The organism is Streptomyces sp. NPDC050738 (assembly GCF_040654175.1).
Lineage (GTDB): Bacteria > Actinomycetota > Actinomycetes > Streptomycetales > Streptomycetaceae > Streptomyces.
Map to the genome: position 1 here is coordinate 115,343 of NZ_JBFAHN010000009.1, position 43,062 is coordinate 158,404.

Genomic DNA, 43,062 nt, shown 5'->3' on the forward strand with positions numbered 1-43,062 from the left:
GATCCATGACGTCCTCGCGCACAGTCTCTCCGCCCAGATGGTGCACCTGGAGGCCGCCCGGCTGCTGATCGAGAGGGAGCCGCAGGGGGAGTTCCGCGACCGGATCCTGGAACGGGTGGTCGCGGCGCGCGGAATGGCCCGTGAGGGGCTCGCCGAGACCCGGCAGGCGCTCTCGGCCCTGCGCGGCGAGATGACGCCCGTGGAGGATTTCCTGCAGGAGGTCGTCGGCGCGGCGGAGCTCGCTGTGACGGGGGACCGGCGGCCGCTGCCGGCCGAGGCGTCGCAGGCGGTGCGACGGGTGGCGCAGGAGGCGATGACCAACGTACGGAAGCATGCGCCGGGGGCCCTGGTGCGGGTGCGGCTGGCGTACGGACCGGGCGAAGTCGCCCTGGAAGTAAGGGACTCGGGCGGTCACCGTCCCGAAGGGGAGCTCACTGTCAGTGGTTCCGGTTACGGTCTGTTGGGGATGCGGGAGCGCGCCGAGCTGCTCGGCGGGACTCTCGAGGCCGGACCGGACGAGGAGGGCTTCGTGGTGCGACTGAGGGTGCCGGCATGACGGCACGCGTGGTGGTGGCGGACGACCAGTCGGTGGTGCGCGAAGGCATTGTGATGCTCCTCGGCCTGCTGCCCGGAATCGAGGTCGTCGGGGCGGCGAGAGACGGCGAGGAGGCGGTGGCGCTCGTGGCCGAACTCGCCCCCGACGTGGTGCTGATGGATCTGCGGATGCCGCGATGCGACGGCGTGGAGGCGACCCGCCGTATCCGTGACGGATACCCGTCCACCCAGGTGGTGGTGCTGACGACGTACGCGGACGACGACTCGATCTTTCCCGCGCTGAAGGCAGGGGCCCGCGGCTATCTGACCAAGGACGCAGGGGGCGACGAGATCGTAAGGGCGGTCGAGGACGTGATGTCGGGGCAGGCGGGGCTCTCGCCCAGTGTGCAGCGGCTGTTGGTGGAGCGGGTCACGGCCGCGCCGCCGCCCGCGGCTGCTGTGACCGAGCTGCCCGACGGGCTCACCGCACGCGAGGGGGAGATCCTGGCGCTGATCGCCGAGGGGCTCTCCAATGCCGAGATCTCCCGGTCGCTGCACATCTCCACGGCCACGGTGAAGACGCACATCAACAACCTCTTCGGCAAGATCGGAGTGCGTGATCGGGCCCAGGCCGTGCGATACGCATACCAACGGGGCCTTGCACAGCCTCCTGGTACATCCCGGATCTAGTCACCTAATGGGGTGAAGAGGGGCCCAGAAAGGCCCGGGATCTTCCTGTTTTCCCCATCCTGGGGCACGCGGCCGTACCGGTCCGCGTACAGGGAGAGGATGTTCGGTGGAGAAGGACGTAGGGCGCGAGACCGCTGAGGGGCGGCTCGACGACCCCTGGTACGACGCATTGGCTTCCGGCTGGGGTGAGTTGCAGGAGGCCGGCAGCGCCGCCCCGGCCGCCGTACCGGCGCAGAAGGTGTCCGAGCCGGGCCGCACCGCGGCCGACATCTATCTCGAAGTGCAGTCCAGTGCGGCCTTCCAGGAAGTGCGCAGCCGCTACCGCAGGTTCGTCGTTCCCGCAGCGCTGGCTTTTCTCGCCTGGTACGTGGCCTATGTCGTCACCGCCACAACAGCCCCCGGGTTCATGGCCCGCCCGGTGGCCGGCGCGGTGAACGTCGCGATGATCGCCGGCCTCGGCCAGTTCTTCACCACCTTCCTGCTGACCTGGGCCTACGCACGTCATGCGCGGCTGCGCAGGGACCGGGCGGCGCTCGATCTCCGCTGGGACACACAGGAATTGACGCGGGGGATCACCAGGTGAGCAGCGACCACCAGACTCTTGCGCTGCTGCTGTTCAGCGCATTCATCGCGGCGACGCTCGCCATCACCACCTGGGTGAGCCGCAACCGGCATGGCTCCGCCGAGGAGTTCTACGCGGGCGGGCGCCTTTTCTCCCCCATGGAGAACGGTTTCGCCATCGCGGGCGACTACATGTCGGCCGCCTCCTTCCTCGGCATCTCCGGACTCATCGCCCTCTTCGGCTACGACGGCATGCTCTACTCCGTCGGATTCCTTGTCGCCTGGCTGGTCGTGCTGCTCCTGGTGGCCGAACTGGTCCGCAACTGCGGCCGGTTCACCCTTGCCGACGTCGTCGCGGCCCGGATGAGCGAACGCCCCGTGCGCATCGCCGCGGGAACCTCCTCCGTCACCGTGTCCGTTCTCTACCTGGTGGCGCAGATGGTCGGCGCGGGCAGCCTGGTCTCGCTCCTGCTCGGCGGCGACAGCGGCACCTCGCAGGTGCTCGCGGTGATCGGCGTCGGCGCGCTCATGGTCGTCTATGTGACGCTGGGCGGGATGCGGGCCACCACCTGGATCCAGATCGTCAAGGCCGTACTGCTGATGGCGGGTGCGATCGCGCTCACCGTGCTCGTACTGGTGCGCTTCCACGGGGACTTCAACCAACTGCTCAACACCGCGGCGGACCGCAGCGGCCACGGGTCGAAATTCCTGGCGCCCGGCCTCAAGTACGGCGGGGACTGGACCGCGCGCTTCGACTTCATCAGCCTCGGCCTCGCACTGGTCCTCGGCACGGCAGGGCTGCCGCACATCCTGTCCCGCTTCTACACCGTGCCGACCGCCCGCGCCGCCCGCCGCTCGGTCGTCTGGTCCATCGGCCTCATCGGCGGCTTCTATCTGATGACGATCGTGCTCGGCTTCGGCGCCGCCGCCCTCGTCGGCTCCGATGCCGTACGGAAGTCGAATGCCGCGGGGAACACGGCGGTTCCCCTGCTCGCCATGAATCTCGGCGGGGGAGCAGGATCAACAGGCGGAACGGTTCTCTTCGCCGTGGTGGCGGCGATCGCCTTCGCGACCATCCTCGCCGTCGTCGCGGGTATCACGCTGGCCTCGTCGGCCTCCGTCGCTCACGACCTGTACGCCTCGCTCAAGCGCCGGCACGCCAAGCAGCACAGCGAAGTCGCCGTGGCACGGGTCGCGGCGGCCGGTATCGGGGCGGTCGCCATCGCCCTGGGGCTGCTGGCGAAGGACATGAACGTCGCCTTCCTGGTCGGCCTGGCCTTCGCGGTCGCCGCGTCCGCGAATCTGCCCGTGCTGCTCTACTCGCTGTTCTGGCGGAACTTCACCACGCGCGGTGCGGTCTGGTCGGTCTACGGAGGGCTGGTCCCCGCCATCGTGCTGGTGCTGCTCTCGCCCGTCGTGTCCGGCAGCCCCGAATCCCTTTTCCCCGGCGTGGACTTCCAGTTCTTCCCGCTGCAGAACCCGGGCCTGGTCTCCATCCCGCTGGGCTTCCTCGCGGGCTGGCTCGGTACGGTCACCTCGGCCGAGCCCCCGGACGCGGCCAAGCATGCGGAGACCGAAGTACGGTCACTGACCGGCGCCGGGGCCGTCTGACCCCGGAACGGCCCAGACGTAACGATGCTCCGGGCGGCCGGTGTCCCCGTACCTGAGGCTCAGCCGCAGCCGCCCGGACTGCTCCAGCTGGCGGAGATAGCGCTGGGCGGTGGACCGGCTCAGCCCCGTCCGCGCGGCCACCTCGTGGGCCGACAGCGGGTGCGGGGCCCCGGTCAGCACCTCGCGGATCAGCTCGGACGTCGGTACGGAATGACCTGCGGGGAGCCCCGTGGACGCGGCGGGCCCGGCGGTGCGCAGGGCGCTGAAGATCCGGTCGACCTGGTCCTGGCCGGCGGCTTCCCCGCTGCCGCCGACCCGTTCCACGGTGCGACGCAGCGCGGCGTAACTGTCCAGCCGGGAACGGAGTCCGGCGAAGGTGAACGGTTTGACGAGGTAGTGCAGGGCGCCATGGCGCATGGCGGCCTGCACCGTCGCCACATCGCTGGCCGCGGTCACCATGATCACGTCGGTGTGGTGGCCCAGCTGCCGCATGCGCCGTACCAGCGCCAGACCCGTCTCGTCGGGCAGGTAGTGGTCGAGCAGCACCAGATCGATGGGCTCGCGCTCCAGGGTGGCCATCGCCTGGCCGGCGCTGTGCGCGCGGGCGGCGACACGGAAGCCGGGAACCTTTCCCACATACGCCGCGTTGATCTCAGCAACACGGAAGTCGTCGTCGACCACCAGCACGTCGATCATCCGACCTCCCTGTGTTAACCGTTTGTTGCAACCACGTAGTTGTAGCGCGAGCAAAACGAGCACAACAGTCTTGTGCAAGCAGAAGACGGCCTTGCGCCCAAAAGGCTGCCGTTGTGGTGCGTGCCACACCTACGGTCCCGCTTCATGAGCACAGACACGAGCCCCGCCATCGAGCTGCGGGGCGCAGGCAAAGCGTTCCGTACGCCGTCCGGGGCGCTGCACACCGCCGTACGAGACCTTGATCTGACCGTGGCCCGCGGTGAGTTCGTCGCCGTGGTGGGTCCCACGGGCTGCGGCAAATCGACCACCCTGACGCTGGTGAGCGGCCTCGAGGAACCGACCGAGGGCGAGGTGCTGGTCGCCGGTGAGCCGGTCTCCGGCATCGGCGACAAGGTCGGATTCGTCTTCCAGCAGGACGCCACCTTCCCCTGGCGCACCGTGCTGTCCAATGTGATGGCCGGGCCGCGCTTCCGTGGCGTACCGAAGGCCGAGGCCAGGGAGCGGGCCCGCGAATGGCTCGCCCGCGTAGGCCTCTCGGCCTTCGAGGACCGCTATCCCCACCAGCTCTCCGGAGGCCAGCGCAAGCGTGTCGCGCTCGCCCAGACCTTTGTGAACGACCCGGAGATCCTGCTCATGGACGAGCCGTTCTCCGCCCTCGATGTGCAGACCCGGGCGCTCATGTCCGACGAACTGCTCGAACTGTGGGCCGGTACGGGGTCCTCGGTCGTCTTCGTCACCCACGACCTCGAGGAGTCCATCGCCCTGGCCGACCGGGTGGTGGTCATGACGGCGGGACCGGCCACGGTGAAGGAGATCTTCACCATCGATCTGCCCAGGCCGCGGAAGGTCGAAGAGGTGCGTCTGGAGCCGCGGTTCGTCGAGATCTACCGCGAGATCTGGTCCTCGCTCGGCGAAGAGGTCCGCATCACCCGCGAGAGGGGTGCCGCCCATGTCGACAACGCGGCCTGAGACCAAGGCGGGCATCGCACCCGCCGCCGCGACCAGCGCCGAGGAGCGCAAGAACTCCCGCGCCAGGGCCGCGCGCCGCCGCAAGGGCCTGGTCCTCGGCAGCCGCCTGCTGCTGCTGGTCGTGCTGCTCGGCCTCTGGGAGGTGCTCGCCCGTACCAAGGTCATCGACCCGTTCAACTTCTCGATGCCCTCGAAGGTCTGGGAGCAGATCAGCACCTGGGTCATGCACGGCACCGCACAGGGTTCGCTCGCCGAGCAGATCACCACCACGCTCTACGAGGCCTTCATGGGCTGGATCATCGGCGTCATCGCCGGTGTCGTCCTGGGGATCGTTCTCGGCCGGATCACGTTCCTCGCCGATGTGCTGGGCCCGTACGTCAAGGTGCTCAACGCCATCCCCAGGATCGCCCTGGCACCGATCTTCGTCATCTGGTTCGGCCTCGGCCCGGCCTCCAAGATCGCCTCGGCGATCGTGCTGGTCTTCTTCCCGGTCTTCTTCAACGCCTTCCAGGGCGCCCGCGAGGTCGACCGCAACCTGGTCGACAACGCGCGCATCCTCGGCGCGAGCAACCGCAAGGTGACGCTGCAGGTCGTCGTCCCTTCCGCGACCACGTGGATCTTCACCAGCCTGCACATCAGCTTCGGCTTCGCCCTCATCGGCGCCATCGTCGGCGAGTACATCGGCGCCTCCAAGGGCGTCGGCCTGCTCGTCGCAGCGGCCCAGGGCAACTTCAACCCGGCCGGCGTCTATGCGGCGATGGCCATCCTCGCCGTGGTCGCCCTGGTCGCCGAAGGGCTGCTGACCCTGGTCGAGCGCCGCCTCTTCAAGTGGAAGCCGGCCGGTCACGGCGCCGACCGCTGACCGCCCGAACCACCCCCTCTTCCCCTGGTACTCACAAGGACGTGTGAATCATGCGCAGTTCCGTCAAGTTCCCGGCCCTGGCCGTCGCCGGCGTGCTCGCCCTCTCCACCCTGACCGCCTGCGCCGACGACGCCTCCAGCACGTCGAGCGCGGGTCAGCCCGCCGGCAAGGTCAAGGGCGAGTCGGTCACGATCATGGTCGGCGGCCTCGACAAGGTCATCTACATGCCGGCGATGCTCACCCAGCAGCTCGGCTTCTTCAAGGACGAGGGCATCAACGTCAAACTCCTGACCGAGCCCGCCGGTGTGCAGGCCGAGACCGCGCTCGTCTCGGGCCAGGTCCAGGGAGCGGTCGGCTTCTACGACCACACGCTCGACCTGCAGACCAAGGGCAAGGAAGTCGAGTCCGTCGTGCAGTTCTCGCACGCCCCCGGCGAGGTCGAGATCGTCTCGGACAAGGCGAAGGACATCACGTCCCCGAAGGACTTCAAGGGCAAGCACGTCGGGATCACCGGCATCGGCTCCTCCACCGACTTCCTGAGCCAGTACCTCGGCGTCAAGAACGGTGTGAGCTCCAGCGACTTCACCCGGGTCGCCGTCGGTGCAGGACCCACCTTCCTCGCCGCGCTGCAGAAGGGTTCCATCCAGGCCGGGATGACCACCGACCCCACGGTCGCCCAGGTGCTGGACAAGAAGCTCGGCCACATCCTGGTGGACATGCGCACCCCTGCCGGTTCGCAGGAGGCCTTCGGCGGTCCGTACCCCTCCTCCAGCCTCTACATGCAGAGCTCCTGGGTGGACGGCCACAAGGAGAGCGTGCAGAAGCTGGTCAACGCCTTCGTCAAGACGCTGAAGTGGATGTCCACACACTCCCCGGAGGAAATCGCCGCCAAGATGCCGGCGGACTTCGCGGCGGGCAACCAGAAGCTCTACACCGAGTCGATCAAGAGCACGCTGCCCATGTTCACCACGGACGGGGTCATGCCGGTGAACGGCCCGGAGACCGTCGAGCGCGTCCTGAAGGCGTTCAACCCGAACATCAAGAACGCGAAGATCGACCTGGCCAAGACCTACACCACCGAGTTCGCCAAGAACGCGGGCTGACGCACTTCACAGGCTCGCGACCCAGGCGTAGCGGTGCTCGGGGCGGCCGGTCTCCCCGTACTTGAGACTGAGCCGCACCCGCCCCGTGCGCTCAAGGAGCTTCAGATAGCGCTGGGCCGTCTGCCTGCTCACCCCCGACCGCTCGGCGATCTCCTGGGCGGAGAGCGGGAGTTCGGCCCCGAGCAGCACCTGCCGCACCAGCTCCGCGGTGGTCGGTGAGTGCCCCTTGGGGAGTTCGGAGACACCCGCCGCCGAGAGCGCCCCGAAGATGCGGTCCACCTCCGCCTGCTCCGCTTCGCCGCCCCCGTCCAGGGTGCGGCGAAGCGCCGCGTACGCCTCCAGCTTGGTGCGGAGGCCGGCGAAGTTGAAGGGCTTGACCAGGTACTGGAGCGCGCCATGACGCTGCGCCGCCTGCACGGTCGCGATGTCCCTGGCGGCAGTCACCATGATCACGTCGAGGTGCAGACCGCGGCTGCGGAGTTCCCGTACGACCGCCAGACCGTTCTCGTCCGGCAGATAGTGGTCGAGCAGCACCAGATCCACCGGGTGCGCGCCGACACTGGCGAGCGCCTGTGCCGCGGAGTGTGCCGTCGCGGTCACCCGGAAGCCCGCCACCTTGGCCACGTAGGCCGCATTGATCTGCGCGACCCGGACGTCGTCGTCCACCACCAGTACGTCGATCATCGCTGCTCTCCTGCCGGTGCGAGGCCGGGTTCCAGGTCTGGTTCGGTCAGTGCTTCGGGGAGTACGACGGTGAACTCGGCCCCGCCGTCCGCGCTCTGGCCGGCCCGCGCGCTGCCGCCCTGCCGCTCGGCGAACCGGCGCACCATCGCAAGCCCGAGGCCGCGCTTGCCGTGCGCCGGGAGCTTCTTGGTCGTCCACCCCTCCGTGAAGATCGCCTCACGCACCTCCTCCGGGACCCCGGGACCGCTGTCGGTGACCCGGAGAACCGCCGTACGGCCCTCCGCGTGCAGTGCGATCTCGACCTGGGCGGAGGGCGAACCGGACGCCGCGTCCAGCGCGTTGTCCACCAGATTGCCGACGATCGTCACCAGACCGCGCGGATCGACCAGCCGGTCCGGCAGCAGCGATCCGGCCGCGACGCGCAGCGAGACCCCGCGCTCGGCGGCGACGGTGGCCTTGCCGACCAGCAGCGCGGCGAGCAGCGGGTCGTGGATCTTCTCGGTGACCTGCTCGGCGGTCGCCCGGTGCACTCCGACGACTTCGGTGACGAAATCCGCGGCCTCCTCGTGCATCTCCAGTTCGAGGAGACCGAGGAGGGTGTGCAGCCGGTTGGCGTGCTCGTGGTCCTGGGCGCGCAGGGCGTCGATCAGGCCGTGGGTGGAGTCCAGTTCGCGGCCCAGCTGCTCCAGCTCGGTGCGGTCGCGCAGCGTGGCGACGGCGCCCCCGTCGTCGGTGGGCATCCGGTTGGTGATCAGGACGCGCTGCCCCCGTACGGTCAGGAGATCGTCGCCCGTGACCCGGCCGGCCAGGACGTCGGCGGTACGCCCCGCGCCGAGCGCCTCGTCCAGGGGGAGTCCGGTGGCTTCGGGGCCGAGGCCCAGGAGCCGTTGCGCCTCGTCGTTCATCAGCCGGATCCGGCCGCTCGCGTCGAGGGCGACGACGCCCTCGCGGATGCCGTGCAGCATGGCCTCGCGCTCGGCGAGGAGCGCGGAGATGTCGGAGAAGGCCAGGTCGTGGGTCTGGCGCTGGAGCCGCCTGGAGATCAGATACGCGGCCAGCGCGCCGACCGCGAGTGCGCCGCCCGCGTACGCGAGGAGGCCGGGAATGGTCTTCAGGAGACTGGCGCGCACGCTGTCGTACGTGATGCCGACCGAGACGGCACCGACGATCGTCCCGTCCGCGGTGCGCAGCGGATACTTGCCGCGGGCGGAACGCGCGAGCGTGCCCTGGTCGATCTCCATGACCTCGTGGCCCGCGAGGGCGTCCGCGGCACTGGTGGAGACCTCATGGCCGATCTCGCCGACCGTGGGGTGCGACCACCGTATGGAGTTCCGGTCCACCACGACGATGTACTCGGCTCCGGTGTCGTGCCGTATCCGCTCCGCTTCCTTCTGGACGGGACCGTCGGCGGACGGCCTGGAGTGGAGCAGGTCCTCCGCCAGTTCCGGAGAGGCCGTGGTCTCGGCGATCGCGAGTGCCCGCCTCATCGCCTGGTCGTCGAGCTGGGCACTGAGCGGGCGCAGGAAGAGGCCGGTGGCGAGGACGGCAACCCCGGCCGCGACGGCCAGCTGCATCAGCAGGACCTGTGAGAAGACGCGCCGGGGCAGCCCTATGCGGATCCTTCTGGGCTGCCGGGTGCTCATGTGCAAAGACGGTAAAGGCAGGGGTGCCGCATCGTGAAATTTCCTGGGTCACGCAAATCGCTTGCGCTTCTTGCGCTAATCTTGCGCGCATGACGCGACGACTTGCGCAGGTTGCTCGGAAGGTCGGGGTCAGCGAGGCCACCGTGAGCCGGGTGCTCAACAACAAGCCCGGGGTCTCCGACACCACCCGACAGGCCGTTCTGTCGGCCCTCGACGTGCTCGGTTACGAGCGCCCCACTCAGCTGCGCGGCGAGCGCGCCCGGCTGGTCGGCCTGGTCCTGCCCGAGCTGCAGAACCCCATCTTCCCGGCCTTCGCCGAGGTCGTCGGCGGGGCACTCGCCCAGCAGGGTCTGACCCCCGTGCTCTGCACCCAGACCAAGGGCGGGGTCTCGGAGGCGGACTATGTCGAACTCCTCCTCGAGCAGCAGGTTTCCGGCGTGGTCTTCGCCGGCGGGCTCTATGCCCAGGCGGACGCCCCGCACGACCACTACAAGGTGCTCGCGGACCGCAAGATCCCCGTCGTGCTCATCAACGCGTCCATCGGACACCTCGGTTTCCCCTGCGTCTCGTGCGACGACGCGGTCGCCGTCGACCAGGCCTGGCGCCATCTCGCCTCGCTCGGCCACGAGCGCATCGGGCTCGTCCTCGGCCCCTCCGACCACATGCCGTCGCAGCGCAAACTCGCGGCCGCGCGGAAGATCGCGGAGGATCTGGGCGGCGATCTTCCCGACGAGCGGATCGTACGGGCGATGTTCTCGCTCGAGGGCGGTCAGGCCGCCACGGCCCGACTGCTCGATCAGGGCGTCACCGGGGTCATCTGCGCGAGCGACCCCCTCGCCCTCGGCGCGGTGCGCGCGGCGCGCCGCCGGGGTCTCTCCGTACCCGACGACGTGTCCGTCGTGGGGTACGACGACTCGGCTTTCATGAACTGCACCGAGCCTCCGCTGACCACCGTCCGCCAGCCCATCGAGGCCATGGGGCGCGCCGCCGTGGAACTGCTGTCCGTGCAGATCGGGGGACGTGCCGTCCCCTCCGACGAGCTGCTCTTCGAGCCCGAGCTGGTGGTGCGCGGTTCGACGGCGCAAGCGCCGCGCAACAGGGTTCACTAGCTGTCGACTTTTTGCGGTCCCCCTGCGGTCCCCCTGCGGTCCCCCTGCTGTCCTGCTGCAGGCCTGATCAGGGGAGCGGCTGCGGCGGGCGGGGGCCGGTGTACTGGCCGCTGGGCCGCATGCGCAGCGGCCGCTCTTCGTACTCCTCCAGGGTGTGGGCGATCCAGCCGGCCGTGCGCGCCACGGCGAACACGGTCTCGCCCGCCTCGGCGGGCATGGCCGAGGCCACGGTCAGCGCGGCCAGGGCGAGATCGACGTTGGCGTACAGCTCGGTGTGGCGGGCGGTCGTGGCGACCACGTCCCGAGCTGCGGCCAGCGCGGGCGCAGCCTGCTCGACTTCTTCGAGTGCGGTGAACAGGGCCTGGGCGCGCGGGTCTTCGCCCGGGTAGATCCGGTGGCCGAGACCGGGTACACGGCGTCCGGTCCGCAGATGGTCGGCGACCACAGGGGCCGCGCTGCCGCGCTCGAGCACCTCCGCGAGCATCCGGTGGGCGAGGCCGCTGGCGGCGCCGTGCAGGGGGCCTTCGAGTACGCCGAGACCTGCCGAGACGGCGGCGTACGGATGGGCGCGGGCCGAGGCCGCGACCCGTACGGCGAGGGTGGAGGCGGCGAGGTCATGGTCGATGAGCAGCCCAAGTGCCAGGTCCAGGACGCGCAGTGACGCCTCGTCGGGCGTCTTGGCGGTCAGCCGGGGCCAGAGACGGGTGGCCAGCGGCCCTTCGCCATGGTGCGCCGTGCCGACCAGGGGGAGCGCGGTCACCAGGGTCGGGATGAGGGTCCGCGCGGTGGAGAGCACGGCCGCCTCGGACAGGTCGTAGCGCAGCGGATCGGCGGCCGCCGCGGCGACGGCCGCCACGCGCAGCCGGTCGGTGGGTCCGCAGTGCGCGGGCAGCGCGTCGACGGCGCGGCGGGCGGCTTCGGCCGCTTCCCGGGGGGCCGTGAACCGGATGCCGGGCCGCAGTACCCCGGTCCACAGCCACTCGGCCACTTCCTCGTAGGAGTAGGTACGGGCCAGTTCGGTGGCGTCCACGCCCCGCAAGAAGTACTTGTCCTTGTCGATCAATGTGATCCGGGTCCGTACGGACAGCTCGCCGCCCGCTGCTGCCGATGACTCCCGCCGGCCGCGCCGCACCAGGGCCTCGACCTCTTTGGCGTCGAAGGTGCTGCCGCGGCTGCCGGGGCCGCGGCGGCTGGAGAGCTGGCCGCGACTCACGTACGCGTACACGGTCTCCGGCTTCACCCCGAGCCGCTCGGCCGCCTCCCGGGTGGTCAGCCGCTGCGCTTCTTGATCCGTCACGATGCTCACCATACTGACATTGATTGAATCAATATTGACAAGGATTGAGTCAAGCATGGATGGTCGAATCAAGAAACAGGGAGGAAGAGATGTCGATCAGCACAGCAGTGGCTCCGGCTCCGGCTCAGGCACCGCGTGGACTCGCCGGCGTAGTGGTCACCGAGACCGCTCTCGGTGATGTCCGGGGCACCGAGGGCTTCTACCACTACCGCCAGTACTCGGCCGTGGAGCTCGCGGAGGCCCGTACCTTCGAGGACGTCTGGTACCTGATGGTCCATGGCGAACTCCCCTCCCTGGCCGAGCGCGAGGCCTTCACGTCACGGACCGCGGCGCTGCGGACCCTGCCCGACGAGGTGCGCGAGGCGCTCCCGGCGATCGCCCGCGCCGGCTCGGGACCGCTCGCAGGTCTGCGCACCGCGCTCTCGCTCTTCGGCGCCTCGGCAGGCTTCCGCCCGGTGTACGACATCACGCCCGGGCAGCGGGCCGACGACGCCCTCGCAGCCTGCGCGGTGGTCCCCACGCTCCTGACGGCGCTGTACCGCATCGGCCAGGGGCTCGCCCCCGTCGCACCGCGTGCCGATCTGCCCCATGCGGCCAACTACCTCTACATGCTGACCGGTTCGGAGCCCGACCCGGTGCGCGCACGCGCCGTCGAGCAGTACCTGATCTCGACGATCGACCACGGTTTCAACGCGTCCACCTTCACCTCCCGCGTCATCGCCTCCACCGGAGCCGATGTGGCGGCCTGCCTGGTCGGCGCGGTGGGCGCCCTCTCCGGCCCCCTCCACGGCGGCGCCCCCAGCCGCGCCCTGGACACCCTCGACGCCATCGCGACCCCGGACCGTATCGACCCGTGGATCCGTGAACGCGTCCTGGCCGGCGACCGCATCATGGGCTTCGGCCACCCCGTCTACCGCACCGAGGACCCGCGTTCACGGATGCTGCGCGGCATCGCCCGGCAATTCGGCGGCCCCGTGGTGGACTTCGCGGTCCAGGTCGAGTCCCGCGTCGAGGCGATCCTGGCCGAACTGAAGCCGGGCCGCGAACTCCACACCAATGTCGAGTTCTACGCGGGCGTCGTCATGGAACTCTGCGGCCTGCCCCGGGAGATGTTCACCCCGACGTTCTGCGCGGCGCGCGTGGTCGGCTGGAGCGCGAACATCCTGGAACAGGCGGCGGACTCCAAAATCATCCGCCCGGCGGCCCGGTACGTGGGCCCTGTGCCGCCCGAGGCGGTTCCGACGGCAGCCTGACATGCCGAAGGCCCGGCATCAGCGCGCTGAAGCCGGGTCTCGTACGGGGGGACGCCGGTCAGGCGTCCGGGATGTCGGCCTTGGCGCGGATGAGCGTCTCCCGCGTGATGACCACAATGCGTTCGTAGTCGGCACGGGAGGCATCCGCAGGAAGCTCGGCGTCGAGCATCGCCGTGGCGTCCGTCCCGATCACGGCAAATCTTCCGTCGCTCAGTTCGAACAAGTCGGGGCACGACTGTCCGGCGACGCTGCCTCGGGCGGTGGGGGGGACGCCCATGCGGCGCACGATCTTCACGGGGGATTCGATCCTCGGTGGTGAGTGGGGAAGGTACTCCACGTGGTACGCGGGGTCGCATGCCGCGCGTATGGAGAACCTCTGGTTCGTGTCCGTAACGAGCCTGAACCGTGAGGAGGTTGGAATCCGCCAGGCATTCACTCCCGATAGCCAAGGTCATGTGTTCGAATGTCACTCTTCTGGGGGTTCGCCCACGATCCACCACTCCCCGGTCTCGTCCTCTTCGAGGTCGCTCAGCAGCCGGTCCACGATCGTCCCGATCTGGGCCTCCTCCGAGTCGGCGCCCAGGCTGGCGCGGTGTTTGCTGGTGACCCGCCAGTACTCCTTGAAGACGGGGTTCTGGAGAACGAACCGTATGTGCCCGCGGAACTCGCTCTCGTTGACCACACCGGTCCGCAAAGCGAGCAGGATGTTGGTGTACAGGCCGTTGGCGAAGAGGAACTGGCGCTGCTTCGTGTACGGCAACTCCTCGTCGTACGTGTCGAGCACTGCGGCCAGGTCCGCGTCGGCGATGGCCCGGCTCAACAGTTCCCATTCCAGCCGCTGTTGCTCGTAGAGGTTCGCGTGGCGCTGGCGCCGATTCGCCTGGCGGTTCTGCGATGCCAGCAGTGCGAGACCGCCCGCCACGAGCGTCACGCTCCCCATGACGGCGCAGCCCGCATTCCGTAGCCCCTGCGTCCGTACACCCATGTCAACCCCCGGGTCCGGCGATCACCGCCGCGGCGATCGGCCGGCGGTGCGCGTCCGCCCCCCAGACTGCCGGACGGCTCTGGCCGGCGGGGGAGGCGGTGAGGGGCGCACGGGGGGAGCGACGGTTCGTCCTGCCATGCGCCTTGCCGGATGTGTGCCCGTTACGCGCCGCTAACAATCGTTTACTTCGCGTCGGATTGACGAGACCGCGCTGCACTACGCTTTGACCCCATGCCCAGGAAACCCGTCCCCGTCGTCGTCCTCGCCGGGTTCCTCGGCTCAGGAAAGACCACCCTGCTCAACCATCTGCTCCGGCAGAGCAGGGGTACTCGCATCGGTGCCGTCGTCAATGACTTCGGGGCCGTCGAGATCGACGCGATGACCGTGGCCGGACAGGTCGACTCGATGGTCTCCCTCGGCAACGGCTGCCTGTGCTGCGCCGTCGACGCCAGTGAACTCGACGACTACCTGGGCAGGCTCGCGCGCCCCGAGCTGCGTATCGACGTCATCGTCATCGAGGCGAGCGGACTGGCCGAGCCGCAGGAGCTCATCAAAATGATCCTGGCCGCCGAGAACCCGGACATCGTCTACGGCGGCCTCGTGCAGGTCCTGGACGCCGCCGAGTTCGACGCGACCCGCGTCCGCCACCCCGAGACCGACCGGCATCTCGCCCTCGCCGACCTCGTCGTCCTCAACAAGGCCGACCGCGCGGACGAGGCCGGAATCGAACGGACGCTGAAGACCGTGGGCGAGCTCAGTGCCGGGACCCCGGTCGTGCGCACCACGTACGGACAGATCGACCCCGAGCTGCTCATCGACCGCCGCGCCGTCGGCGAGCGCGTCGGGCAGCTCTCCTTCGACGACCTGCGGGCCGACGAGGAGGAGGACACGGAGGGCGCGGACCACCGCGGGCATCTCCACGCCGCCTACGAGAGCGTGGGGTTCGTCTCCTCCGAGCCCATGAACCCCCGCCGCTTCATGGAGTTCCTCGACCGCAGACCCGAAGGGCTCTACCGGATCAAGGGCTTCGTCCACTTCGAAGTACCGGAGAACACCGGGAAGTTCACCCTCCACGCCGTCGGCCGCTTCCTGCGCTTCTATCCGGAAGCCTGGGCCGCCGGCGAGGAACACCTCACCCAGCTCGTCCTCATCGGCTCCGGAATCGACGCCGCCGCCCTGCACAAGGAGCTCGACGGCTGCCGGGAGTTCGCACCGCAGGACGCCCGCCCCGAGTCGATGTGGGGCGTCCTGCGGTACGTGGACGGGGACTGACCTACGAAGCCGGGCCCGCCAGCGCCGCGACCGGCGTGAGCAGCGGGATTCCCGAACCGTCACGGCGCGGGTCCTGCTCCGGAAGCTCCACCGCGGTGCCGTTGGACGAGGCCGCCCGCGCGGGCGCGGGGCCCGCCCAGGCCAGGACCAGCAGGTCCTCGCCCTTCAGGAACCGCTGGCAGCGCACACCGCCGGTCGCGCGGCCCTTGCGCGGGTACTGGTCGAACGGGGTGAGCTTCGCGGTCTGCGCGGAGTCGTCCAGGGTGCCGTGCGAACCGGCGACCGTGAAGACCACCGCGTCCACCGCAGGGTCCACCGCGGTGAAGGAGATCACCTTGGCGCCGACGGCCAGCTTGACGCCCGCCATGCCGCCGGCCGGGCGGCCCTGCGGCCGTACCTGACCCGCCGGATAGCGCAGCAGCTGGGCGTCGTCGGTGATGAAGACGAGGTCCTCCTCGCCCGTGCGCAGCTCGGCCGCACCGACCACCCGGTCGCCGTCCTTGAGGCCGATGACCTCCAACTCGTCCTTGTTGGCGGGATAGTCGGGCACCACCCGCTTGACGATGCCCTGTTCGGTGCCGATGGCCAGGCCGGGCGACGACTCGTCCAGCGTGGTGAGGCAGACCACGCTCTCGTCGTCGTCCAGCGAGATGAACTCCGAGATCGGTGCCCCGCCCGCCAGATTGGGCACGTTCGCGGTGTCGGGAAGCTGCGGCAGGTCGATGACCGCGATCCGCAGCAGCCGCCCGGCCGAGGTCACCACCCCGACGTCGCCCCGTGCCGTCGCGGGGACGGCGGAGAGCACCACATCGTGCTTGGTGCGCTTGCCGGAGTCCTCCGCGAACGGTTCGCCGTTGGCCGTACGGGCCAGCAGGCCCGTCGATGACATCAGGACCCGGCACGGGTCGTCGGCGACCTCCAGCGACACGGCGGCCACCGGTGCGCCCGCCGACTCCATCAGCACCGTGCGCCGGTCGGTGCCGAACGTCTTGGCCACCGCGGCCAGTTCGGTCGAGACGATCTTGCGGAGCTCGGAGTCCGAGTCCAGGATCGCGGTCAGCTCCTCGATCTCGCTGTTCAGCCGGTCACGCTCGCTCTCCAGCTCGATCTTGTCGAACTTGGTGAGCCGGCGCAGCGGGGTGTCCAGGATGTACTGCGTCTGCACCTCGCTCAGCGAGAAGTGCTCGATCAGCCGCTGCTTGGCCTGCGCGGAGTTGTCGCTGGAACGGATGAGGCGGATGACCTCGTCGATGTCGACCAGCGCGACGATCAGGCCCTCGACCAGATGCAGCCGGTCGCGCCGCTTGGTGCGGCGGAACTCGCTGCGGCGCCGTACGACCTCGAAGCGGTGGTCCAGATAGACCTCGAGGAGCTCTTTCAGGCCCATGGTCAGCGGCTGACCGTCCACCAGCGCCACGTTGTTGATGCCGAAGGACTCCTCCATCGGCGTCAGCTTGTAGAGCTGTTCGAGGACGGCCTCCGGTACGAAGCCGTTCTTGACCTCGATGACCAGACGCAGCCCGTGCGAGCGGTCGGTCAGGTCCTTGACGTCCGCGATGCCCTGCAGCTTCTTCGCCGAGACCAGGTCCTTGATCTTGGCGGTGACCTTCTCCGGGCCGACCGTGAAGGGCAGTTCGGTGACGACCAGGCCCTTGCGGCGCGCGGTGACGTTCTCCACGGCGACCGTGGCACGGATCTTGAAGGTGCCGCGCCCCGATGCGTACGCGTCCTTGATGCCCGTCAGCCCCACGATCCGGCCGCCGGTCGGCAGGTCGGGACCCGGGACGAAGCGCATCAGCGTCTCGAGGTCGGCGCCAGGATGCTTGATCAGGTGGCGTGCCGCGGCGATGACCTCGCCCAGGTTGTGCGGCGGCATGTTCGTCGCCATGCCGACGGCGATCCCGGTCGCGCCGTTGACCAGGAGGTTCGGATAGGCGGCGGGCAGGACGCCCGGCTCCCGCTCCTGGCCGTCGTAGTTCGGCGAGAAGTCGACCGTGTCCTCTTCGATGGACTCGGTCATCAGCGTCGTGGCGTCGGCCATCCGGCACTCGGTGTACCGCATCGCGGCCGGCGGGTCGTCGTTGCCGAGGGAGCCGAAGTTCCCGTGTCCGTCGACCAGCGGGAGCCGCATCGAGAACGGCTGGGCCATCCGCACCAGGGCGTCGTAGATCGACGCGTCGCCGTGCGGGTGCAGCTTGCCCATCACTTCGCCGACGACACGGGCGCACTTCACAAAGCCGCGGTCGCGGCGCAGCCCCATCTCGTTCATCTGGTAGACGATGCGCCGGTGGACGGGCTTCATACCGTCCCGGGCGTCCGGCAGGGCGCGGGAGTAGATCACCGAGTACGCGTACTCGAGGAAGGAGCCCTGCATTTCATCGACCACGTCGATGTCGAGGATCTTCTCCTCGAAGTCCTCCGGCGGCGGGGTCTTCGTGCTGCGGCGGGCCATCGCTGCTGCGGCTCCTTCACATGCCTTGGTCAGGTAGGGACGCCGACCATTGTGGACCGTCCCACTGACAACACCGACCGCGACCCGGGAACTTCGCGCGCTGTCGGCGCGCTTGCATACAGTGGCAGGACATCGCTTTCCTCTTCACCGCGATCGAAGGGACGTACATGCCCATGGGTCACACGGCCACCGCCGAGGCCTCCTCCGGCGGCCTGACAGCAACGGAACACAGGCTGGCGAACGGCCTGCGCGTGGTCCTCTCCGAGGACCACCTGACCCCGGTTGCCGCAGTCTGCCTCTGGTACGACGTCGGTTCGCGGCACGAGGTCAAGGGCCGTACGGGCCTGGCCCACCTCTTCGAGCACCTGATGTTCCAGGGCTCCGGACAGGTGAAGGGCAGCGGCCACGCCGATCTGGTCCAGGGCGCCGGCGGATCGTTCAACGGCACCACCAGCTTCGAGCGCACCAACTACTTCGAGACGATGCCCGCCCACCAGCTGGAGCTCGCGCTCTGGCTGGAGGCGGACCGGATGGGCTCGCTGCTCGCCGCCCTCGACGAGGAGTCGATGGAGAACCAGCGCGACGTCGTCAAGAACGAGCGCCGCCAGCGGTACGACAACGTGCCGTACGGCACCGCGTTCGAGAAGCTGGCCGCCCTCTCCTACCCGGAGGGCCACCCGTACCACCACACGCCGATCGGCTCGATGGCCGACCTGGACGCCGCGACCCTCGAGGACGCGCGCACCTTCTTCCGTACGTACTACGCGCCCAACAACGCGGTGCTCTCGGTCGTCGGCGACATCGACCCGGCGCAGACGCTGGCCTGGGTGGAGAAGTACTTCGGCTCGATCCCCTCGCACGACGGCAAGCAGCCGCCGCGCGACGGTTCGCTTCCGGAGATCATCGGCGAGCAGCTGCGCGAGGAGCTCCACGAGGACGTCCCCTCACGCGCCCTGATGGCCGCCTACCGCCTTCCGAAGGACGGCACCCGCGAGTGCGACGCCGCCGACATCGCGCTGACCATCCTCGGCGGAGGCGAGTCCTCGCTGCTCCACAACCGTCTGGTACGCCGTGACCAGACGGCCGCCGGCGCAGGCTTCGGCATGATGCGGCTGGCCGGCGCACCCTCGCTCGGCTGGCTGGACGTCCAGACGTCGAGCGGTATCGAGGTCCCGGAGGTCGAGGCGACGGTCGACGAAGAGCTCGCCGCGTTCGCCGAGCGGGGTCCCACGGCCGAGGAGATGGAGCGCGCCCAGGCCCAGTTGGAGCGCGAGTGGCTGGACCGGCTCGGCACCGTGGCGCAACGCGCCGACCAACTGTGCCGGTACGCCGTCCTGTTCGGCGACCCGCAGCTCGCGCTGACCGCCGTCCACCGGGTCCTGGACATCACGGCCGAGGAGGTGCAGGCGGTCGCCAAGGCGCTTCTGCGCCCCGACAACCGCGCAGTCCTCGTGTACGAGCCGATCAGCTCCGAAGTGCCCGACGAGTCCGCAGACGCGGCGGAAGAAGCCGAAGAAGAGGGGGCGGACCAGTGACGGAGACCACCGACACCGCTGCCGTGAGCATGACGTACCACCCGCAGCCCCAGCCGGGCACGCCCACACCCTGGGCCTTCCCGGCTCCCGGCCGCTCCACGCTGCCCAACGGTCTGACCGTGCTGCGCTGCCACCGCCCCGGCCAGCAGGTGGTGGCCGTCGAGATCAACCTCGACGCCCCCCTGGACGCCGAGCCGGAGGGCCTCGACGGGATCGCCACGATCATGTCGCGCGCCTTCAACGAGGGCACCGACAAGCACACCGCCGAGGAGTTCGCGGCCGAACTGGAGCGCTGCGGCGCCAACATGGACGCGCACGCCGACCACCCGGGCGTCCGGGTCTCCCTCGAGGTCCCCGTATCGCGGCTGCCCAAGGCGCTCGGCCTGCTCGCCGAGGCACTGCGCGCACCGGCCTTCACCGACGGCGAGATCAGCAGGCTGGTCCGCAACCGTCTCGACGAGATCCCGCACGAGCACGCCAACCCGGGCTACCGGGCCGCCAAGCAGCTCTCCAAGGAGCTCTTCCCGGCCTCCCTGCGCATCTCGCGCCCCCGCCGGGGCACCGAGGAGACGGTGGCGCGCATCGACGCCACAGGCGTCCGCGCCTTCTACGACGCGCATGTGCGCCCCGCCACGGCCACCGCCGTGGTCGTCGGCGACCTCACGGGCGTCGACCTGGACGCGCTGCTCGCCGAGACCCTCGGCGACTGGACGGGCAACACCGCGGCCCCCCGCCCGGCCCCGCCGATCACCGCGGACGACACGGGCCGCGTGATCATCGTGGACCGTCCCGGCTCCGTGCAGACCCAGCTGATCATCGGCCGGATCGGTGCGGACCGCCATGATCGGGTCTGGCCCGCCCAGTTGCTCGGTACGTACTGCCTCGGCGGCACCCTCACCTCCCGTCTGGACCGCGTCCTGCGTGAGGAGAAGGGCTACACCTACGGCGTACGGGCCTTCGGCCAGGTGCTGCGCTCCACTGCCGAGGGCACCGGTGCCGCGATGCTCGCCATCAGCGGCTCGGTGGACACCGAGTCCACCGGGCCCGCGCTGGACGACCTGTGGAAGGTGCTGCGCACGCTCGCCGCCGAGGGGCTCACCGACGCCGAGCGCGAGACCGCCGTACAGAACCTGGTGGGTGTCGCCCCGCTGAAGTTCGAGACGGCCGCGGCGGTCGCGGGCACGCTCGCCGACCAGGTCGAGCAGCACCTCCCGGACGACTTCCAGGCGCAGCTGTACGCGCGCCTCGCCGAGACCGGGACGGTCGAGGCCACGGCCGCGGTCGTCAGTGCCTTCCCCGCGGACCGTCTCGTCACGGTGCTGGTCGGAGATGCGGAGAAGATCGCGGAGCCGGTCAGGGCGCTGGGGATCGGTGAAGTGACCGTCGTCACGGGCTGATCGACAAACAGCAACAAAGGGGACCCCGGCGGCCATTCGGCCGCCGGGGTTCTCCCTTATGTCCGTTTTATTGGAGAGGTTGCCTTGATGTCCTGTGGCGTGCGCTACAAAAGGGGCTGTCTGTTTGGTCCCGGGAACGCGGACCGCTTACCGTCGGTCCCGCTGTTCGTCGTACTTATAGCCGCGTCCGCGGCCCCGGACAGTGATCGCCGAGTCCCCGTCTGGCGCGAGCCTGGGGAGCCGGGGACCCACATCAGTCCCTGGGGTGAATCAGGCGCAAGCCTGTAGGAGACCTTCCTGCTCCGAACCCGTCAGCTAACCCGGTAGGCGAGAAGGAAGGAAAGGACCAACCCCTTCATGGCGTTCGCCCGCCCTACCGGTAAGCACCGTGCCCCGAACCGTCTGACGCGCAAGACCGCGACCTTCGCCGGTGCCGCCGCCCTCGCCACGACCGGCGTCGTAGGAGGCCTGGCCGCCCCGGCCATCGCCGCCGAAGCAGCGGCCCCCGCCGCGGACACCGCCGCTCTCAGCCAGACCATCGTCATCGGCGACTCGCTCGCCGCGCACATCGACGCCCAGGCGGCCGCGCAGAAGCACGAGGCCGCCACGGCCAAGGCCGCCGCGAAGGCGAAGGCCGAAGCGAAGGCCAAGGCGGAAGCCAAGGCCAAGGCCGCCGCGGCCGCCAAGGCGAAGGCCGAGGCCAAGGCCAAGCAGGAGCGCGAGGCCAAGGAGCGCGCCGCCCGCGAGGCCGAGCGCAAGCGCCTGAACGCCTACGTGGCGCCGATATCGGGCTCCTACGTCTCCACCGGCTACAAGACCGGCGGCAGCCTCTGGTCCTCCGGCAGCCACACCGGCATCGACTTCCACGCCGCGTCCGGCACGTCGGTCCACGCCGTCGGCGCGGGCACCGTCGTCGAGGCCGGCTGGGGCGGCGCGTACGGCAACAACATCGTCATCAAGATGAACGACGGCACGTACACGCAGTACGGCCACCTCTCGTCCCTCGGCGTCTCCGTCGGCTCGACCGTCACCTCCGGCCAGCAGATCGGCCTCTCCGGTGCCACCGGCAACGTCACGGGCCCGCACCTCCACTTCGAGGCCCGCACGAGCCCCGAGTACGGCTCGGACATCGACCCGGTCGCGTACCTGCGCTCGCACGGTGTGAACGTCTGACATCCGCTCCACCAGAAGGCCCCGGCGCATCCGCGCCGGGGCCTTCTGCGTATGGTGCTGTGGCCAAAAGATATCCATGATTAACCGGCTGCCATCGGAAATTTACCTCCGCTGCAATAGAGTCGCCGAACAGGCGTCGATCGACCGCGTTTCGCGGGGATTAAGGCGGAGGTTCGGTGATGCGCATTCCAGCGCACTCGGTATGCACGGCAATCCGTGACGACATCGTCTCCGGTGTCTTCGAGCGCGGCAGTCGGCTCACCGAGGAGGTACTGGCCCGCCGGTACGGCGTCTCGCGCGTCCCGGTGCGCGAAGCGCTGCGGACCCTGGAGTCCGAGGGCTTCGTGACCACCCGCCGCCATGCCGGTGCCTGTGTCGCCGAGCCCACCGAGCAGGAGGCCGCCGACCTGCTCGAGATGCGGCTGCTGCTGGAGCCGATGGGCGCGGCCCGCGCTGCTCAGCGGCGTACCGAAGCGCACCTCAAAGTCCTGCGCGGCCTGGTCAGGCTGGGGCAGGAGCGGGCCAGGCGGGGGCAGGGCGAGGACTTGCGCTCACTCGGCGGCTGGTTCCACGAGACGCTCGCGCAGTCCGCGGGCAGTCCGCCGCTGACGGCGCTGCTGACCCAGTTGCGGCACAAGATCGCCTGGATGTACGCCGTCGAGCAGCCCGTCAGGCCGGTCGAATCCTGGGCCGAGCACGGTGCGATCGTCGACGCCGTGGCACGCGGCGACGCGGAACGGGCGAGGGCGCTGACCGTGCTGCATTCGGAACGGGTGAGCGGAGCGCACCGGCTGCGCCGTGCCGCCGCGCATCATGTGAGGACTTCGCAACATGCCGTAAACACCGCGGGCGGTTCGCATTAACAGTCGCGCCGTATACAAAGAAGAGGCAATTCAGTGCCTCTCCTTTCTGCTGCCCTGAATAGGTTCGGAAAATGCCGAAACCGCTCCACCGGAATTCTGGTGGAGCGGTTTCGGTGTGCGAAATTCAGACGGTCTCGGGGAGCTCCTCGAGACCCTCGGCGACCAGCTTCGCCAGACGGTCGAGAGCGGCGTCCGCGCCCTCGGCGTCCGAAGCGAGCACGATCTCCTCGTTGCCCTGCGCGCCGAGGCCCAGCACGGCGAGCATCGAGGCGGCGTTGACGGGGTTGCCACCGGCCTTGGCGATCGTCACGGGGACGCCGGTGGCCGTGGTGGCACGGACGAAGATGGAGGCGGGGCGGGCGTGCAGACCCTCGGCCCAACCGACATTTACGCGGCGCTCAGCCATGGTGTTGCCCTTCAAGTTCTCTGACTGTTGTCTAGACCATTCAACCACGGGGTACGGGATGCTGAGCCCCAGCCTGCCCCGGCCCGGACTCCTCCGCGACCCGTAGGTGCCCCGTAGGCTCTCCCCATGAACCCGGACCTGGCGTACCCGGCGCACTGGGAAGCCGATGTCGTGCTGCGCGACGGCGGCACGGCACGGATCAGGCCGATCGCCCCCGACGACGCCGAGCGGCTGGTCAGCTTCTACGAACAGGTCTCGGACGAGTCGAAGTACTACCGCTTCTTCGCGCCCTACCCGCGGCTGTCCGACAAGGACGTCCACCGCTTCACCCACCACGACTACGTCGACCGGGTGGGTCTGGCCGTCACCATCGGCGGAGAGTTCATCGCCACCGTCCGCTACGACCGCATCGGCGAGGGCGAGGCCGAGGTCGCCTTCCTCGTCCAGGACGCGCACCAGGGACGGGGCGTCGCCTCGGCCCTCCTGGAGCACATCGCGGCCGTCGCCCGCGAGCGCGACGTACACCGCTTCATCGCCGAGGTGCTGCCCGCCAACAACAAAATGATCAAGGTGTTCACGGACGCCGGCTACGAACAGCGGCGCAGCTTCGAGGACGGCTCGGTCCACCTGACCCTCGACCTGGAGCCCACCGCCGCCTCCCTCGCCGTCCAGCGGGCGCGCGAGCAGCGGGCCGAGGCCCGCTCGGTGCAGCGCCTGCTCGCCCCCCGCTCGGTCGCGGTCGTCGGCACGGGCCGCGCACCCGGGGGAGTGGGCCGCACCGTCCTGCGCAATCTGCTCGCCTCCGGCTTCACCGGCCTCACGTACGCCGTGAACAAGGCCTTCCCCGCCGAACCCACCGAGATCGACGGCGTCCCCGCCCACCGCTCGGTCGCGGCCATCGGCGAGCCGGTCGACCTGGCGGTCATCGCCGTCCCCGCCGACCGGGTCCCCGAAGCCGTCGCCGACTGCGGCGAGAGCGGCGTCCAGGGGCTGGTCGTCCTCTCCGCCGGTTACGCGGAGAGCGGCGCCGAAGGGCGGGAGCGACAGCGCGAACTGGTGCGCCAGGCCCGTTCGTACGGGATGCGCATCATCGGCCCGAACGCCTTCGGCCTGATCAACACCTCCGACGCGGTCCACCTCAACGCCTCCCTGGCCCCCGAGTCCCCTGCGCCCGGCCGCATCGGCCTCTTCGCCCAGTCGGGTGCGATCGGCATCGCACTGCTGTCCGGACTCCACCGCCGGGGCGCGGGCCTCTCCACCTTCATCTCCTCCGGCAACCGCGCGGACGTCTCCGGCAACGACTTCCTCCAGTACTGGTACGACGACCCGGACACCGATGTCGCCCTCCTCTACCTCGAGTCGATCGGCAACCCCCGCAAATTCACCCGCCTCGCCCGGCGCACCGCGGCGGTGAAGCCCGTCGTCGTGGTCAAGGGCGCCCGGCACAGCGGATCGGCCCCGCCCGGCCACGCGGTGCCCGTCACCCGCGTCCCGGACGCCACGGTCTCGGCCCTGCTGCGCCAGGCGGGTGTCATCCGCGTCGACACGGTCACCGAACTCGTCGACGCCGGTGTCCTGCTGGCCGGCCAGCCGCTGCCCGAAGGCCCCAGGGTCGCGATCCTCGGCAACTCCGAATCGCTCGGTCTCCTCACGTACGACGCCTGCCTCACCGAGCGGCTGCGGCCGCTCCCGCCCCGCGACCTGACGACGTCAGCCACCCCGCAGGACTTCCGCGAAGCCCTTGCCGAGGCCCTCGCCGACGACGGCTGCGATGCGGTCGTGGTCACCGCGATCCCCTGGGTGGGGGAGGACGGCATGAAGGAGATGGGCGACGGCGAGATCCTCGGCGCCGCGCTGCGCGAGGCCGCGGCGGGCGCCCCGGCCAAGCCGGTCGCGGTCGTCCACGTGGAGATCGGCGGCCTCGCGGAAGCCCTGGCCGCGGCCACGGCGACGGTGGCGCCGCCGCCCCGTGCCGCGGCGGCCCCGGCCGCCGAAGCACCGGAGAAGGACGAGGCCCCCCTCACGGCCCACCCCGCCCGCATCCCCGTCTACCCCGCCGCCGAGCGCGCCGTACGGGCCCTCGCCCAGGCCGTCAGGTACGCGCAGTGGCGCCGCCAGGCCGCCGACCCGGGCCGGGTCCCCGAATACGACACCATCGACGAGGCCGCTGCCGCCGCCCGGATCGAGTCGCTGCTCGCCACGGCCCACGTGGACGTCAGCCGCGGGCTGCCCCTCGCGCCTCAGGACGTACGCGAACTGCTCGCGCTCTACGGCATCGAGGTACGCCCGACCCTCCCGGCCCCGCACGCCGACGCCGCCGTCGCGGCCGCCGCCGGCCTCGGCTACCCCGTGGCCCTCAAGGCCACCGCCCCGCACCTGCGCCACCGTCCCGACCTCGGCGGCGTACGCCTCGACATCGGATCCGAGACCGGACTGCGGCGCGCCTACCAGGAGTTGACCGACGCGCTCGGCACACCGGAGGAGGTCCAGCCGGTCGTCCAGGCGATGGTCCCGCGCGGAGTCGACACCGTTGTACGCGCCGCCATCGACCCCGCCGTCGGCGCCGTCCTCTCCTTCGGCCTGGCCGGCGCCCCCTCCGAACTGCTCGGCGACACCGCCCACAGGCTCGTCCCGGCCACCGACCGTGACGCCGCCGAACTGATCAGGACGATCAGGGCCGCACCCCTCCTCTTCGGCTGGCGGGGATCGGCCCCGGTCGACACCGCCGCCCTCGAAGAACTGCTGCTCAGGGTCTCCCGGCTCGTGGACGACCACCCCGAAGTCATCGCCGTGGCCCTGGAACCCGTGGTCGTCTCACCCGCCGGACTCTGTGTGCTCGGCGCCTCCCTGCGCCTCGCACCACCCTCCGCGACAGGCGACCTGGGCCCCCGCCGCCTCCCCAGCTACTGAATCCACCAAGGGCCCGGACGTACCGGGCAGGGCCGTAAGATGGAGTCCATGGCTAAGACCGGTACGACGACCCAGGGGCTCCGCGCGGCGATCGAGCGCAGCGGCTACTACCCGGCCCTTGTGGCCGAGGCGGTGGAGGCCGCCGTCGGTGGCGAACCGGTCTCCTCGTACCTGGTGCACCAGGAGACGACGTTCGACTCGAACGAGGTGCGCCGCCATGTCACCGTCCTCGTCCTGACCGGTCACCGTTTCATCGTGAGCCACACCGACGAGCAGGCCGCCGACGACAGCTCCCCGACGCCGTACGCGACGACCTCCACGGAGTCCGTCAAGCTCGACCGGATCTCCTCCGTCGTCCTGAGCCGCGTCGTCGCCAACCCGGAGAAGTACGTCCCCGGCACCCTGCCCCGCGAGGTCGTCCTGACCATCGGCTGGGGCGCGGTCGCGCGTCTCGACCTGGAGCCCGCCGCCTGCGGCGACCCCAACTGCGAGGCGGACCACGGCTACACCGGCAGTTCTACGGCGGACGACCTGAGCCTGCGCGTCAGCGAGGCCGGCGACGGCCCCGACACCGTGCGCCAGACCCTCGCCTTCGCCCAGGCGCTCTCCGAAGCCACCGCGGCGACCTCGCGCTGATGGCCCAGCCCGTCTGGCACGATCCGGAACCGCTCGCCCTGGCCACCGCCCCCGTCCCGCAGTACGGCACGGGTTCGCTCGCCGACCTCCTCCCGACGCTGGCCGCCGGCATGGACGTCCCGGGCATGGAGGCGTCCATCGCCGAGCTCTCCCCCGCCGACCGCAACTGCGTCTTCCTGATCGACGGCCTCGGCTGGGAGCAGATCAAGGCCCACCCGGACGAAGCCCCGTACCTCCACTCGCTCCTCCCCACCTCCCGCGGCAACACCGGCCGCCCGCTGACCGCGGGCTTCCCCGCCACCACGGCGACCTCGCTCGCCTCGGTCGGCACGGGACTGCCGCCCGGCGCGCACGGCCTCACCGGCTACACGACACGGAATCCGGCCACCAACGAGCTGATGAACCAGCTCCGCTGGAAGCCCTGGACCGACCCGCACGCCTGGCAGCCGTACCCGACGGTCTTCGAGCTCGCGGACGCCGCAGGCGTGCACACCGCGCAGGTCTCCTCCCCGGACTTCCGCCACACCCCGCTCACCAAGGTCGCACTCAGCGGAGGCACCTTCCACGGGCGGCTCACCGGCGAGGACCGGATGGACCTGACCGCCCTCCAACTGGGCGCGGCGGACCGGTCGTTGGTCTACACGTACTACAGCGAGGTGGACGGCAAGGGCCACCGCTTCGGCGTCGACTCCGACGACTGGCGCGGCCAGCTGATGTACGTCGACCGCCTCGTCCAGCGCCTCGCCGACCAGCTCCCGCCCCGCTCGGCGCTGTACGTCACCGCCGACCACGGCATGATCGACATCCCCTTCGACGAGGAGTCGCGCATCGACTTCGACGAGGACTGGGAGCTCGGCGCGGGCGTCGCACTCCTCGGCGGCGAGGGCCGCGCACGCCACGTCTACGCCGTACCCGGCGCCGCGGCCGACGTCCTCACCGTCTGGCGCGAGGTGCTCGGCGAACAGTTCTGGGTGGCGAGCCGCGACGAGGCGATCGCCGCCGGCTGGTTCGGCCCCGCGGTCGACGAACGCGTCCACGGACGGATCGGCGACGTGGTCGCCGCGGCCCACGCCGACGTCGTGATCACCGCATCACGGCGCGAGGTGCACGAGTCCCAGATGGTCGGCATGCACGGCTCGATGACGGCCGTGGAGCAGCTGGTCCCGCTGCTCGAAGTACGTTCGTAAGACATCCCACCCCCGCCCGAAAGGCCCTGAACTCCCCATGCCCGAGCTCGTGTTCTTCTCCGGAACGATGGACTGCGGAAAGAGCACACTCGCTCTTCAGATCGGGCACAACCGTTCGGCTCGCGGCCTGCAGGGTGTGATCTTCACGCGGGACGACCGCGCGGGGGAGGGGAAGCTGTCGTCGCGTCTGGGCCTGGTGACGGAGGCGGTCGAGGCCGCTCCTGGCATGGATCTGTACGGATATCTGGTGGGGCAGATGTCGCAGGGCGGCCGGGTGGACTACGTGATCGTGGACGAGGCGCAGTTCCTCGCGCCCGAGCAGATCGACCAACTGGCCCGTGTCGTCGACGACTTGGACATGGACGTCTTCGCCTTCGGCATCACCACCGACTTCCGCACCAAGCTCTTCCCCGGATCGCAGCGCCTGATCGAACTCGCCGACCGGGTGGAGACCCTGCAGGTCGAGGCGATGTGCTGGTGCGGGGCGCGGGCCACGCACAACGCCCGTACGGTGGCCGGGGAAATGGTCGTCGAGGGCGAGCAGGTCGTGGTGGGCGATGTGGACCGGCCGGCCGAGGAGGTCGGCTATGAGGTGCTGTGCCGGCGCCACCACCGCAAGAAGCTGACGAGCGACGCGGCGCGGGCGACGGCGCTCTCACCCGACGTGCTGCCGGTGACCGCCGGCTGAACCTGGGCCCATCCGGCGGTGCACGAAACCGTGGTGCGGCTCAGCGGCGGTAGGCCTCGCGGACCGAACCGCCCACCACGGCACACCAGGTGCTGAGGTCGACCTTGCCGTTGGGGGTCAGGCCGTGGAGGCGCTGCATTCCCTGGACGGCCTTCATCGTGGCGTGGTCGTAGCTGCCGCTCGCCGTGACGTCGGCGTAGCCCTTGCGTACGAGCATGAACTGCAGGGCGGTGACCGGGAGTCCGGTGGCGTCCTTGCCGAGTACGGGGGCGAGCGCCTCCCAGGTGGCCAGGTCGAAGGTGGCGTCGGGGGTGACGGGGATGCCGCACTTCGTCTGGAAGTCGGCGACCGCGGCGTTCATGTCGGTGCCGAAGGAGCCGTTGGGGGTGAGGGCGTAACCGACGTCGTTGAGCAGGTACTGGGCCACCTCGACGACCGGGCTGTCGACGAACCGCCAGATGTCGGGCCAGCGCCGGGCCGGGATCGCCGAGTGCGGCGTGCCCAGTTCGGCCAGTACGCGCGCCCGGATCATCGGGAACTGCGCGTAGAAGGAGATGCCGGGGCAGTCGGTGACCCGGAAGTCCCAGTGGCCGAAGATGTCCCAGGCGTTCAGCCGGAACTGCCGGCACACGGTGACGCACAGCTTCACCAGCGAGTCGAGGAGCGCCTCCGGAGGGGTCTCCGTGATGTACGTGCCCTCGTTCTCGATGCCGATCGCATTGCCGTTCTCGCCGGGGCAGTGCGCCGAAATCACCTGGTGCTGGCCGGTGTTCAGCGTCTCCAGGCTGCGGTGGCGGCCTTCTGTCACGTACCCGCCGCGGCTGACGGTGAAGTGCTGGCCGGTGTCCGCCCAGCCGTTGCCGTCCATGTGCAGGTCCTGGCAGTCCTTGGCGAGCTGCACGGCGTGCTCGCGGGAGTAGTCGGTGACGTTGGGGAACGCCATGTGATGCAGGATGATCTTGTTGGTCGTGTTGCCGGATATCTGGACCGGCGAGGCCGGTGGCCGGGCGCCCCAGCTGTCGCAGCCGATGATCCAGGAGAGATCCGCCGAGGGGGCCGCGGTGGCCGGGCCCGCGAGTGCCATCTCGGTGCCGACGACCGCGGCCACCGCCGTACCGAGACCGAATCTGAAGAGGGTGCGGCGGTCGACCTCGTGCTCATGGAAAGTCATCCCCGGAGGATATTCAGCCCGCCCCCGCAGGACCATGATTTTGACCAAATCTATTGCGATCAGATCCAGAAATCACCAGGTCACAGCGTTTTAGAGGTGTAGACCAATGGCGTTCTTCGGGAGCACTCTCACTGCTGATGTGTGCGTGCCGACCGCAGAAGCGTGAAGACCGCACCCTCGGGATCCGCGACCGTCGCCATCCGTCCGCTCGCCCCCTCGCGGGCCTGCTGCAGTACGTGGCCGCCCAGCTCGGCCACCCGCCGCGCGGCCTCGTCGACATCGGCCACCTCGAAGTACGTCATCCAGTGCGCGCCCCTGTCGTGCGGCAGCGCATGGCCGACGCCGTGCAGGGCGGCCACCGGCCGGCCGTCCAAGTGCAGGGTCAGATAGTCGAAGTCGGCCGAGACGACAGCCTCGGCCTCGTACGCGAAGAGCGCCTGGTAGAACGTGCCGACCGTCGCCGTCTCCCGCGTCACCAACTCGTTCCACACGGCCGTGCCGGGCACCCCCGCCAGCGCCGTACCCAGATGGTCGGCCGCCTGCCAGATCCCGAAGACCGCCCCCGCCGGGTCGGACCCTATGACCAGCCTTCCCGCCTCGCCCGCGTCCAGCGGGCCGACACCGACGGTGCCGCCGCAGTGCCGGATCGTCGACGCGGTGACGTCGGCGTCATCGGTCGCCAGATACGGCGTCCAGGCCACCGGGAGATGCCGATCCGGGGGCAACTGCCCGATGCCCGCCACCTCCTGGCCGTCGAGCAGTGCACGGACGTACGGGCCGAGCTGCTGCGGCCCCGGCTTGAACTCCCAGCCGAACAGCGCTCCGTAGAAGTCCTGTGTCGCGGACAGGCCGTGCACCATCAGACTGACCCAGCAGGGCGTTCCAGGGGTGCGCCGAGTGGCTGCCTCGGTCATCTTCACTCTCTCCTCGGACGATTGGGACGGCCGACCGGCCACCCCCGTCCCGATGTTTTCAGCACCTGCCGCGCAGCGCGCCCCGGCCGCGCCGCATTTCTTCAGCAGTGTTGTGGCCCCGTCCCGTCGCTGAGCGAGGATGGGTCCATGAATGCCATCATCACCGCATCCGAACTTGCGAGCGAGTCGGCAGGAACGCGTCCACCGGCGCTCCTGGACATCCGCTGGCAGCTGGGCGGCCCGCACCAGCGGCCCGCGTACGAGAGCGGCCACATCCCCGGCGCGGTCTTCGTCGACCTGGACGCGGAGCTGGCGGGGCCCGTGGGCGCGGGCGGGGGCGGCCGTCACCCGCTGCCCGACCCGGAGGCCTTCGGCGCCGTGATGCGCCGGGCCGGGATCTCCCAGGACACCCCGGTCGTGGTCTACGACGGCGGACAGGGCTGGGCCGCGGCCCGCGCCTGGTGGCTGCTGCGCTGGGCGGGCCACACCCGGGTCCGCGTCCTGGACGGCGGCCTGGCCGCCTGGTCGGGGCCGCTCTCGGCTGAGATCCCGGCACCGGCCGCGGGCGACTTCGCCCCCGTACCGGGCTCGCTGCCCCTGCTCGACGCGGACGGGGCGGCCGCCCTGGCCCGCTCGGGGCTGCTCCTGGACGCCCGCGCGGCGGAGCGCTACCGGGGCGACGTCGAGCCGATCGACCGCGTCGGCGGCCACATCCCGGGCGCGGTCTCCGCCCCGACCTCGGCCAATGTCGCCGAGGACGGCCGCTTCCTGGCCCCGGACGCCCTGGCGGAACGCTTCAAGGCGCTCGGCGCCGCCGAGGGCGAGGTCGGCGTGTACTGCGGCTCCGGCGTCTCCGGCGCCCACCAGGTCCTGGCCCTGGAGATCGCCGGATTCCCGTCCGCCCTCTACGCGGGCTCCTGGTCCGAGTGGTCCTCGGACGAGTCCCGCCCGGTGGCCACGGGCCCCGACCCGCAGTAGGAGTCGCACGAGAAGGGGCCCGCACGAACCGTGCGGGCCCCTTCTCGTGTTCCGTACCGCTAATCCTTGTTCTTGCGCCGCGTCCCGAAGACGATCTCGTCCCAGCTCGGCACTGCCGCCCGCCGCCCGGGGCGCACCCCGTCGGCCTCCGCCTGCCGGTCGGTCGTCCCGGTCAGCCGGTCACGGTGGCCGCTGACCGCACGCGGCATCAGCACATCCGCGTACGCGGCACCCGCGCCCGCGGAAGCAGCCGGCGGCTCCTCCACCGCGGGCTCCATGACGGGCTCGGCGACCGGCGGCTCGGGGGGCGGAGCCGGGCGCTCGGGCACGACCATGTCGCCCCGGAAGCTCGGCACCGCCTCCAGCAGACTGGTCAGCGAGTCGCGCTCACTGCTCTCCTCGGGCTCGGGAGCGGCGGGCGCGGGAACGGGAGGCCGCTCCAGCTGCCGGTCCAGGGCGCGGTCGAGCGGCCGGTCGCGCGGCAGCCTGGCGATCCGCGGTACGAACGGGAAGCTCGGCTCCGGAGCGGTGAACGAGTCGTTGTTCTCGCCGATGAGCGAGCGCGCCTCGTCGTCCACGGCCTGCACCAGACGGCGCGGCGGATCGTAAGTCCAGCTCGCCGAGTGCGTCTCGGTGGCGACCCGGTAGACCAGCAGGACTTCCCAGGTGCCGTCGTCGCGGCGCCAGGAGTCCCACAGAACGGTGTCCTTGTCGGCGCCCCGCAGCACGAGGCGCTCATTGACTGCTTCACCGAGCTGCGGACCCGTTCCGGTGTTCTCACCGGCACGTCGTACGGGAGTCTTCCGGGCGCGCTCGGCCATGAACGCACGCTCCGCGAGCACGGGGCCCTCGAAGCGGCGGACGCGGTCGACCGGAATCCCGGCCATCGACGCGACCTCCTCGGCGGAGGCTCCTGCTCGTATCCGCGCCTGGATGTCACGCGGCCGGAGGTGGCTCTCCACCTCGATTTCGATCTGGCCCAGTCGCGCGCGGTCATTACGGACCGCCGCACGCAGCCGTTCATCGATCGGAAGCGTGTACTCCGTACTGTCCGCAGCTTTGAGCACCAGTCGTGTGCCGTCATTCGAGACGGCCACGACACGCAGTTCGGGCATGGGAACCTCCCGGGTGGTGCCTGCCGACGTCACGTGCGTCGCTGCTTCCGCTAGTCGAGTGTGGCCTGCCCGGGTGCAGCCTGCCACAACCTTGCTGATCTGCCCGGCGTGTCGGGCATGAACCCCGGACCGCCGTTATGGCACGGTTACCAGTTTGCGACGCAAAGTGACCATTTCGGTCACTCTCCCCCAAGGAAGACCGGGCCCAGGGCTCGCAACAGTACTCCATTCGGGCCACGCGGGTGGGCGGCACGCCGCCGAAGTTCTCCCGTGGCACGGGAGTTGACTCTTTCCCGGGGTGTTCTGCTTCACAGAATCAGCCGAAACGGAACTATTCGTTTCGCTCAAATGTCCCTATCTGGTGCATGGTGGGAAAGAAGGTCAAACAGAGGCTGGAGATGGAGCAGAAGCCCGCAAGGGAGACAGAAACCAAAAAAAGGTCGCTCGACCTGAGTGTTCCGCAGGTCGCGGGAAGCGCGATCGCGGCAGTGGTCGCGGCGGTGCTGGCCTCAAGACTCGGGGTGTACGGAACGATCATCGGCGCCGGCCTGGTCAGTGTCGTCGCCACCTGCGGGGGCACGATCTTCCAGCACCTGTTCCGGCGTACCGGGGAGCAGATCCGCGAGGTCACGGTCCAGGTGAAACCCAGGGGACGTCAGGTCGCGGTCCGGCGTGTTCCGGGCGACAGGGACCCCGGGGCGGTACCGCCCACGGTCGCGGCGCCCTGGCCCGAGGACTTGCGGACCCAGGTCATCACGCAGGTCTCGGAGCAGATTCCCGGCGGTGATCCTGAGGCGACGCAGATGATGCTGCCCGACCTCGACAGGACGCAGCTGGTGCCCCAGGTGCCGGTCGAGTCGGGTACGGACGGGCCGGGCGCCGCGGAACCGGGCCCCGAAGACGAGTTCACCGACGCCACGACCCACGGCACCCGGATGCGGGGCTGGAAGCGCTCGGCGCTCGCGGCCGTTGTCGTCTTCGTCGTGGCCATGGGCGGGATCACCGGCTTCGAGCTGCTCTCGGGGCAGGACCTCAGCGGAGGCAAGGGCACGACGGTCGGCGGCGCGGTGACGGGCGGCGGCAGCCACCAGAAGTCCACGCCGTCCTCGCCCACGCCTTCGGACTCCGGCACCTCCACGACTCCGGGCGGCGCGGGCGACGGTCGGTCGCCGAGCCCCGACCCGGGGAAGAGCGGCGGCTCGACGCCGGACCCGTCACCCAGTCCGTCCTCGTCGTCCGGCTCCTCCGACGATTCCTCGCCGACCCCCACGCCGACGCCGGCCCCCTCGGAAAGCACCGGCACGGGAGGCGGCGACGCGAGCTCGCCGTCCACCACGGACGGTTCGGCGGCGGAGTAGCCCAGGTCAGTCGCCCAGGACCCGGCGCAGGTAGGCGTTGGCGAACACCCGCTCCGGGTCCAGGCGGTCGCGCAGGGCCGTGAACTCGCCGAACCGCGGGTACACCCCGGCCAGGTACTCGGCGTCACGGGTGTGCACCTTGCCCCAGTGCGGCCGGCCGCCGTGCGCGGTCATGATCTGCTCGACCGCCGTGAAGTACGCCTGGTACGGCGTGCCCTTGTAGAGATGGACGGCGATGTACGCGCTCTCCCGGCCCGACGCCGTGGACAGCGAGATGTCGTCGGCGGGCGCGGTCCGTACCTCCACGGGGAAGCTGACCCGCAGCGGCGAGCGCTCCACCATCGCCTTCACCTCGCGCAGCGCCTCCATCGCGGCCTCGCGCGGCAGGGCGTACTCCATCTCCACGAAACGCACCCGGCGCGGACTTGTGAAGACCTCGTAGGGGATGTCCGTGTACGTACGGGCCGAGAGAGCCCGGCTGGAGAGCTTGGCGATCGCCGGGATGGTCCCGGGGACCGCCCGGCCCAGCGAACAGGCGAGCTGGAAGACGCCGTTGGAGAGGAACTCGTCCTCGATCCAGCTGCTGACCCGGCCCGCAGGGGCGGCGGGGCCCGCGCTGCGGTTGTTGCGCTTGGTGTTGCAGTTGCCGGTGTGCGGGAACCAGTAGAACTCGAAGTGCTCGTTCTCGGCGAAGAGTTCGTCGAACTCCGCCGTCACCCGGTCGAAGGCCATCGGCTCCTCGCGGGCCGTCAGCAGGAAGACCGGCTCCACGGCGAGGGTGACCGCGGTGATGACGCCCAGAGCGCCGAGTCCGATCCGGGCGGCCGCGAAGACCTCGGGGTTCTCCTTCTCCGAGCACTTCAGGATCGAGCCGTCCGCGGTGACCAGCTCCAGGGCGCGGATCTGTGCGGCGATCGAGGCCGAGTCGCGGCCGGTGCCGTGGGTTCCGGTGGAGGTGGCGCCGGCGACCGTCTGCTCCATGATGTCGCCCATGTTCGTGAGCGAGAGTCCCTCACGGGCCAGGGCCAGGTTCAGGCGCTTCAGGGGTGTGCCCGCCTCGACCGTCACGGTTCCCGCGGCGCGGTCGATTCCCCGTATGCCGGTGAGCAGATCGGGCCGCACCAGCAGTCCCTCGGTGGCCGCGGTGGCGGTGAAGGAGTGGCCGGTGCCGACCGGCTTCACCGTCAGGCCCTCCGCTGCGGCCCGCGTGACGGCTTCGGCGAGCTCCTCGACCGATGCGGGGGAGACCTCCCGTGCCGGACGGGAGGTGACGTTCCCCGCCCAGTTACGCCACGTGCTGCTGCTCGCTCCGGCCATCTCTTTCGCGCCCCTCCCGTTGCGGCACCGGCCTGTTCAGCCGGCGGTACCCCAGGAACGCCACCGCGGCCGCGAGCGTTCCTGCTCCGGCGGACACCAGGTACCCCGCCTGCGCCCCTCGGACGTCGACCACCCAGCCGGCGGCCGAGGATCCGAGCGCCACACCGACGGCGAGCCCGGTACTGATCCAGGTCATGCCCTCGGTCAACTGGGTGCGTGGTACATGCTGTTCGACGAGGGCCATGGTCGTGATCATCGTCGGTGCGATGAACAGGCCCGCGGCAAAGAGCGCCACGGCCAGCAACGGAAGGTTCCCGGCCAGTTGGAGGGGGATCATACTCACGGCCATCGCACACATGCCCACCAGCCACCTCTTCGACGCCGGGCCCTTGTGGTGCAGCAGTCCGAAGGCCGCTCCGGCCAGGCATGAACCCAGCGCGTACACCGCAAGGACGACACTCGCCGCGCCCTGGTGGCCCTGCTCCTTGGCGAAGGCCACGGTCACCACGTCGATGGTCCCGAAGATCGTCCCGACCATGACGAAGGCGGCCACCAGGACCTGAAGTCCCCGGGAGCGCAACGCTGTTCCGCCGGCGTCGTGGCCGCGCGGATGCGGTGCTGGCTCGGTGGCGTGCTGCGAGGTGAGCCACAGGACACCGACGACCAGGAACCCGGCCGCGAAGAGCGGGCCCGCCTCCGGGAACCAGACCGTGCAGAGCCCGATGGAGAGGATCGGGCCGAAGATGAAACAGACCTCGTCGACGATCGACTCCCAGGCGTACGCCGTGTGGAGATCGCGCGGCGACTCGCGATGGATGTCCGCCCAGCGGGCCCTGACCATCGAGCCCATGCTCGGTACGCAGCCGGTGGCCGCGGCGAAGACGAAGAGCGTCCAGTCGGGGAACCGCTGCTGGGCGCAGAGCAGCAGGCCCAGTACGGCGGCCACCGTGACCAGGGTCGCCGGGCGCAGGACGCGGCGCTGTCCGTACCGGTCGACGAGACGGGAGATCTGCGGGCCGATCGCCGCGGCCGACAACGCGCAGGTCGCGGAAAGCGCGCCCGCGAGCCCGTACCGTCCGGTGATCAGCGACATCATCGTGACGATGCCGATGCTCAGCATCGACAACGGCATCCGGCCGAGCAGGCCGGCCGCGGAGAACTGCTTGGCTCCGGGTGCCTCGAAAATGGCGCGGTAGGGACTGGGCACAAGATCTCCGGGTAAGGGCTGTGGGCAGACGTCACAGCTTACGGCCGTGGCGAGTTTCCGACCGGTCGGATACGGATGGCAGGATCGGACCCATGTCCGATCAGCGTGATCCAGATCCGTACGACGCTCTGCTGCTGCTCTCCTTCGGCGGTCCCGAGGGGCCCGAGGACGTGGTCCCGTTCCTGCAGAACGTGACCCGAGGCCGGGGCATCCCCGACGAGCGGCTCAGGGAGGTGGGGCAGCACTACTTCCGCTTCCAGGGCATCAGCCCCATCAACGGCCAGAACCGCGCCCTGCTCGACGCCTTGCGCAAGGACTTCGCGGAGCACGGTCTCGACCTGCCGGTGTACTGGGGCAACCGGAACTGGGCGCCGTATCTGACCGACACCCTGCGCGAGATGGTCGCCGACGGACACCGGCGCATCGCCGTCCTCGCCACCAGCGCCTATGCCTCGTACTCAGGCTGCCGCCAGTACCGCGAGAACCTGGCCGACTCCCTCGCCGCGCTGGAAGCGGAGGGCCTTGAGCTGCCGCGCGTCGACAAGCTGCGGCACTACTTCAACCACCCCGGTTTCCTGCGGCCCATGATCGACGGAGTCCTCGCCTCGCTGGCCTCGCTCCCCGAGGACCTGCGGGCGGGGGCGCACCTCGCCTTCAGCACGCACTCCATCCCGACCGCGGCCGCCGACTCGGCGGGCCCCGAGGGCGGTGCGTACGTCGCCCAGCACCTGGATGTCGCCCAGGTGATCGTGGACGCTATCCGCGAGCAGACCGGCGTCGAGCACCCCTGGAAGCTCGTCTACCAGTCGCGCAGCGGCGCCCCGCACATCCCCTGGCTGGAGCCCGACATCTGCGACCACCTGGAGACCCTCCACGGTGAGGGCGCCCCGGCAGCCGTCATGGTGCCCATCGGGTTCGTCTCGGACCACATGGAAGTCCTGTACGACCTGGACACCGAAGCCACCGACAGGGCCGCCGAGTTGAACCTGCCCGTCGCCCGCTCCGCGACGGTCGGCGCCGACCCGCGGTTCGCGGCCGCCGTACGCGACCTGGTCCTGGAGCGCGCCGCGAGCGAGCGGGGCATCCGGGCGGAGCGCTGCGCGCTCGGGGCGCTCGGCGCCTCGCACGATGTCTGCCCGGTCGGCTGCTGCCCGGCCCGCGCCCCCAGGCCCGCGGCCGCCGGCGCCGACAGCCCGTACGCATAAGGAGCCCCGTGACCCCCGTGAGCGACCCCCTGACCTCCGAACTCCTCGCCCTCGCCCAGGAGGCGGCCCGACGGGCAGGCGCGCTGCTGCGCGACGGACGCCCCGCCGACCTGGCCGTGGCCGCCACCAAGTCCAGCCCCATCGACGTCGTCACCGAGATGGACATCGCCGCCGAGAAACTGATCACCGGTTTCCTCGCCGAACACCGCCCCGACGACGGCTTCCTGGGCGAGGAGGGCTCGTCCGTCGAGGGCAGCAGCGGTGTCCGCTGGGTCGTCGACCCGCTCGACGGCACCGTCAACTACCTCTACGGGCTGCCCACTTGGGCCGTCTCCATCGCCGCCGAGCTGGACGGCGAGACCGTGGTGGGTGTGGTCGCCGCTCCGATGCGCGGCGAGACCTTCCACGCGGTGCGCGGCGGCGGTGCGTATCTGGGGGACCAGCCGCTCAGCTGCCGTCCCGCGCCGCCGCTCGATCAGGCGCTGGTCTCGACCGGCTTCAACTACGTCACCACGGTCCGCACCCACCAGGCCGAGGTCGCCCACCGGCTCATCCCGCAGCTCCGCGACATCCGTCGCGGCGGCTCGGCGGCGGTGGACCTCTGCGACGTGGCGGCAGGCCGCCTCGACGGCTACTACGAGCGCGGGCTGCACCCCTGGGACCTGGCGGCCGGCGACCTCATCGCCCGCGAGGCGGGCGCGCTGACCGGCGGCCGCCCGGGGGACCGCCCCTCCAACGACCTGGCGATCGCGGCCTCTCCCGGAGTCTTCCAGCCGCTGCAGGCGCTCCTGGAGGAGTACGGCGCCTGGCACGACTGAACGGACCCGGACATGGGAAGGGGCCTCGTACCGGGCAGTCGGCCCGGTACGAGGCCCCTTCGCGCGTCAGACGCCCGCGGTGGTGACCTGGACGCCGTGTTCGGCGGCGAGACGGCGCAGGTCGTCCAGCTCGCCCTGCTCCACCTCCGCCAGGAACTCGTCGCCTGTCTCGCGAGCCCGTGTGAGGTCGGTCTCCGTGGCTTCTATGCGCTGCAGCAGTCCTGCGGTGAATGCGTCCATGGTGCGCCCCCTCGTCATGGGTCGGTGGCACGGGGGTGTGCCGAGGGTTGCCTGCGATCGCGCACTCTCTCTGGGGGACAGAGCGGGCTGTGGTACGCCACATACAGGGCGTGATCGCGGGGTGTGCAATCGTCCTCCCCCCGCCTTCTCGTCAGGAAACCTCAACCACTCCAGGAATCATGGAATTCCCGGTGCCGCCGCCCGCTCCCGGCACCGCCTTACCGCCGGTTTATGGGCGTTAGGGGCAGGATGGATGCACACAGTCAGTGCTACAGACCTGCCCGTATGCACGGGCACAAGGGAAGGACAGCGCCGTGCGCGTACTCGTCGTCGAGGACGAGCAACTGCTCGCCGATGCGGTGGCCACCGGACTTCGCCGGGAGGCCATGGCCGTCGACGTCGTGTACGACGGCGCCGCGGCCCTGGAGCGGATCGGGGTCAACGACTACGACGTGGTCGTACTCGACCGCGACCTGCCCCTGGTCCACGGCGACGACGTCTGCCGCAAGATCGTCGAGCTCGGGATGCCCACCCGGGTCCTGATGCTGACCGCTTCCGGCGACGTCAGCGACCGCGTCGAGGGCCTGGAGATCGGCGCCGACGACTACCTCCCCAAGCCCTTCGCCTTCAGCGAGCTCACCGCGCGCGTCCGGGCGCTCGGCCGTCGTACGACCGTGCCGCTGCCGCCCATCCTGGAGCGGGCCGGCATCAAGCTCGACCCCAACCGCCGCGAGGTCTTCCGCGACGGCAACGAGATCCAGCTCGCGCCCAAGGAGTTCGCGGTCCTGGAGGTCCTGATGCGCAGCGAGGGCGCGGTCGTCTCGGCCGAGCAGCTCCTGGAGAAGGCCTGGGACGAGAACACCGACCCGTTCACCAACGTCGTACGCGTGACGGTCATGACCCTGCGCCGCAAGCTCGGCGAGCCGCCCGTCATCGTCACCGTGCCCGGCTCCGGTTACCGGATCTGACCCCCGGTGGCCACAACTCCCGCGCCACCTGCGGCGCCCCCGAAGCCGACCTGGGACCCGAAGAGCGCGGAAGCGCCCTTCCCCTGGTTGCGCCCCACGATCCGGATACGTCTGACGCTGTTGTACGGCGGGATGTTCCTGATCGCGGGCATCGTGCTGCTCACGATCATCTATGCGCTGGCCGCACAGGCGCTCGATGTGGGCAGCGAGCTGCCGTTCAAGATCGTTTCAGGCAAGGTCGCCAGCACGGTGTGCGACCTTCCCGAAACCGGCTCGGCCGACCAGTTCAACGCCGCGATGAACGCCTGTGTCCACCACCAGCGCCAGGAGGCGCTGGACAACCTGCTCACCCGCTCGCTGTACGCCCTGGTGGGCCTCAGCATCATCGCCTTCGCCGTCGGTTACGCCATGGCCGGCCGCGTTCTGCAGCCGCTCGGCAAGATGACCCGCACCGCCCGCCGCGTGGCAGGCACCGATCTGACCCGGCGCATCGAGCTCGACGGTCCCGACGACGAGCTGAAAGAGCTCGCCGACACCTTCGACGAGATGCTCGACCGGCTGGAGCGGGCCTTCACCGCACAGCAGCGGTTCGTGGGCAACGCCTCGCACGAGCTCCGTACACCGCTCGCGATCAACCGGACCCTCCTGGAGGTCCACCTCTCGGACCCCGGGGCGCCTGTGGAGCTCCAGCAGCTCGGCAAGACCCTGCTGGCCACCAACGAGCGCAGCGAGCAGCTCGTGGAGGGCCTGCTCCTCCTGGCCCGCAGCGACAACCAGATCGTCGAGCGCAAGCCCGTCGACCTCGCGGAGGTCGCCACCAGGGCGCTGGACCAGGCGCACGCCGAGGCGGAGGCCAAGGGCGTCGAGTTCCGCGGGACGCAGGCCCAGGCCGTCGTACAGGGCAACGGGGTGCTCCTGGAGCGCATCGCGCTGAACCTCGTACAGAACGCCGTGCGCTACAACGTTCCCGAGGACGGCTGGGTGGAGGTCACCACCGAACTCCAGCAGGGCCAGGCCGTGTTGGTGGTATCGAACACAGGTCCCGTGGTTCCCGCTTACGAGATCGACAACCTCTTCGAGCCGTTCAGACGGCTGCGCACCGAGCGGACCGGCAGCGACAAGGGCGTGGGACTCGGCCTGTCCATCGCGCGCTCCGTCGCGCGTGCCCACGGAGGCCGTATCATCGCGGAGCCCCGCGACGGCGGCGGTCTCGTGATGCGCGTCACCCTGCCTGTCTGAGATGCTGCTCGACGCCGGTCCGGAAGTTCGCTTTACGCGGAATTTTCGGGACCCGTTCCCGGAAAGATCGTGTGCGATCGATCACAGGGGCGATATTCCGGCCATCTACTCTCTGTGATCGCAAAACCCCTTGAAACCCGGGAAAACCCCGGGTTTCCGGGGGGTGCGATCACGGGAAGTACACGGGGTGGCTCCCGTGAAGTGCGACATTCGGACCGTGTACGGTCCCGATCGCCATCCAAACCGATCACTCCAGAGGGATCCGGTTGGGTGTCGATTGAGTAACAGACCTTGATGTGAGGCAAAATCTCCGCCTCAGGTCGGGCACAAGTCCGGCCTCTCACGCGTTACGTGCGCTGAGACACCGCAGACACCCAGAGGGGGAGAGCGACTAAATGGCTACGGATTACGACACCCCACGCAAGACCGACGACGACGCCAACGAGGACAGCCTCGAAGAGCTCAAGGCTCGCCGGAACGACAAGTCGACTTCGGCGGTCGACGTAGACGAGTTCGAGCAGGCTGAAGGGATGGAGCTGCCCGGAGCGGACCTCTCCAACGAGGAGCTTTCCGTACGGGTCCTGCCGCGCCAGGCCGATGAGTTCACATGCATGAGCTGCTTCCTCGTGCACCACCGCAGTCAGCTGGCCCGCGAGAAGAACGGCCAGCCCATCTGCCGCGACTGCGACTGAGGTCAGGTCGGCCGTGGCAGGCGCGACACCGTCCCGGAGGCGAGGCTTCCGGCGCAAGGGGTCACCCGAGGTCCAACAGGGCGGCACAGGCCCGGCAGAAGGCGCGCAGGCGCCTGCCGAGCCCTCCGCCCTGATGCCCTCGGAGCGTGAGCAGGGCACAGCGGGCGGGTCCGGGACCGGGACCCGCCGACTGGGCGCACTGAAGAACGGCGTGAAGAAGAGCAGCGACGGAGCCAGAGCAGGGCTTTCCTACGTCGCCGACAGAATCATCGAGAACGCGCCCCGGATTCCGGTGCGCGATCTCGCGACCCTGCGCAAACACTTCCCGGGCCTGGGCCCGGAGGAGATCGCCGACAAACTGGTCACCGGCGCCGCCGCCGCGACATCCACCGTCGGCGCGGGCATCGGCGCCGCCGCGATGCTTCCCGTACCGCCCGCGATGCCTGCCGAACTGGCCGCGGAGATCACGGGAGTCGCTGCGATCGAGATGAAGCTCATCGCCGAGCTGTACGAGGTCTACGGCATGCGCCCGCCCGGCAACCTCAAACAGCGCACGACGACCTACCTCAACTCCTGGTCGGGCGAGCGCGGCATCGACGTCACCAAACCGATGACGGTCAACGCCGCGCTGGGCGGCCAGATGAAGCGCGAACTGCGCCAGCAGATCATGAAGCGGATGATCCGGGATCTGCCGAACCTGGTGCCTTTCATGGTGGGCGCGGCCGTCGGCGCCGTGATGAACCGGCGCGACACCAAGAAGCTCGCCGCACGCATCCGCAAGGACCTGCGCAGGAACCAGGTGCCGTGGGACGCGCTTCCCGCGCTGCCTCCGCTGGAGCGGATCGAGGGGCCGGTGCGGCTCAATGGTCCTGACGACCCGAAGGCGTTGGGCGCTCCTTGACGGGTCGGTGGACGGAGTCCGCCGCAGCTGTCGCGAAGCCTGCGTAGCAGTGCGAGGGCGGCGTCAGGAATTAGGTCGCGCTTTCCGCGCTGCCTCCGCTGGAGCGGATTGAGGGGCCGGTGCGGCTCAATGGTCCTGACGACCCGAAGGCGTTGGGCGCTCCTTGACGGGTCGGTGGACGGAGTCCGCCGCAGCCGTTGCGAAGCCTGCGTAGCAGTGCGAGGGCGGCGTCAGGAATTAGGTCGCGCTTCCCGCGCTGCCTCCGCTGGAGCGGATCGAGGGGCCGGTGCGGCTCAACGGCCCCGACGATCCCAAGGCGCTGGGTGCCCCTTGACGGGTCGGTGGACGGAGTCCGCCGCAGCCGTTGCGAAGCCTGCGTAGCAGTGCGAGGGCGGCGTCAGGAATTAGGTCGCGCTTCCCGCG

40 protein-coding genes and 1 riboswitch (1 of these 41 running past the window's edge) are annotated in these 43,062 nt (G+C 70.1%); of the genes, 26 read left to right on the plus strand and 14 right to left on the minus strand.

Translation table 11 applies throughout. The features are described from left to right. The 4 genes from AB0H78_RS23470 to AB0H78_RS23485 all read left to right on the plus strand — a co-directional run. Window positions 1-556, plus strand: partial view of a histidine kinase gene (locus AB0H78_RS23470; RefSeq protein WP_363236482.1) — the end only. Its footprint begins 602 nt before the window's first position; 556 of the gene's 1,158 nt are visible here — the last part of the coding sequence; the start codon falls outside the window, past its left edge; the stop codon is at window positions 554-556. Then, window positions 553-1,224, plus strand: coding sequence for a response regulator transcription factor (locus AB0H78_RS23475; protein ID WP_363236483.1), 672 nt, complete (start codon window positions 553-555; stop codon window positions 1,222-1,224). The genes AB0H78_RS23470 and AB0H78_RS23475 overlap by 4 nt, the downstream gene beginning before the upstream one ends. 106 nt (window positions 1,225-1,330) lie before the next feature. After that, window positions 1,331-1,807 (plus strand): DUF485 domain-containing protein, encoded by a 477-nt coding sequence (locus tag AB0H78_RS23480; protein WP_363236484.1) that lies wholly within the window; start codon window positions 1,331-1,333, stop codon window positions 1,805-1,807. Continuing rightward, window positions 1,804-3,396: a cation acetate symporter gene (locus AB0H78_RS23485; protein ID WP_363236485.1), complete on the plus strand. Its 1,593-nt coding sequence runs from the start codon at window positions 1,804-1,806 to the stop codon at window positions 3,394-3,396. Before AB0H78_RS23480 ends, AB0H78_RS23485 begins: the two co-directional genes overlap by 4 nt. On the opposite strand, the gene AB0H78_RS23490 is transcribed toward AB0H78_RS23485, so the two are convergent. Continuing rightward, window positions 3,370-4,092, minus strand: coding sequence for a response regulator (locus AB0H78_RS23490; protein WP_363236486.1), 723 nt, complete (start codon window positions 4,090-4,092; stop codon window positions 3,370-3,372). The two genes, AB0H78_RS23485 and AB0H78_RS23490, sit on opposite strands and share 27 nt — an antisense overlap. Before the next feature lie 144 nt (window positions 4,093-4,236). On the opposite strand from AB0H78_RS23490, the gene AB0H78_RS23495 reads away from it, so the two are divergent. The 3 genes from AB0H78_RS23495 to AB0H78_RS23505 are packed head-to-tail and all read left to right on the plus strand — an operon-like array spanning window position 4,237 to window position 7,026. Next, a complete protein-coding gene (locus AB0H78_RS23495) occupies window positions 4,237-5,061 on the plus strand; it encodes an ABC transporter ATP-binding protein (RefSeq protein ID WP_363236487.1) in 825 nt (274 codons plus the stop codon). Further along, window positions 5,042-5,923, plus strand: a complete 882-nt coding sequence (locus tag AB0H78_RS23500; protein ID WP_363236488.1) for an ABC transporter permease — start codon at window positions 5,042-5,044, stop codon at window positions 5,921-5,923. Before AB0H78_RS23495 ends, AB0H78_RS23500 begins: the two co-directional genes overlap by 20 nt. Before the next feature lie 50 nt (window positions 5,924-5,973). Then, the gene (locus AB0H78_RS23505) at window positions 5,974-7,026 is read left to right on the plus strand and encodes an ABC transporter substrate-binding protein (RefSeq protein ID WP_363236489.1); all 1,053 of its coding nucleotides are present in this window, start codon (window positions 5,974-5,976) and stop codon (window positions 7,024-7,026) included. A 6-nt stretch (window positions 7,027-7,032) separates the two neighbouring features. Here the strand turns inward: AB0H78_RS23505 and AB0H78_RS23510 are convergent, their stop codons facing one another. Together AB0H78_RS23510 and AB0H78_RS23515 are read right to left on the minus strand one after the other, a co-directional pair. Next, window positions 7,033-7,710, minus strand: a complete 678-nt coding sequence (locus AB0H78_RS23510) for a response regulator (protein WP_363236490.1) — start codon at window positions 7,708-7,710, stop codon at window positions 7,033-7,035. Then, window positions 7,707-9,353 (minus strand): sensor histidine kinase, encoded by a 1,647-nt coding sequence (locus tag AB0H78_RS23515; protein WP_363236491.1) that lies wholly within the window; start codon window positions 9,351-9,353, stop codon window positions 7,707-7,709. Before AB0H78_RS23515 ends, AB0H78_RS23510 begins: the two co-directional genes overlap by 4 nt. A gap of 89 nt (window positions 9,354-9,442) precedes the next feature. On the opposite strand from AB0H78_RS23515, the gene AB0H78_RS23520 reads away from it, so the two are divergent. Next, window positions 9,443-10,462 (plus strand): LacI family DNA-binding transcriptional regulator, encoded by a 1,020-nt coding sequence (locus tag AB0H78_RS23520; RefSeq protein WP_363236492.1) that lies wholly within the window; start codon window positions 9,443-9,445, stop codon window positions 10,460-10,462. Window positions 10,463-10,529: 67 nt separating this feature from the next. Here AB0H78_RS23520 and AB0H78_RS23525 read toward each other — a convergent pair whose 3' ends face one another. Beyond that, entirely contained in the window at window positions 10,530-11,771 is a 1,242-nt protein-coding gene (locus tag AB0H78_RS23525; protein ID WP_363236493.1) for a citrate synthase, read from the minus strand. Window positions 11,772-11,848: 77 nt separating this feature from the next. On the opposite strand from AB0H78_RS23525, the gene AB0H78_RS23530 reads away from it, so the two are divergent. Then, window positions 11,849-13,012, plus strand: a complete 1,164-nt coding sequence (locus AB0H78_RS23530) for a citrate synthase/methylcitrate synthase (RefSeq protein WP_363236494.1) — start codon at window positions 11,849-11,851, stop codon at window positions 13,010-13,012. Window positions 13,013-13,070: 58 nt separating this feature from the next. Here AB0H78_RS23530 and AB0H78_RS23535 read toward each other — a convergent pair whose 3' ends face one another. Both AB0H78_RS23535 and AB0H78_RS23540 read right to left on the minus strand, forming a co-directional pair. Further along, window positions 13,071-13,307 carry a hypothetical protein gene (locus AB0H78_RS23535; protein ID WP_363236495.1) on the minus strand — a complete coding sequence of 79 codons (237 nt, stop codon included), beginning with the start codon at window positions 13,305-13,307 and terminating at the stop codon, window positions 13,071-13,073. 171 nt (window positions 13,308-13,478) lie between these two features. Beyond that, the gene (locus tag AB0H78_RS23540) at window positions 13,479-13,997 is read right to left on the minus strand and encodes a DUF6082 family protein (protein ID WP_363236496.1); all 519 of its coding nucleotides are present in this window, start codon (window positions 13,995-13,997) and stop codon (window positions 13,479-13,481) included. A 231-nt stretch (window positions 13,998-14,228) separates the two neighbouring features. Here AB0H78_RS23540 and AB0H78_RS23545 point away from each other — a divergent pair, with 231 nt between their 5' ends. Beyond that, window positions 14,229-15,269: a CobW family GTP-binding protein gene (locus tag AB0H78_RS23545; protein WP_363236497.1), complete on the plus strand. Its 1,041-nt coding sequence runs from the start codon at window positions 14,229-14,231 to the stop codon at window positions 15,267-15,269. Window position 15,270: 1 nt separating this feature from the next. Here the strand turns inward: AB0H78_RS23545 and AB0H78_RS23550 are convergent, their stop codons facing one another. Next, entirely contained in the window at window positions 15,271-17,721 is a 2,451-nt protein-coding gene (locus AB0H78_RS23550) for a DNA topoisomerase IV subunit A (RefSeq protein ID WP_363236498.1), read from the minus strand. A 173-nt stretch (window positions 17,722-17,894) separates the two neighbouring features. Here AB0H78_RS23550 and AB0H78_RS23555 point away from each other — a divergent pair, with 173 nt between their 5' ends. The 4 genes from AB0H78_RS23555 (at window position 17,895) to AB0H78_RS23570 (ending at window position 22,689) form a co-directional block, all read left to right on the plus strand. After that, on the plus strand, window positions 17,895-19,256 hold the full coding sequence (locus AB0H78_RS23555; protein ID WP_363236661.1) for a pitrilysin family protein: 1,362 nt from the start codon (window positions 17,895-17,897) through the stop codon (window positions 19,254-19,256). 29 nt (window positions 19,257-19,285) lie between these two features. After that, on the plus strand, window positions 19,286-20,653 hold the full coding sequence (locus AB0H78_RS23560; protein WP_363236662.1) for a pitrilysin family protein: 1,368 nt from the start codon (window positions 19,286-19,288) through the stop codon (window positions 20,651-20,653). A 197-nt stretch (window positions 20,654-20,850) separates the two neighbouring features. Continuing rightward, window positions 20,851-20,998: riboswitch (cyclic di-AMP (ydaO/yuaA leader) on the plus strand. 12 nt (window positions 20,999-21,010) lie between these two features. After that, complete coding sequence (locus tag AB0H78_RS23565) at window positions 21,011-21,826, plus strand: M23 family metallopeptidase (RefSeq protein WP_363236499.1); 816 nt, start codon at window positions 21,011-21,013, stop codon at window positions 21,824-21,826. Window positions 21,827-22,005: 179 nt separating this feature from the next. Beyond that, complete coding sequence (locus AB0H78_RS23570) at window positions 22,006-22,689, plus strand: GntR family transcriptional regulator (RefSeq protein WP_363236500.1); 684 nt, start codon at window positions 22,006-22,008, stop codon at window positions 22,687-22,689. A 124-nt stretch (window positions 22,690-22,813) separates the two neighbouring features. Here the strand turns inward: AB0H78_RS23570 and AB0H78_RS23575 are convergent, their stop codons facing one another. Further along, window positions 22,814-23,095 (minus strand): HPr family phosphocarrier protein, encoded by a 282-nt coding sequence (locus AB0H78_RS23575; RefSeq protein ID WP_363236663.1) that lies wholly within the window; start codon window positions 23,093-23,095, stop codon window positions 22,814-22,816. 126 nt (window positions 23,096-23,221) lie between these two features. On the opposite strand from AB0H78_RS23575, the gene AB0H78_RS23580 reads away from it, so the two are divergent. From AB0H78_RS23580 to AB0H78_RS23595, 4 genes are read left to right on the plus strand one after another with little or no spacing between them, the layout of a single operon-like run. Next, the gene (locus tag AB0H78_RS23580; RefSeq protein ID WP_363236501.1) at window positions 23,222-26,005 is read left to right on the plus strand and encodes a GNAT family N-acetyltransferase; all 2,784 of its coding nucleotides are present in this window, start codon (window positions 23,222-23,224) and stop codon (window positions 26,003-26,005) included. Between the two features lie 48 nt (window positions 26,006-26,053). After that, a complete protein-coding gene (locus tag AB0H78_RS23585) occupies window positions 26,054-26,641 on the plus strand; it encodes a DUF5998 family protein (RefSeq protein WP_363236502.1) in 588 nt (195 codons plus the stop codon). Further along, window positions 26,641-27,828 (plus strand): nucleotide pyrophosphatase/phosphodiesterase family protein, encoded by a 1,188-nt coding sequence (locus tag AB0H78_RS23590; RefSeq protein WP_363236503.1) that lies wholly within the window; start codon window positions 26,641-26,643, stop codon window positions 27,826-27,828. The genes AB0H78_RS23585 and AB0H78_RS23590 overlap by 1 nt, the downstream gene beginning before the upstream one ends. Window positions 27,829-27,865: 37 nt before the next feature. Beyond that, the gene (locus tag AB0H78_RS23595; RefSeq protein WP_363236504.1) at window positions 27,866-28,516 is read left to right on the plus strand and encodes a thymidine kinase; all 651 of its coding nucleotides are present in this window, start codon (window positions 27,866-27,868) and stop codon (window positions 28,514-28,516) included. A gap of 40 nt (window positions 28,517-28,556) precedes the next feature. Here the strand turns inward: AB0H78_RS23595 and AB0H78_RS23600 are convergent, their stop codons facing one another. Then, the gene (locus AB0H78_RS23600; RefSeq protein WP_363236505.1) at window positions 28,557-29,687 is read right to left on the minus strand and encodes an N-acetylmuramoyl-L-alanine amidase; all 1,131 of its coding nucleotides are present in this window, start codon (window positions 29,685-29,687) and stop codon (window positions 28,557-28,559) included. Window positions 29,688-29,815: 128 nt separating this feature from the next. Next, a complete protein-coding gene (locus tag AB0H78_RS23605) occupies window positions 29,816-30,601 on the minus strand; it encodes a VOC family protein (RefSeq protein WP_363236506.1) in 786 nt (261 codons plus the stop codon). 147 nt (window positions 30,602-30,748) lie between these two features. Here AB0H78_RS23605 and AB0H78_RS23610 point away from each other — a divergent pair, with 147 nt between their 5' ends. Next, window positions 30,749-31,579 carry a sulfurtransferase gene (locus tag AB0H78_RS23610; RefSeq protein ID WP_363236507.1) on the plus strand — a complete coding sequence of 277 codons (831 nt, stop codon included), beginning with the start codon at window positions 30,749-30,751 and terminating at the stop codon, window positions 31,577-31,579. A gap of 59 nt (window positions 31,580-31,638) precedes the next feature. Here the strand turns inward: AB0H78_RS23610 and sepH are convergent, their stop codons facing one another. Further along, window positions 31,639-32,694, minus strand: coding sequence for a septation protein SepH (gene sepH, locus AB0H78_RS23615; protein ID WP_363236508.1), 1,056 nt, complete (start codon window positions 32,692-32,694; stop codon window positions 31,639-31,641). A 365-nt stretch (window positions 32,695-33,059) separates the two neighbouring features. Here sepH and AB0H78_RS23620 point away from each other — a divergent pair, with 365 nt between their 5' ends. After that, the gene (locus AB0H78_RS23620) at window positions 33,060-34,052 is read left to right on the plus strand and encodes a hypothetical protein (protein ID WP_363236509.1); all 993 of its coding nucleotides are present in this window, start codon (window positions 33,060-33,062) and stop codon (window positions 34,050-34,052) included. Window positions 34,053-34,058: 6 nt separating this feature from the next. Here AB0H78_RS23620 and AB0H78_RS23625 read toward each other — a convergent pair whose 3' ends face one another. Together AB0H78_RS23625 and AB0H78_RS23630 are read right to left on the minus strand one after the other, a co-directional pair. Beyond that, entirely contained in the window at window positions 34,059-35,369 is a 1,311-nt protein-coding gene (locus AB0H78_RS23625; RefSeq protein ID WP_363236510.1) for a D-arabinono-1,4-lactone oxidase, read from the minus strand. Beyond that, the gene (locus AB0H78_RS23630; protein ID WP_363236511.1) at window positions 35,338-36,576 is read right to left on the minus strand and encodes an MFS transporter; all 1,239 of its coding nucleotides are present in this window, start codon (window positions 36,574-36,576) and stop codon (window positions 35,338-35,340) included. Before AB0H78_RS23630 ends, AB0H78_RS23625 begins: the two co-directional genes overlap by 32 nt. Before the next feature lie 92 nt (window positions 36,577-36,668). Between AB0H78_RS23630 and AB0H78_RS23635 the strand changes: the two genes are divergently transcribed. Then, entirely contained in the window at window positions 36,669-37,781 is a 1,113-nt protein-coding gene (locus tag AB0H78_RS23635) for a ferrochelatase (protein WP_363236512.1), read from the plus strand. 17 nt (window positions 37,782-37,798) lie between these two features. Further along, window positions 37,799-38,599: an inositol monophosphatase family protein gene (locus tag AB0H78_RS23640; protein ID WP_363236513.1), complete on the plus strand. Its 801-nt coding sequence runs from the start codon at window positions 37,799-37,801 to the stop codon at window positions 38,597-38,599. Between the two features lie 66 nt (window positions 38,600-38,665). On the opposite strand, the gene AB0H78_RS23645 is transcribed toward AB0H78_RS23640, so the two are convergent. Further along, entirely contained in the window at window positions 38,666-38,839 is a 174-nt protein-coding gene (locus tag AB0H78_RS23645) for a hypothetical protein (protein WP_363236514.1), read from the minus strand. A gap of 314 nt (window positions 38,840-39,153) precedes the next feature. Between AB0H78_RS23645 and AB0H78_RS23650 the strand changes: the two genes are divergently transcribed. The 4 genes from AB0H78_RS23650 to AB0H78_RS23665 all read left to right on the plus strand — a co-directional run bounded on the left by AB0H78_RS23650 (window position 39,154) and on the right by AB0H78_RS23665 (window position 42,639). Further along, window positions 39,154-39,807 carry a response regulator transcription factor gene (locus AB0H78_RS23650; RefSeq protein WP_329124075.1) on the plus strand — a complete coding sequence of 218 codons (654 nt, stop codon included), beginning with the start codon at window positions 39,154-39,156 and terminating at the stop codon, window positions 39,805-39,807. A gap of 6 nt (window positions 39,808-39,813) precedes the next feature. After that, complete coding sequence (locus tag AB0H78_RS23655) at window positions 39,814-41,046, plus strand: ATP-binding protein (RefSeq protein ID WP_363236515.1); 1,233 nt, start codon at window positions 39,814-39,816, stop codon at window positions 41,044-41,046. A 395-nt stretch (window positions 41,047-41,441) separates the two neighbouring features. After that, window positions 41,442-41,738: a DUF4193 domain-containing protein gene (locus AB0H78_RS23660; protein WP_363236516.1), complete on the plus strand. Its 297-nt coding sequence runs from the start codon at window positions 41,442-41,444 to the stop codon at window positions 41,736-41,738. Between the two features lie 13 nt (window positions 41,739-41,751). Next, entirely contained in the window at window positions 41,752-42,639 is an 888-nt protein-coding gene (locus AB0H78_RS23665) for a hypothetical protein (RefSeq protein WP_363236517.1), read from the plus strand. Window positions 42,640-43,062: the final 423 nt, after the last annotated feature.

Coding starts and splice junctions, on each gene's coding strand:
- AB0H78_RS23520 (WP_363236492.1), top strand. CDS start 9,443: ATGACGCGACGACTTGCGCAGGTTGCTCGGAAGGTCGGGGTCAGCGAG.
- AB0H78_RS23510 (WP_363236490.1), bottom strand. CDS start 7,710: ATGATCGACGTACTGGTGGTGGACGACGACGTCCGGGTCGCGCAGATC.
- AB0H78_RS23595 (WP_363236504.1), top strand. CDS start 27,866: ATGCCCGAGCTCGTGTTCTTCTCCGGAACGATGGACTGCGGAAAGAGC.
- AB0H78_RS23490 (WP_363236486.1), bottom strand. CDS start 4,092: ATGATCGACGTGCTGGTGGTCGACGACGACTTCCGTGTTGCTGAGATC.
- AB0H78_RS23645 (WP_363236514.1), bottom strand. CDS start 38,839: ATGGACGCATTCACCGCAGGACTGCTGCAGCGCATAGAAGCCACGGAG.
- AB0H78_RS23565 (WP_363236499.1), top strand. CDS start 21,011: ATGGCGTTCGCCCGCCCTACCGGTAAGCACCGTGCCCCGAACCGTCTG.
- AB0H78_RS23505 (WP_363236489.1), top strand. CDS start 5,974: ATGCGCAGTTCCGTCAAGTTCCCGGCCCTGGCCGTCGCCGGCGTGCTC.
- AB0H78_RS23555 (WP_363236661.1), top strand. CDS start 17,895: ATGGGTCACACGGCCACCGCCGAGGCCTCCTCCGGCGGCCTGACAGCA.
- sepH (WP_363236508.1), bottom strand. CDS start 32,694: ATGCCCGAACTGCGTGTCGTGGCCGTCTCGAATGACGGCACACGACTG.
- AB0H78_RS23515 (WP_363236491.1), bottom strand. CDS start 9,353: ATGAGCACCCGGCAGCCCAGAAGGATCCGCATAGGGCTGCCCCGGCGC.
- AB0H78_RS23620 (WP_363236509.1), top strand. CDS start 33,060: ATGGTGGGAAAGAAGGTCAAACAGAGGCTGGAGATGGAGCAGAAGCCC.
- AB0H78_RS23625 (WP_363236510.1), bottom strand. CDS start 35,369: ATGGCCGGAGCGAGCAGCAGCACGTGGCGTAACTGGGCGGGGAACGTC.
- AB0H78_RS23550 (WP_363236498.1), bottom strand. CDS start 17,721: ATGGCCCGCCGCAGCACGAAGACCCCGCCGCCGGAGGACTTCGAGGAG.
- AB0H78_RS23610 (WP_363236507.1), top strand. CDS start 30,749: ATGAATGCCATCATCACCGCATCCGAACTTGCGAGCGAGTCGGCAGGA.
- AB0H78_RS23475 (WP_363236483.1), top strand. CDS start 553: ATGACGGCACGCGTGGTGGTGGCGGACGACCAGTCGGTGGTGCGCGAA.
- AB0H78_RS23545 (WP_363236497.1), top strand. CDS start 14,229: ATGCCCAGGAAACCCGTCCCCGTCGTCGTCCTCGCCGGGTTCCTCGGC.
- AB0H78_RS23540 (WP_363236496.1), bottom strand. CDS start 13,997: ATGGGTGTACGGACGCAGGGGCTACGGAATGCGGGCTGCGCCGTCATG.
- AB0H78_RS23570 (WP_363236500.1), top strand. CDS start 22,006: ATGCGCATTCCAGCGCACTCGGTATGCACGGCAATCCGTGACGACATC.
- AB0H78_RS23525 (WP_363236493.1), bottom strand. CDS start 11,771: ATGGTGAGCATCGTGACGGATCAAGAAGCGCAGCGGCTGACCACCCGG.
- AB0H78_RS23560 (WP_363236662.1), top strand. CDS start 19,286: ATGACGTACCACCCGCAGCCCCAGCCGGGCACGCCCACACCCTGGGCC.
- AB0H78_RS23495 (WP_363236487.1), top strand. CDS start 4,237: ATGAGCACAGACACGAGCCCCGCCATCGAGCTGCGGGGCGCAGGCAAA.
- AB0H78_RS23605 (WP_363236506.1), bottom strand. CDS start 30,601: ATGACCGAGGCAGCCACTCGGCGCACCCCTGGAACGCCCTGCTGGGTC.
- AB0H78_RS23530 (WP_363236494.1), top strand. CDS start 11,849: ATGTCGATCAGCACAGCAGTGGCTCCGGCTCCGGCTCAGGCACCGCGT.
- AB0H78_RS23575 (WP_363236663.1), bottom strand. CDS start 23,095: ATGGCTGAGCGCCGCGTAAATGTCGGTTGGGCCGAGGGTCTGCACGCC.
- AB0H78_RS23635 (WP_363236512.1), top strand. CDS start 36,669: ATGTCCGATCAGCGTGATCCAGATCCGTACGACGCTCTGCTGCTGCTC.
- AB0H78_RS23660 (WP_363236516.1), top strand. CDS start 41,442: ATGGCTACGGATTACGACACCCCACGCAAGACCGACGACGACGCCAAC.
- AB0H78_RS23590 (WP_363236503.1), top strand. CDS start 26,641: ATGGCCCAGCCCGTCTGGCACGATCCGGAACCGCTCGCCCTGGCCACC.
- AB0H78_RS23585 (WP_363236502.1), top strand. CDS start 26,054: ATGGCTAAGACCGGTACGACGACCCAGGGGCTCCGCGCGGCGATCGAG.
- AB0H78_RS23580 (WP_363236501.1), top strand. CDS start 23,222: ATGAACCCGGACCTGGCGTACCCGGCGCACTGGGAAGCCGATGTCGTG.
- AB0H78_RS23600 (WP_363236505.1), bottom strand. CDS start 29,687: ATGACTTTCCATGAGCACGAGGTCGACCGCCGCACCCTCTTCAGATTC.
- AB0H78_RS23500 (WP_363236488.1), top strand. CDS start 5,042: ATGTCGACAACGCGGCCTGAGACCAAGGCGGGCATCGCACCCGCCGCC.